Source organism: Tardiphaga sp. (genome assembly GCF_028290495.1).
Taxonomy (GTDB): Bacteria; Pseudomonadota; Alphaproteobacteria; order Rhizobiales; family Xanthobacteraceae; genus Tardiphaga.
This window is the reverse complement of sequence record NZ_JAQGJT010000126.1, coordinates 1-45,558: the sequence shown is the minus strand read 5'-3', so window position 1 is coordinate 45,558 and position 45,558 is coordinate 1. Positions and strand designations below refer to the sequence as shown.

The 45,558-nt window shown below is 63.2% G+C and carries 44 protein-coding genes and 1 tRNA gene; 20 read left to right on the top strand and 25 right to left on the bottom strand.

Features of this window, described 5'->3' with window-relative positions; translation table 11 throughout:
* The 3 genes from JWQ24_RS19030 to JWQ24_RS19020 form a co-directional block, all read left to right on the top strand.
* Nucleotides 1-453, top strand: a 453-nt coding sequence (locus JWQ24_RS19030) for a methyl-accepting chemotaxis protein (RefSeq protein ID WP_299811484.1), incomplete at its 5' end; no start/stop codon positions are given.
* 258 nt (nucleotides 454-711) lie between these two features.
* Nucleotides 712-2,403 carry a methyl-accepting chemotaxis protein gene (locus JWQ24_RS19025; protein WP_299811482.1) on the top strand — a complete coding sequence of 564 codons (1,692 nt, stop codon included), beginning with the start codon at nucleotides 712-714 and terminating at the stop codon, nucleotides 2,401-2,403.
* A 246-nt stretch (nucleotides 2,404-2,649) separates the two neighbouring features.
* A complete protein-coding gene (locus JWQ24_RS19020; RefSeq protein WP_299811480.1) occupies nucleotides 2,650-4,653 on the top strand; it encodes a HAMP domain-containing methyl-accepting chemotaxis protein in 2,004 nt (667 codons plus the stop codon).
* Nucleotides 4,654-4,830: 177 nt separating this feature from the next.
* On the opposite strand, the gene JWQ24_RS19015 is transcribed toward JWQ24_RS19020, so the two are convergent.
* Nucleotides 4,831-6,630: a carbamoyltransferase C-terminal domain-containing protein gene (locus JWQ24_RS19015; RefSeq protein WP_299811478.1), complete on the bottom strand. Its 1,800-nt coding sequence runs from the start codon at nucleotides 6,628-6,630 to the stop codon at nucleotides 4,831-4,833.
* 350 nt (nucleotides 6,631-6,980) lie between these two features.
* On the opposite strand from JWQ24_RS19015, the gene JWQ24_RS19010 reads away from it, so the two are divergent.
* From JWQ24_RS19010 to mctP, 4 genes are all read left to right on the top strand, one after another.
* Entirely contained in the window at nucleotides 6,981-7,337 is a 357-nt protein-coding gene (locus JWQ24_RS19010) for a hypothetical protein (protein WP_299811476.1), read from the top strand.
* Between the two features lie 223 nt (nucleotides 7,338-7,560).
* Entirely contained in the window at nucleotides 7,561-8,673 is a 1,113-nt protein-coding gene (locus JWQ24_RS19005; RefSeq protein WP_299811474.1) for an NADH:flavin oxidoreductase/NADH oxidase, read from the top strand.
* 281 nt (nucleotides 8,674-8,954) lie between these two features.
* Nucleotides 8,955-9,140: a DUF3311 domain-containing protein gene (locus JWQ24_RS19000; RefSeq protein ID WP_299811472.1), complete on the top strand. Its 186-nt coding sequence runs from the start codon at nucleotides 8,955-8,957 to the stop codon at nucleotides 9,138-9,140.
* On the top strand, nucleotides 9,130-10,638 hold the full coding sequence (gene mctP, locus JWQ24_RS18995; protein WP_299811470.1) for a monocarboxylate uptake permease MctP: 1,509 nt from the start codon (nucleotides 9,130-9,132) through the stop codon (nucleotides 10,636-10,638). Before JWQ24_RS19000 ends, mctP begins: the two co-directional genes overlap by 11 nt.
* A gap of 61 nt (nucleotides 10,639-10,699) precedes the next feature.
* Here the strand turns inward: mctP and JWQ24_RS18990 are convergent, their stop codons facing one another.
* The gene (locus tag JWQ24_RS18990) at nucleotides 10,700-12,016 is read right to left on the bottom strand and encodes a DUF3422 domain-containing protein (protein WP_299811468.1); all 1,317 of its coding nucleotides are present in this window, start codon (nucleotides 12,014-12,016) and stop codon (nucleotides 10,700-10,702) included.
* Between the two features lie 159 nt (nucleotides 12,017-12,175).
* Between JWQ24_RS18990 and hemC the strand changes: the two genes are divergently transcribed.
* The gene (gene hemC / locus JWQ24_RS18985; protein ID WP_299811466.1) at nucleotides 12,176-13,159 is read left to right on the top strand and encodes a hydroxymethylbilane synthase; all 984 of its coding nucleotides are present in this window, start codon (nucleotides 12,176-12,178) and stop codon (nucleotides 13,157-13,159) included.
* A 102-nt stretch (nucleotides 13,160-13,261) separates the two neighbouring features.
* Here hemC and JWQ24_RS18980 read toward each other — a convergent pair whose 3' ends face one another.
* Nucleotides 13,262-15,370, bottom strand: a complete 2,109-nt coding sequence (locus JWQ24_RS18980; RefSeq protein WP_299811464.1) for a S9 family peptidase — start codon at nucleotides 15,368-15,370, stop codon at nucleotides 13,262-13,264.
* 115 nt (nucleotides 15,371-15,485) lie between these two features.
* Here JWQ24_RS18980 and JWQ24_RS18975 point away from each other — a divergent pair, with 115 nt between their 5' ends.
* Together JWQ24_RS18975 and JWQ24_RS18970 are read left to right on the top strand one after the other, a co-directional pair.
* A complete protein-coding gene (locus JWQ24_RS18975) occupies nucleotides 15,486-16,091 on the top strand; it encodes a nuclear transport factor 2 family protein (protein WP_299811462.1) in 606 nt (201 codons plus the stop codon).
* Nucleotides 16,092-16,255: 164 nt separating this feature from the next.
* Nucleotides 16,256-17,782, top strand: coding sequence for a class I adenylate-forming enzyme family protein (locus tag JWQ24_RS18970; protein ID WP_299811460.1), 1,527 nt, complete (start codon nucleotides 16,256-16,258; stop codon nucleotides 17,780-17,782).
* A 78-nt stretch (nucleotides 17,783-17,860) separates the two neighbouring features.
* Here the strand turns inward: JWQ24_RS18970 and JWQ24_RS18965 are convergent, their stop codons facing one another.
* Both JWQ24_RS18965 and JWQ24_RS18960 read right to left on the bottom strand, forming a co-directional pair.
* On the bottom strand, nucleotides 17,861-18,076 hold the full coding sequence (locus tag JWQ24_RS18965; protein WP_299811458.1) for a SlyX family protein: 216 nt from the start codon (nucleotides 18,074-18,076) through the stop codon (nucleotides 17,861-17,863).
* Nucleotides 18,069-18,866, bottom strand: coding sequence for a rhodanese-related sulfurtransferase (locus JWQ24_RS18960; RefSeq protein WP_299811456.1), 798 nt, complete (start codon nucleotides 18,864-18,866; stop codon nucleotides 18,069-18,071). Before JWQ24_RS18960 ends, JWQ24_RS18965 begins: the two co-directional genes overlap by 8 nt.
* 278 nt (nucleotides 18,867-19,144) lie before the next feature.
* Between JWQ24_RS18960 and ggt the strand changes: the two genes are divergently transcribed.
* The gene (gene ggt / locus JWQ24_RS18955; protein WP_299811454.1) at nucleotides 19,145-20,731 is read left to right on the top strand and encodes a gamma-glutamyltransferase; all 1,587 of its coding nucleotides are present in this window, start codon (nucleotides 19,145-19,147) and stop codon (nucleotides 20,729-20,731) included.
* A gap of 115 nt (nucleotides 20,732-20,846) precedes the next feature.
* Here the strand turns inward: ggt and JWQ24_RS18950 are convergent, their stop codons facing one another.
* On the bottom strand, nucleotides 20,847-21,062 hold the full coding sequence (locus JWQ24_RS18950) for a CsbD family protein (RefSeq protein WP_299811453.1): 216 nt from the start codon (nucleotides 21,060-21,062) through the stop codon (nucleotides 20,847-20,849).
* 155 nt (nucleotides 21,063-21,217) lie between these two features.
* Here JWQ24_RS18950 and JWQ24_RS18945 point away from each other — a divergent pair, with 155 nt between their 5' ends.
* Nucleotides 21,218-21,763, top strand: a complete 546-nt coding sequence (locus JWQ24_RS18945) for a cupin domain-containing protein (protein WP_299811452.1) — start codon at nucleotides 21,218-21,220, stop codon at nucleotides 21,761-21,763.
* Between the two features lie 295 nt (nucleotides 21,764-22,058).
* Nucleotides 22,059-24,020, top strand: coding sequence for a KUP/HAK/KT family potassium transporter (locus JWQ24_RS18940; RefSeq protein WP_299811451.1), 1,962 nt, complete (start codon nucleotides 22,059-22,061; stop codon nucleotides 24,018-24,020).
* Between the two features lie 6 nt (nucleotides 24,021-24,026).
* On the opposite strand, the gene JWQ24_RS18935 is transcribed toward JWQ24_RS18940, so the two are convergent.
* The 10 genes from JWQ24_RS18935 to JWQ24_RS18890 form a co-directional block, all read right to left on the bottom strand.
* Nucleotides 24,027-25,718, bottom strand: a complete 1,692-nt coding sequence (locus tag JWQ24_RS18935) for a thiamine pyrophosphate-dependent enzyme (protein WP_299811449.1) — start codon at nucleotides 25,716-25,718, stop codon at nucleotides 24,027-24,029.
* A gap of 76 nt (nucleotides 25,719-25,794) precedes the next feature.
* Entirely contained in the window at nucleotides 25,795-28,461 is a 2,667-nt protein-coding gene (locus JWQ24_RS18930; protein ID WP_299811447.1) for a DUF2339 domain-containing protein, read from the bottom strand.
* 147 nt (nucleotides 28,462-28,608) lie between these two features.
* The gene (locus JWQ24_RS18925; RefSeq protein ID WP_299811444.1) at nucleotides 28,609-29,115 is read right to left on the bottom strand and encodes a protein-tyrosine phosphatase family protein; all 507 of its coding nucleotides are present in this window, start codon (nucleotides 29,113-29,115) and stop codon (nucleotides 28,609-28,611) included.
* A gap of 41 nt (nucleotides 29,116-29,156) precedes the next feature.
* The gene (locus JWQ24_RS18920) at nucleotides 29,157-29,783 is read right to left on the bottom strand and encodes an HD family hydrolase (protein WP_299811442.1); all 627 of its coding nucleotides are present in this window, start codon (nucleotides 29,781-29,783) and stop codon (nucleotides 29,157-29,159) included.
* A complete protein-coding gene (locus JWQ24_RS18915; RefSeq protein WP_299811440.1) occupies nucleotides 29,783-30,409 on the bottom strand; it encodes a DNA-3-methyladenine glycosylase I in 627 nt (208 codons plus the stop codon). Before JWQ24_RS18915 ends, JWQ24_RS18920 begins: the two co-directional genes overlap by 1 nt.
* 13 nt (nucleotides 30,410-30,422) lie before the next feature.
* Nucleotides 30,423-31,307, bottom strand: coding sequence for a folate-binding protein (locus tag JWQ24_RS18910; protein WP_299811437.1), 885 nt, complete (start codon nucleotides 31,305-31,307; stop codon nucleotides 30,423-30,425).
* Nucleotides 31,308-31,526: 219 nt separating this feature from the next.
* Entirely contained in the window at nucleotides 31,527-31,793 is a 267-nt protein-coding gene (locus tag JWQ24_RS18905) for a hypothetical protein (protein WP_299811434.1), read from the bottom strand.
* 192 nt (nucleotides 31,794-31,985) lie between these two features.
* Nucleotides 31,986-32,426, bottom strand: coding sequence for a GNAT family acetyltransferase (locus JWQ24_RS18900; RefSeq protein WP_299811431.1), 441 nt, complete (start codon nucleotides 32,424-32,426; stop codon nucleotides 31,986-31,988).
* Nucleotides 32,423-33,865: an FAD-binding oxidoreductase gene (locus JWQ24_RS18895; protein ID WP_299811429.1), complete on the bottom strand. Its 1,443-nt coding sequence runs from the start codon at nucleotides 33,863-33,865 to the stop codon at nucleotides 32,423-32,425. Before JWQ24_RS18895 ends, JWQ24_RS18900 begins: the two co-directional genes overlap by 4 nt.
* 23 nt (nucleotides 33,866-33,888) lie before the next feature.
* Nucleotides 33,889-34,872 (bottom strand): L-threonylcarbamoyladenylate synthase, encoded by a 984-nt coding sequence (locus tag JWQ24_RS18890; RefSeq protein ID WP_299811426.1) that lies wholly within the window; start codon nucleotides 34,870-34,872, stop codon nucleotides 33,889-33,891.
* A gap of 89 nt (nucleotides 34,873-34,961) precedes the next feature.
* On the opposite strand from JWQ24_RS18890, the gene JWQ24_RS18885 reads away from it, so the two are divergent.
* The 3 genes from JWQ24_RS18885 (at nucleotide 34,962) to JWQ24_RS18875 (ending at nucleotide 36,101) form a co-directional block, all read left to right on the top strand.
* Nucleotides 34,962-35,038: transfer RNA gene (locus JWQ24_RS18885), tRNA-Pro, on the top strand.
* A gap of 120 nt (nucleotides 35,039-35,158) precedes the next feature.
* Nucleotides 35,159-35,641: a type II toxin-antitoxin system antitoxin SocA domain-containing protein gene (locus JWQ24_RS18880; RefSeq protein WP_299811423.1), complete on the top strand. Its 483-nt coding sequence runs from the start codon at nucleotides 35,159-35,161 to the stop codon at nucleotides 35,639-35,641.
* A complete protein-coding gene (locus tag JWQ24_RS18875) occupies nucleotides 35,628-36,101 on the top strand; it encodes a hypothetical protein (RefSeq protein ID WP_299811420.1) in 474 nt (157 codons plus the stop codon). Before JWQ24_RS18880 ends, JWQ24_RS18875 begins: the two co-directional genes overlap by 14 nt.
* Nucleotides 36,102-36,110: 9 nt before the next feature.
* Here JWQ24_RS18875 and JWQ24_RS18870 read toward each other — a convergent pair whose 3' ends face one another.
* From JWQ24_RS18870 to JWQ24_RS18845, 6 genes are all read right to left on the bottom strand, one after another.
* The gene (locus JWQ24_RS18870; RefSeq protein WP_299811417.1) at nucleotides 36,111-37,376 is read right to left on the bottom strand and encodes a hypothetical protein; all 1,266 of its coding nucleotides are present in this window, start codon (nucleotides 37,374-37,376) and stop codon (nucleotides 36,111-36,113) included.
* 232 nt (nucleotides 37,377-37,608) lie between these two features.
* Complete coding sequence (locus JWQ24_RS18865) at nucleotides 37,609-38,460, bottom strand: hypothetical protein (RefSeq protein WP_299811415.1); 852 nt, start codon at nucleotides 38,458-38,460, stop codon at nucleotides 37,609-37,611.
* Between the two features lie 69 nt (nucleotides 38,461-38,529).
* On the bottom strand, nucleotides 38,530-39,000 hold the full coding sequence (locus tag JWQ24_RS18860) for a hypothetical protein (RefSeq protein WP_299811412.1): 471 nt from the start codon (nucleotides 38,998-39,000) through the stop codon (nucleotides 38,530-38,532).
* Nucleotides 39,001-39,010: 10 nt separating this feature from the next.
* The gene (locus JWQ24_RS18855; protein WP_299811409.1) at nucleotides 39,011-39,256 is read right to left on the bottom strand and encodes a hypothetical protein; all 246 of its coding nucleotides are present in this window, start codon (nucleotides 39,254-39,256) and stop codon (nucleotides 39,011-39,013) included.
* Entirely contained in the window at nucleotides 39,256-39,594 is a 339-nt protein-coding gene (locus JWQ24_RS18850) for a hypothetical protein (protein ID WP_299811406.1), read from the bottom strand. Before JWQ24_RS18850 ends, JWQ24_RS18855 begins: the two co-directional genes overlap by 1 nt.
* A gap of 80 nt (nucleotides 39,595-39,674) precedes the next feature.
* Nucleotides 39,675-40,535: a hypothetical protein gene (locus JWQ24_RS18845; RefSeq protein ID WP_299811404.1), complete on the bottom strand. Its 861-nt coding sequence runs from the start codon at nucleotides 40,533-40,535 to the stop codon at nucleotides 39,675-39,677.
* Between the two features lie 665 nt (nucleotides 40,536-41,200).
* On the opposite strand from JWQ24_RS18845, the gene JWQ24_RS18840 reads away from it, so the two are divergent.
* Genes JWQ24_RS18840 through JWQ24_RS18825 form a run of 4 tightly spaced genes read left to right on the top strand, consistent with a single transcriptional unit; the run spans nucleotide 41,201 to nucleotide 44,231 of the window.
* Complete coding sequence (locus JWQ24_RS18840; RefSeq protein ID WP_299811401.1) at nucleotides 41,201-41,593, top strand: hypothetical protein; 393 nt, start codon at nucleotides 41,201-41,203, stop codon at nucleotides 41,591-41,593.
* Between the two features lie 57 nt (nucleotides 41,594-41,650).
* Nucleotides 41,651-41,854 carry a hypothetical protein gene (locus tag JWQ24_RS18835; protein WP_299811396.1) on the top strand — a complete coding sequence of 68 codons (204 nt, stop codon included), beginning with the start codon at nucleotides 41,651-41,653 and terminating at the stop codon, nucleotides 41,852-41,854.
* A complete protein-coding gene (locus tag JWQ24_RS18830; protein ID WP_299811393.1) occupies nucleotides 41,851-43,290 on the top strand; it encodes a DnaB-like helicase C-terminal domain-containing protein in 1,440 nt (479 codons plus the stop codon). The genes JWQ24_RS18835 and JWQ24_RS18830 overlap by 4 nt, the downstream gene beginning before the upstream one ends.
* Entirely contained in the window at nucleotides 43,287-44,231 is a 945-nt protein-coding gene (locus tag JWQ24_RS18825; RefSeq protein ID WP_299811390.1) for a hypothetical protein, read from the top strand. Before JWQ24_RS18830 ends, JWQ24_RS18825 begins: the two co-directional genes overlap by 4 nt.
* A gap of 59 nt (nucleotides 44,232-44,290) precedes the next feature.
* Here JWQ24_RS18825 and JWQ24_RS18820 read toward each other — a convergent pair whose 3' ends face one another.
* From JWQ24_RS18820 to JWQ24_RS18810, 3 genes are all read right to left on the bottom strand, one after another.
* A complete protein-coding gene (locus JWQ24_RS18820) occupies nucleotides 44,291-44,533 on the bottom strand; it encodes a hypothetical protein (RefSeq protein WP_299811387.1) in 243 nt (80 codons plus the stop codon).
* A gap of 233 nt (nucleotides 44,534-44,766) precedes the next feature.
* The gene (locus JWQ24_RS18815; protein WP_299811384.1) at nucleotides 44,767-44,922 is read right to left on the bottom strand and encodes a hypothetical protein; all 156 of its coding nucleotides are present in this window, start codon (nucleotides 44,920-44,922) and stop codon (nucleotides 44,767-44,769) included.
* Between the two features lie 132 nt (nucleotides 44,923-45,054).
* The coding region (locus JWQ24_RS18810; RefSeq protein ID WP_299811381.1) for a hypothetical protein at nucleotides 45,055-45,558 on the bottom strand (504 nt) is incomplete at its 5' end.

Sequence of the window (45,558 nt, the reverse complement as noted above, 5' to 3'; positions counted from 1 at the left end):
CTGAATGCCACGATCGAAGCCGCACGTGCCGGTGAGGCCGGTCGTGGTTTTGCCGTCGTCGCCTCCGAAGTGAAGGCGCTGGCCGAACAGACCGCGAAGGCGACCGGCGAGATCAGCATGCAGATCTCGGGCATCCAGGCGGCGACGCAAGAGAGCGTCGGCGCGATCCGCGAGATCGGCGATACGATCGGCCGGATGTCGGAAATCTCCTCGACGATTGCATCGGCTGTGGAAGAGCAGGGCGCCGCGACGCAGGAAATTTCCCGCAACGTGCAGCAGGCGGCGCAAGGCACGATGCAGGTGAGCGCGAACATCACCGACGTGCAGCGCGGCGCGAGCGAGACGGGCTCCGCCTCGTCGCAGGTGCTCTCGGCGGCGCAGTCGCTGTCGTCGGACAGCAACCGCCTCAAGATGGAAGTCGGCAAGTTCCTCAACGCGGTGCGCGCGGCGTAGCTCGCGGTCTCCCGCCCAATCGAGGCCTTCCGCCTCTTCGAAGCTGAAAGCGACGCGGGATTCCGCGTCGTTTTTCGTTTTGCAGCAGTGCTCTGACTCCAGATGAGCTGCGTTTGTCGGCGTCCAGTCGCCGGCAACAGGCGGCCGATAGGTGGCGGTTATACAGTACCTACATCGTTAACCAGATACCTATATTCCAGTCCTAACAAGACGGATGGGCCCTGATGGGATGGGGACCCGGTGGTGAGGAATTCAACGATGTTCTCCAGATTTTCGATTCGAGCCAAGATCACGGCGGTTGTGTCGTTCCTGCTGATCGCCATGACCGGCATGGGCTTGCTTGCTGTCGTCAAAATGGGTGCAATCAACGCTTCAGCCGCCGAGCTTGATCGTGTCTGGCTGCCGAGCGTACGCGCGCTCGGTGACCTCCGGGCCGATGGCGCGTCGTATCGCAACATTTCGCGCGCCCACCTGTTGGCCGACGTCCTTGATGAGAAGATTGCCGCCGAAAAGCGGCTGGATGCCGCCGTGAAACGAATTGATGCCTCGCGAAGGGATTATGAGCGCCTGATGTCCTCCGAGGAAGCGCGGATGCTCTACCGGGACTGGGTACAGCAGTGGGATAAATTCGCCGCAAGCTCGCAGGAGCTGCTGGCGTTGTCGCGCAAGAGCGCCGGCGGCAGCATCCGTGCGGCACAGGACCTCAACGAAAACACAGTCCTGCCGCTCGGGATGAAGGCCGACGAATTGCTTTCCAAGGCGATGAATTCGAACCGCGATGGCGCCAACGCAGCCGGCCGCGCCGCGTCCGATAATTACTCGATGGCCATCCTGTTGCTGACGATCATCCTCGCCGTCGCCGGCGTCGTCGGCGTCGGCGTCGGCGTCTACCTGGTCAAGGATGTATCCTCGGGCATCGCCTCCATCGTGAAGCCGATGCAGGCGCTCGGCGCTGGCGATCTCACCGCGATCGTGCCGCATCAGGGCATGAAGACCGAAATCGGCTCGATGGGTGACGCGCTGCAGGTGTTCAAGCAGGCGCTGATCGACAAGAAGGCCGCGGACGAAGCTGCGATGGTCGATGCCGACGCCAAGATCGAACGCGGCCGCCGCGTCGATAGCATCACCCGCGATTTCGAATCGATGATCGGCGAGATCGTCAACACCGTGTCGTCGGCCTCGACCGAGCTCGAAGTCCAGGCTGGAACGCTGAGCGCGACGGCCGAGCGCGCGCAGGAGCTGACGACGGCCGTCGCGGCCGTTTCGGAAGAAGCTTCCACCAACGTGCAGTCGGTGGCATCCGCGACCGAACAGATGGCCTCGTCGGTCATCGAGATAAGCCGCCAGGTGCAGGAATCCACGACGATTGCCAACCAGGCTGTCGATCAGGCCCGTCGCACCAATGACCGCGTCGGTGAACTGGCAAAGGCCGCGGCGCGTATTGGTGATGTCGTCGAGCTGATCAACACCATTGCGGGCCAGACCAACTTGCTCGCCCTGAACGCAACGATCGAGGCGGCCCGTGCCGGTGATGCCGGGCGTGGCTTCGCGGTGGTGGCTTCCGAGGTAAAGGCGCTAGCCGAACAGACCGCGAAAGCTACCGGCGAAATCAGCATGCAGATCAACGGCATTCAGACGGCGACGCAAGAGAGCGTCGGCGCGATCAAGGAGATCGGCGACACCATCGGCCGGATGTCGGAGATCTCCTCGACGATTGCATCGGCCGTCGAAGAACAGGGCTCCACGACGCAGAAGATTTCCAGCACCGTGCAGCAGACTGCGCAAGGCACGCTGCAGATGAGGAGCAATATCACCGACGTGCAACGTGGCGCCTCGGAGACCGGCTCGGCATCGTCGCAGGTGCTCTCGGCGGCGAAGTCACTGTCCGCCGACAGCAGCCGGCTGAAGACGGAAGTCGGAAAATTTCTCAATGCGGTACGTGCGGCGTAGTTTCTTTCCTTCCCTCGTTCTTCCCCTCTCGCGAGGGAGCGGGAAGAATCGTTTCGGCGGCCGCGGAAGCGCTGGATAACGCGGATATATTCTGACGGCCGCGGACGACGCACGCAAAACTAAATGCGTCTTTAGTACAAGCGTTGTCGTTGTAGAAATTAACCGGAAATTTTCACAACCTTGCGATGATCACGGCGACCAACACGCCTCGCCCGTCCGGGTGGATTCCAAATCAAGGAATGCATGATGTCGCTGCTCAAGTTTCGTATTCGCGGTCGTCTGTATGCGGGCTTTGGCGTGCTCGTGCTGTTCGGGCTGTTGTCGGCGGGCTTCGCCGTATGGCAGCTCACCGAGGTGCGCGATCAGGTCGCCTCGTTGAACGTCGAGTCGGGCAACACGATACGGTCGGTGGAAATATCCGCCGAACTGCATGCCATCCGCCGCGCGATGCTGCGATACACGTTCGACCAGGACGAACCGTCCTTCGCGGAATCCGGCAAGCTGCTGGCGGATGTCAGCGGACTGATCGAGACGGCCGTCAAGTCCATGACATCGGAAGAGCGCCGCGCAGCGTACCGGGAAATCGAGAAGAAGGTCACAGAGCTGAAGGCGATGCGGCTTGACCTCGGCGACACTGTCAAGCGGATGGTCGCCGGCCGCGGCGGTCTGCTCGCCGAAGGCGAGAAACTGTCAGGCGCCGTGCAGAAACTGGTGATTGCCACGCGCAGCACGCCGTTCGCCGCTGGCGCCACGACGTTGCAGTCGGAAACCCTGTCAGTCCAGCTCGCTAACTGGCGCTTCTTCGCGGGCCGCGACCAGAGCAACCTGGTGTTGTTCAAGAGCAGCGTGGCAAATGCGCAGAAGCAGATCGCCGATATGGAGCGGCTCGACCTGCCGCCGGCGCTTGAACGTCTCTTCGACGCCATCAAGCTCAATCTGAACAGTTATACGACGGTGTTCGACAAGGCGTCGGTCAACCTGCTGATGATGGATGAGCTGTATTACAAGACCGTCACGCCCGCGCTCATTTCGGCCATCGAGAAGAACGATGTCGTGAAGGCGCTGGCGCAGAAGTCCTTTAACGACACCACGGCGGCCAATGACCTGCGGATTACGGGCACCATCACCACACAGCGGATTGTGGCCGGAGCCGCATCCGTTGTCGGGCTGTTGATCGCATTCCTGATCGCACGCGGCATCATTGGTCCGCTGTCCGGCCTGACCGCCGGGATGAAGGAACTCGCCGACGGCAATTTTGCCGTGGTGCTGTCGGGGCTCGGCCGCAAGGACGAGATCGGCGATGTTGCCGGCGCCGTGGAAAGATTCAAGGTCAAGGCGCAGGAGCGGGCCCACGCGGAAGCCGAAGCGCAGAAGCAGCAGGAGCAATTCGCCTCCGGGCAGCGCAAGCGCGACATGATCCAGATCGCCGATGATTTCGAGAGCGCCGTCGGCAGGATTGTCGATACGGTGTCGTCGGCCTCTACCGAACTGGAAGCCTCCGCCGGCACGCTGTCGGCGACCGCCGAGCGTTCGCAGCAGTTGACCTCCGTCGTGGCCTCGGCTTCGGAAGTAGCCTCGACCAATGTGGAGTCTGTGGCATCGGCGACCGAGGAAATGGCCTCGTCGGTCAACGAGATCAGCCGCCAGGTGCAGGAATCCGCGACGATCGCCAACCAGGCGGTCGAGCAGGCCCGCAAGACCAACGACCGGGTCGGTGAATTGGCGAAAGCCGCCGCACGGATCGGCGATGTCGTTGAACTCATCAACACCATCGCGGGCCAGACCAATCTGTTGGCGTTGAATGCCACCATCGAGGCGGCACGCGCGGGCGAGGCCGGTCGCGGCTTCGCGGTGGTGGCGTCGGAAGTGAAGGCACTCGCTGAACAGACCGCGAAGGCGACTGGCGAGATCAGCGCACAGATCAACGGCATCCAGGCGGCGACGAAGGAGTCGGTCGGTGCGATCCGTGAGATAGGCGATACGATCGGCCGGATGTCGGAGATTTCCTCGACGATTGCGTCGGCGGTGGAAGAGCAGGGCGCGGCAACGCAAGAGATTTCCCGCAACGTGCAGCAGGCCGCGCAGGGCACGATGCAGGTCAGTGCCAACATCAGCGACGTGCAGCGCGGCGCGTCGGAGACCGGCACGGCTTCGTCGCAGGTGCTTTCGGCGGCCAAGTCGCTGTCCGCCGACAGCAGCCGGCTGAAGACCGAAGTCGGAAAATTCCTCAACGCCGTGCGCGCGGCCTAGGCGTCTGGACCTCACACCATGTCGTCCCGGACAAGTTCGCGAAGCGAACGCCGATCCGGGACCCATACCCTCCGGGCTTGTGGCTCGAACGATGCCGATGCCACAGCCTTGAGAAGACAAGACAGAGGCAATGGGTCCCGGCTTGCGCTCTCAGGCTCGCTTGCCGGGACGACACAGCTACTTCACATTCGACAGTACCAAGGTCGCGACCTCCATCCAGGTCTTCACGACGGGGGCGACGAAACGATGTGCTGTGGTCTTCGACACCAGCGTGTCGTGCAGCACCAGATGGTCGATGCCGGTGGTGAGAAAGCAGGCCATCGCGTCGCGCGGCGTCTCGACGATCGGCTCGCCTTTGACGTTGAACGAGGTGTTGAGCAGCACCGGCACGCCGGTCAGCGCCTCGAACTCCTTCAATAGCCGGTACAGCATCGGGTTGGTGTCTTCGGTCACGGTCTGCACCCGCGCGCTGCCGTCGACATGCACGATCGCCGGGATCCGCTCGCGCCATTCCGGTCGCACCGGCTTGGCGATCAGCATGAAGGGCGAGTCCTCCTCGCCCTCGAAAATCTCGTGCGCGCGCTCGGCCAGCACGATCGGCGCGAACGGCCTGAACGGCTGGCGATGCTTGACGCGGCTGTTCAGCGTGTCCTTCATTTCCGGCCGGCGCGGATCGGCGAGCAGGCTGCGATTGCCGAGTGCGCGCGGGCCGAATTCCGAGCCGCCCTGGAACCAGCCGATCACCTGCTGATCCGCCAACAGCTTCGCAGTATCGCGGCAGATGTTGTCGCTGCGCACGGCTTTGGTTTGCACCTTGACCAGCGTGCGCTGCGTCGCAGCCTCGACGTCAGAACCCGGATAGGTCCTGCCGGTGTAGGAGTGCTTCATCACAAAGCCGCGCGGCTGTTTCAGGACTTCGAGCCAGCCGTAAAAGGCGCAACCGATGGCGATGCCGTTGTCGCCCGCGGCAGGCTGGATCCAGAGGTGGTCGAATCCGGCCTCGCGCGCAATGCGGCCATTGGCGACGCAGTTCAGCGCGACGCCGCCGGCGATGCAGAGATCTCTGGCCCCGGTGGTCTCGCGCAGCCAGCGCGCCCGCGCCAGCAGCACCTTTTCCGTGTCGTCCTGCACGCGCCAGGCGAGGTCTTCCCAGTGCCGCATCGAAGGGTGGTTTTCCCACTCGCCGTCGCTGTCCATCACGTAAGGCTGGTCGTATTGCGGCGACCAGCGCGGCACGGTGAGCTTGTTGTCGGCGATGTCCATCAGCGGCTGGACGACGTCGCGGCGGCCATAGGGCGCCAGCCCCATCAGCTCGCCGCATTTGTTCCAGTCGCCGAACACATAGGTCGAGGCGCGGCTGTACAGCGCGCCCAGGCCGGGCATGTTATAGAATTCGTCGCTGAGGAAGCCGCGGTCGGGCTCCATCCAGACCTTCTTGATGCAGTCCAGCTTGCTTCCGCTGAAAGTGTAGTAGCTCTCGGATTCCCTCGCCAGCTTCGAGCCCGCGTCGTCGTCCGGAAACGGTTCCATCACGTCGGATCGGTAGCTGCCGACGCCGTCGACGATCATGATCGCGCCCTCGTCGAACGGGCACACTGCGAACGCGCTATAGGCATGCGCGAGATGGTGCGAGATCGTCACCACCTTGTCGCGCGACCGATACAGCGGATGCTTCGTCGCATCCGCCCGCTCATATTCCGGCAGAAAGCCCGGCATGTCCTGGTAGACCAGCCGGTCTTCCATCTCCGGTACCGGCAGGATGTAGCAGTTGCTCACCACCAGTTCGATGTCCGCCAGCGTGATGCCCTCGGCCTCCAGGCAATAGTCGATCACGTCCTTGTAGAAGCCGGTGGCGTGCTTTTCGCGGGTGATTCGCTCCTTCTCGATCGCGAAGACAATGGCGCCGTCGCGCAGCAGGCAGGCACTGACATCGTGATCGTAGGTGTTGAGGCCGAGGACGTATCTGTGTGCAGGCATGGGTCACTTCTGCAAATGCTGTGGGTGTCGAGTATCGGAAAAGATCGGCGGATGGCGCAAGGGCGATGCCGTTCATCTTGATGAATAGAGGTGCTTCATATGCAGAGTGTGCAAAGCAACATGAAACCGCGATGAACGGCGGCGATACGCGTTTGTGTTCGACCGCTGCGCTGCAAGCGTCTTGACCGCTCCGCAACCTTGATCTTATTCTCATGAGACGCGAGCCAAGGTCACGTGGCGGCCATATTGGTGTTCTGTTTTCAATAGGCGGCAATAGCAATCCTGGCTGTTGATCGTTCGACGCCGGAAGCTCCGTGAAATCAGCTTCCATAGACTGGGAGACCCGAAGAATGGCTCATAGCAAATCGACCAAACGGCATAATATCGTGACCCGCTGTCTTGCGGCGGTGGCGCTGATATCCGTTTACTGTGTCGGCATCATCGGTGCTTCCACCGTGTTGCTGACGGGGGCGAGCACCACGGCCGACGCCCGCGGTGGAGGCGGCGGGCGTGGCGGTGGTGGAGGTGGCCGCGGCGGCGGCGGCCGCGGTGGTGGTTTTCGGGGCGGCGGCGGGTTCCGGGGCGGCGGGTTCCGCGGCGGTGGCGGCTGGGGCCGCGGTCGTGGCTACGGTTTCTACGGCCCGGGCATCATTGCACCCGGCTGCTACTACAGCCGACGCTGGGGTCGGGTGATCTGCCCGTATTGATCGCGACCGCCGGCAACGCGCCGGATCGCTTGAGAAAAAAGGTGCGTCGGGAAACCGGCGCACCTTTTTCGTTTCGTGCAGCCGCGAAGATCGCGCGTCGTTGCGGCTGAGGACGGGTTTGACGCCGTCGGGGAGATCAGGGATCATCGCGTTGTTCCGATAGCGCCGCTGCCCCCTCGCAGCCCGGGCGCAATATCACCACTCCGCCAAGTCTGGAAATTCCATGAGTGCCCTGTTCTCGCCCTTCAAGTTGGGCGGTCTTACGCTGACCAACCGCATTGTCGTGTCCCCGATGTGCCAGTATTCCGCTGTCGATGGCTGCGCGAACGACTGGCACATGATCCATCTGGGCGGGCTTGCCTTGTCCGGCGCGAGCCTGCTGTGCATTGAGGCCACCGCGGTGGAAGCGCAGGGCCGCATCACGCCCGGTGATCTCGGGCTGTATGACGACGCCACCGAAGCCGCGCTGAAGCCGGTGCTGGCGGCGATCCGCAAGCATTCGAAGATCGCAGTCGCGATGCAGATCGCCCATGCCGGCCGCAAGGCGTCCAGCCACGCCCCGTGGGATGGCGGCCAGCAGATTCCGCTGAACGAAGGCGGCTGGGTCGCGCACGCGCCGTCACCGATTGCGCAGAAGCCGGGCGAGTTGCCGCCGCAGGAGATTGATCCCGCCGGCCTTGTCCGCATCTGCGACGCTTTCGTGGCCACCGCGAAGCGTGCCGACCGCCTTGGCATCGATGCGCTCGAACTGCACGGCGCTCACGGCTATCTGCTGCACGAGTTCCTGTCGCCGGTCGCCAACCAGCGCACTGATCAATATGGCGGCACGCTGGAGAACCGCATGCGGTTCCCGCTCGAAGTGTTCGAGGCGGTGCGCGCGGCGTTTCCGGCGGACAAGCCAGTCGGCTTCCGTGTCTCGGCGTCGGACTGGCTCGAGGGCGGCTGGGATATCGAGCAGACCATCGTGCTGGCGAAGGAATTGAAAAAGCGCAACGTCGACTGGATCGACGTGTCGTCGGGCGGCGTCTCGCCGCTGCAGAAGATCGCGATCGGCCCGGGCTATCAGGTGTCGTTTGCGGAAGCCGTGAAGCAGGCGACGGGATTGCCGGTCTGGGCCGTCGGGCTGATCACCGAGCCGCAGCAGGCGGAAGATATCGTCGCGTCCGGCAAGGCTGACTTTGTCGCTCTGGCGCGCGGGCTTTTGTACGACCCGCGCTGGCCGTGGCACGCCGCCACGCAGCTCGGCGGCACCGTCGATGCCGCGCCGCAATACTGGCGTTCGCAGCCATCCACCCAGAAGGCGCTGTTCGGCAACACCACGTTCGGCGGACGCTGAACGTCTGAAGCTGTCATTCCGGGGCGTACGCAGCGTTAGCTGCCAGCGACCCCGGAATCTCGGATGGGGTGAACAGCTCGGGCTTCCGGGTCTGCACCCGCGTCGGCGGAGCCGACGGGCGCATCCCGGTATGACAACGTGCAGAGCGCCGCTCACCGCCTCATGGCGGCTCTGCAGCTTCGATCTTTACACGACAGAATGTCACACCTACACATGCGGGCATCAACGATGCAGCGCCTACTTTCGCGCGCATTATGTTACCTCCTGGCAGGAGATTACGGATGAACAGGCATTACCTCTGGCTGCTGCTTCTGCCGTTCGTCGGGCTGCTGTGGGTGCCGTTCTACAATTTCCACGATCCGGTGCTGTGGGGCTTTCCGTTTTTCTACTGGTACCAACTCGCCTGGGTGCCGATCACGGCGTTTCTGACCTGGCTTGCCTACAGGACGTACCCCCATGAAGACTGAACTCGATATTCCCGCGCTCGCGGTCTTCATCTTTTTCTTCGCGCTCGTCACCGTCATGGGCTTCGTCGCGGCGCGCTGGAAGCGACCGAAAACCTTGGCCACCCTCGACGAATGGGGCCTCGGCGGTCGCCAGTTCGGCACCTGGATCACCTGGTTCCTGGTCGGCGGCGATTTCTACACCGCCTACACCGTGATCGCGGTGCCCTCGCTGGTCTATTCGGTCGGCGCCTACGGCTTCTTCGCGCTGCCCTATACGATCCTCGTCTATCCCTTCGTCTTCATGGTGATGCCGAGACTGTGGCAGGTCGCCAAGGATAACGGCTACGTCACCGCCGCCGACGTCGTGCATGGTCGCTACGGCTCGCGCACGCTGGAAGCCGCAGTTGCCATCACCGGCTTCGTCGCCACCATGCCCTACATCGCGTTGCAGCTGATCGGCATGGCCGCCGCCGTCAAGGCGCTGGGCTTCGAGGGCGAGTGGCCACTGATCGCAGCGTTCATCGTGCTGGCGCTGTACACTTATTCATCGGGCCTGCGGGCGCCGGCGCTGATCGCCTTCGTCAAGGACATCATGATCTACATCGCCGTGATCGCAGCGGTGAGCTACATCCCCGGCAAGCTTGGCGGATATGCCGCGGTGTTCCAGTCGGCGGCCGATGCGTTCGCGGCCAAGGGCTCCGGCAGCGTGATCCTGCTGCCCAGCCAGTATGTCGCTTATGCCACGCTGGCCTTGGGCTCGGCGCTCGCCGCCTTCATGTATCCGCACACCCTGACCGGTATCTTCGCCAGCAAGAGCGTCACCACGATTCGCAAAAACGCAGTGCTGTTGCCGGCCTATACGCTGATGCTCGGCCTGCTGGCGCTGCTCGGTTACATGGGCCACGCCGCGCATCTCAAGCTCGCCAGCAACAATGACGTGGTGCCGGCGCTGTTCCAGACCTTGTTCCCGGGCTGGTTCGCCGGCTTTGCGTTTGCGGCGATTGCGATCGGCGCTTTGGTGCCGGCGGCGGTGATGAGCATCGGCGCGGCCAACCTGTTCACCCGCAACTTCTGGAAGGCCTATGTCAATCCGGAGGTCACCCATGCTGGCGAAGCCGCGGTCGCCAAGATCGCGTCACTGGTGGTGAAGGTCGGCGCTCTCCTGGTGATCATCTATCTGCCGACGCAGTTTGCACTGGACCTGCAACTGCTCGGCGGTCTGTGGATCCTGCAGACATTGCCATCGTTGATCTTCGGTCTGTTCACGCGCTGGTTCACCGCGCCGGCGCTGCTGGCGGGCTGGGCCGTCGGCCTTTTCGGCGGCACCTATCTGACGTGGATGGACGGCCTGAAGCCGCTGCATCTGCTGTCGATCGGCAGCTTCTCGGCGACTGTCTATGTCGGCCTGATCGCGCTGGTCTGCAACATCGTGGTCGCTTCGGTGATCAACATCATCGTGCGCAAGACCGCCGGCCCGTTCGCGTCCGATACGTGGGTTGGATTGCCGACCGAGAAATAGCGGCTACTTCCCCTCTCCCGCCTGCGCAGCAAGTGTTGCCTGGGGGGAGGGGAAGTAGAACTCACTCCTCGCTTGAGACATGCTTTCGGCGGATGCGGCGTACCGTCCACCAGATCGCCAGAGCCGCGACCGGCACGAAGCCGGCGGTGACGATGCTCGGCTCCAGGTGCAGCCGGCCGCTGTCATGGGCCGCCTTGGCGAAATAGCCGAACAGGCTGACCACGTAATAGGTGATCGCCGCCACCGACAGCCCTTCCACCGTGGTCTGCAACCGCAACTGCAGTCTCGTGCGGGCATTCATCGATTTTAGCAGTTTCTGGTTCTGCTGCTCGAGTTCGACATCGACGCGGGTGCGCAGCAGGTTGGCGGCGCGGGCGAGTTTCAGCGACAGGCCCGATTGCCGGTTCTCGATGGTGACGCAGGTGCGCAGCGCCGGCTTCATGCGCCGCGCCAGGAACGACGACCATGTCGGCAATCCCGCGACCTTGCGCTCGCCGAGCGTCTGCAGCCGCTGTTCCACGATCTCTTCATAGGCGCGGCTGGCGCCGAAGCGGAACACGCTGGCGGCGGCGCCGGCCTCGACCTCGGCTGCGAGCGCGGTCAATTCATCGAGCAGGCGGTGATTGCTGGCGAGGTCGCCAGTGTGCTGCATGGCCTCGGTGACTTCCACTAGCCGGCGCTCGCCATCGGCGACGGAAGGCGCCAGCCGTTGCGCTTCCGGCAGGCCAAGCAGCGCCAGCGTGCGGTAGGTCTCGATTTCGAGCACGCGCTGGACCTGCGCCCCGGCGCGCTCGGCCGACATGCCGCGATCGATGACGAGGATGCGGACGAAGCCGGAGGGCCCGGGCTGGAAGTCGGTGGCGTAGACCGCCGCGCCATCGGAATTCTCCGCCACCGCAAGGCTGGCGCGGTCGAACAGCCGTTCCGGCGCGGTGCGCGGCGGATCGTCCGCCAGCAGATGCAGATCAATCGCCACCAGCAGGGGCCCCGGCTGCGGCACCAGACGCATCGGCGAGGCGATCGACGGCGCCTCGGGATGAAACGGGCTGCCGCCGGGATCGGCCGGCATTTCCCATGTATAGGTGGTGAATTCGGAGTGCTGTTCCCAGCGCAGGATGGTGCTGCCGAACGCCACGCGGTGATGTTTTTCGCCCGCAGCGGGCGGCTTCAGCCCGCGCGCGTCGAGCAGCGCCAGCAGATTGACGCGATCGGTCTGCGCCTGCGGGCCAGACGTGTCGAAGGCGAAATGCAGCACGCGCGATGGCACCGCGATCGCTGTGAACGGCCGGGCGTGCAACTCGCCGAGGATTGCGGCCCGCAACGGATGCGGCTTAAGCCGGGCGGCATCATCATCGCCGATCAGAACATCCGCGCGCATCGCCAGTTACCTTTCGAGACGTGCCGGATGATTACCATCCCGCCCGGCCGGAAGCGAGTTTCATGCGACGCCGCCTGCGTTGCATTCCGGCGCGCGCTGGTCTTAATCTCCGCGCGAGAATCGCCGCACACTCTGGGGCGGCGTGGCAGGAGCGTGTGGGTGACTAGTTCGATGCGGATCGGCACGCGCAAAAGCGTCATGGCGCTGGCCCAGACCGAAGAAATCGCGCGCCAGCTTGTTGCCGCGGCCTCCGAACTGGATGTCGAGATCGTCAAGTTCGAGCCGGTCGGCGACCGCGACCAGACCAGCAATCTGCTGACCCACGGCGGCAAGGGCGGCGCTTTCGTCGGCGAGATTCGCGACGCGGTGCGCGCCGGCCGGCTGCATGCCGCGATGCATTCGCTGAAGGACATGCCGGGCAACGAGGACACGCCGGGGCTGGTGATCGGCGCGACGTTGATGCGCGACCCGCCGACCGATGCGCTGGTGCTGCGCGCAGGCCTGACCCTTGAGGATCTGAAGCGCACGCGCGGCGAGGGTTTCAAGATCGGCACCAACGCGGTGCGCCGCGCCGCCTATATCAGGCGGCTGTTTCCGGCCATCGAAGTGATCCATTACCGCGGAGCCGCCGACAGCCGCGTGCGCAAACTCGACAGCCGCGAGATGCAGCGTCTGCCAGGGGGCGGAGAGGTCGGCCCGGCGGACGCGCTGATCATGGCGCGCTCGGGCCTGGAGCGCGTCGGGCTGGCCGACCGTATCGCTTATGACTTCTCGCCGTTGGAAATGCTGCCGGCGGCCGGGCAGGGCATCGTCGCGGTGGAATGCGCGGTGAACGACTGGCAGACGCGGCGCTATCTCGCGATGATTGACGATGCCGCGGCGCATCTTTCCTGCGACGCCGAGCGCGAAGTGCTGTGGGTGCTGAACGGCCACTGCAACTCGCCGGTCGCCGCCTATTCGACGATCTCGGGCACGCAGATGGCGATGACCGCCTCGGTGCTCGACGAGAGCGGCGGCCACTTCATCGAAGTGACGCGCACCGGGCCGGCCGACCGGCCGCGCGAACTCGGCCGCGCCGTGGGCCTCGATCTGCTCGACAAGGGCGCCGGCGCCGTTATCGACCGTAGTCGGCCAGAGCACTAACTCTGCCCTCTCCCGTCATGCCCGGCCCTGTGCCGGGCATCCACGTACTCGCGGAACATCGTGGATGGCCGGGACAGGCCCGGCCATGACGGAGAATGTAGTTCACTCCTCATCCGTCTCCGACATCCCCACCGCCCACAATGCGAATGCATAGGCGATGGCGATTTCGTCGAGGCGGTTGAAGCGGCCGGAGGCGCCGCCGTGGCCGGCACCCATGTTGGTGCGCAGCAGCACCGGGCCGCCGCCGGTCATGGTCGCGCGCAGCCGCGCGATCCATTTCGCCGGCTCCCAATAGGTGACGCGCGGATCGGTCAGACCGCCCATCGCGAGCACCGCCGGATATTCCTGCGCCGAGACGTTGTCATAGGGCGAGTACGACAGGATCGTCTTGAAGTCGGCCTCGCTCTCGATCGGGTTGCCCCACTCCGGCCATTCCGGCGGCGTCAGCGGCAGCGTGTCGTCGAGCATGGTGTTGAGTACGTCGACGAACGGCACTTCGGCAACGATGCCGGCGAACAGGTCGCCGGCGCGGTTGGCGACGGCGCCCATCAGCATGCCGCCGGCGCTGCCGCCGTGGCCGACGATGCGCTGCTCGCTCGAATAGTTGGCGGCGATCAGCGCCCGGGCGGACGCCGCAAAATCATCGAAGCTGTTGGTCTTCCTGTCGCGCTTGCCGTCGAGATACCAGCCCCAGCCCTTGTCGGCGCCGCCGCGGATATGTGCGATCGCGTAGACGAGGCCGCGATCGACCAGCGAGAGCCGATTGGCGGAGAACGAGGCCGGCATCGCCAGGCCGTAGCTGCCGTAACCATAGAGCAGCAGCGGGGCCGCGCCGTCGCGCTTCAGATCCTTGCGATGCAGGATCGACACCGGCACTTGCGCGCCGTCTTCGGCCGTCGCCATGATGCGGGTGGTGACGTAGTCCGCCGGGTTGTGGCCGGAGGGAATTTCCTGACGTTTGCGCAAGGTCCGCTCGCGCGTCGTCATGTCGTAGTCATAGACTTCAGACGGCGTCGTCATCGACGAATAGGAAAAGCGCAGATTGGTCGTGTCGAATTCGTAGCCGCCCATCGCATCCAGCGAATAGGCCGCTTCGTCGAAGGCGATCGCGTGTTCTTCCGCCGTCGTGAGGTCGCGGATGATGATCGCGGGCAACGCGTTGGCGCGCTCGACCCGCACCAGATGGCCGGCCGTGAGATCGATGTCGATCAGGTAGATGCCCTCGCGATGTGGAATGAGATCGCGCCAGTTGGCGCGCTCGGGTGCAGCGAGCGGTGCTGTCACGATCTTGAAGTCGATCGCGTTGTCGGCATTGGTCAGGATGAACAATTCGTCCCCGCGGTCGGCCAGCGAATACTGCACGCCCTCTTCGCGCGCAGCGACCAGCCGCGGCGGCGCATCAGGGTTGGCCAGATCGATCAGCCGCTGCTCGGAGGTCTCATGGTCGCCGCCGGCGATCACGCCGAAGCGGCCGCTGGCGCTCTCGTGGATATGCGTGAACCAGCCGGCGTCGGGCTCTTCATAGACCAGCACGTCGGCCGTCTGCTTGGTGCCGAGGCGATGCAGCCAGACCTGCATCGGGCGATGGTTGTCGTCGAGCTTCACGTAGAAGAACGCCTTGCAGTCGAGCGTCCACACCACGCCGCCGTCGGTCTGCTCGACCAGATCGTCGCTGTCCTGGCCTGTCGCCCAGTCGCGCACGCGGATGGTGAAATACTCCGAACCTTTGACGTCCGCGCTCCACGCCTCCAGCGCGTGATCCGGCGAATGCCTGGCGCCACCGAACTTGAAATATTTGTGGTCGGCGGCGAGCTTGTCGCCATCGAGGATGATCACGGCTTCGCCACCGTCGCGCGGCGTGCGGCCGTACAATTCGTGCTGGCCGCCTTCGCGGAATTTCCGCAGGTAGGAATACGGGCCGTCCTTGGCCGGCACGCTGGAATCGTCCTCCTTGATGCGGCCACGCATTTCCTTGACCAGCGTCTTCTGTAACTCGGCGGTCGAGCCGAGCAGGCTGTCGCTATAGGCGTTTTCGGCTTCGAGATAGGTCCGGATTTCCGGATCGAGCACCGCGGGATCGCGCAGCACCTCCTGCCACTTCGCGTCCTTCAGCCAGGCGTAATCATCGGTGACGGTGATGCCGTGGGCGGTGAAGGAATGCGGATGGCGCGGCGCCACCGGCGCCGTGATCGGGGAGGGGGGCTTGGTCATGAATTCTCTTTTCGGCAAGGGACTTCTCGAGACAGGACTTTTCGAGACGGCCTGATCGGACTATGGCTGGAGGACGCGCGTTGCCGCGACGATCTTCGCCATCATGGGACACAACATGGATATAGAGACTCTCGACCGCCTTGCCATCCGCGATCTGATCGAAAACTGGGTGGTATGGCGCGACGCCGGCGACTGGGACCGCTTCCGCACCGTCTGGTTCGATGATGGCCGCATGGTGGCTACCTGGACGCAGGGCACCGCCGACGAGTTCATCGCGATGAGCAAGGCCGGCTGGGCCAAGGGCGTCTCGATCATGCATTTTCTCGGCGCGCAGTCGATCGATCTCGCTGGCACCCGCGCGATCTCGCAGACCAAGATGACCATTGCGCAGCGCGCGCTGGTGCACGGCGTCAACGTCGACGTGATGCTGACCGGGCGGTTCTATGATTTTCTCGAGAAGCGCGATGGCCGTTGGGGCATGGTGCTGCGCCAGCCGATTTACGAGAAGGACCGCATCGATACCGTGGTGCCCAATGCCGATTTGAAGCTCGATGCGGATCTGCTCGCCAGCTTCCCGGAGGGCTACCGGCATCTGGCCTATCTGCAGAGCCAGATCGGCTACCAGATCAAGCCGAACATGCCCGGCCTGCGCGGCGACGCCGTGCAGGCGCTGTATGCCAGCGGCAAGAAATGGCTGAACGGCGAGGCGCTGGATCGGTAGAGCGGTTCAGCCTTCATCGTCATTGCGAGGAGCCCTTGCGACGAAGCAATCCAGTTCTTTCGCTGCTTGTTGCTTTCTGGATTGCCGCGTCGCTTCGCTCCTCGCAATGACGGAGAGGGGCGGAGTGTTTCGATAACAGACAAAAAACAAATGGGAGAACCCACATGCCCGACTTCATCACGCTCGATGCTTTGGTGCGTAACACCGTGGCGAGCAATCCGGCCAAGACGGCTATCATCGACGACCAGTCGTCGCTCACTTACGCCGAATTTGACGCCCTGATCGATCGTGTCGCCGCCGCCTTGCAGGCCGAAGGCTTGCAGCCGCGGGATGTGATCTCGATCTCCGCCTACAGCACCATTCAATATGCCGCGACCTTTTTGGGTGCGCTGCGCGCCGGCGTGGCAGTAGCGCCGCTGGCGCCGTCGTCGACGCCGAACGATTTCGCCGCGATGCTCAGGGATTGCGCGCCAAAGATCCTGTTCATGGATGGAACCGCCGCGGCGTTGATGGGCGAGGCTGTCAACGGCGTGGACAAGCGCGTGGCGCTCGACGACAGCGACTTCGGCGTTGCGTTCAGCGCATGGACCGCCGCGGCGTCCGCCACGCCCGCGCCGGTCGCGGTCGATCCGGAATGGGTATTCAACATCATCTATTCCTCCGGCACGACAGGCACGCCGAAGGGCATCGTGCATACGCATGGCATGCGCTGGCGTCAGTATGGCCAGCTCGACCCGCTCGGCTACGGACCGGATGCGGTGACGGTGCTATCGACGCCGCTTTATTCCAACACCACGCTGGTCTGCTTCAATCCCACCTTTGCCGGCGGCGGCACCGTGGTGCTGATGAAGAAGTTCGATGCCCGCGGCCTCCTCGAACTCAGCGAGAAGCACCGCGCGACGCATGCGATGCTGGTGCCGGTGCAGTATCGCCGCATCATGAACGTGCCGGATTTCGACAGCTTCGATCTTTCATCCTACGTGATGAAATTCTCGACATCGGCGCCGTTCGCCGCCGTCCTGAAGGCCGACATCCTGAAACGCTGGCCCGGCGGTCTCACCGAATATTACGGCATGACCGAAGGCGGCGGCACCTGCCACCTGTTGGCGCATGAACATCCCGACAAGCTGCATACGGTCGGACAGCCCGCGCCCGGCCATGAAATCCGTCTGCTCGATGAAGACGGAAAGGAAGTAGCCCCCGGCGAAATCGGCGAAGTTTACGGCCACTCGCCGGTGATCATGCAGGGCTATCTCAACCAGGCCGGCAAGACCGCCGAGACGTTCTGGCACGATGCCACCGGCAAGCGCTTCGTGCGCACCGGCGATGTCGGCCGCTTCGACGAAGACGGCTTCCTCACGCTGATGGACCGCAAGAAGGACATGATCATTTCCGGCGGCTTCAACATCTATCCGAGCGATCTCGAAGCCGTGCTGGTCGGCCATGAAGATGTGCTGGAAGCCGCGGTGGTGGCGATGCCGTCGGAGGAATGGGGCGAGACGCCGGTCGGGTTCGTGGTGCTGAAGCCGGGGGCCGCGGTCGATGCTGCGACGCTGAAGGCGTGGCTCAACAGCCGCATCGGCAAATTCCAGCGCGTGGCGGAAATCGTGTTTGCGGACACGCTGCCGCGCAGCGCGATCGGCAAGGTGTTGAAGCGCGAGTTGCGGGACAGCAGACTGGCGGCGGGGTAGCTGCTGCGCGCTGCTCTCTCAGCTGTCGTCCCCGCTTTCGCGGGGACGACACGGAGCGCGGGGCGGGCGGCCGACCCCTCAATAATGCGGCGGCGGTTCGTTGCTGATGCCGCCTGAGTTACTCTCCGCTTCCTGCAGGCGCTCGCCGAGCGTTGCGACCTGTCGGGTCAGGCGGTCGATCTGCTGCCACTGCGCAGTGATGGTGGCGTTCAGCGTCTCGATGGTCTCGTCCTGATAGGTCAGGCGGGTTTCCAGCGCGTCGATGCGCTCGCTGAGGATCTTGAGATCAGTCATCGCCGGCCGGTTCTTTCTGCGCTTCGAAATCCTCGGAATTGATCGGCAGACCGGGATCGATCACCGTGCTTTCCACAAGGCCATGGCCGAGCGCGACGCGGCTGTCGAACACGAAGCAGTCACCGCGCCAGCGGCTGTTCGTTTGCGGCACTTCCTCGAGATATTTCAGGATGCCGCCCTTGAGATGATAGACGTCACTGAAGCCGCGCGACAGCATGTAGGAACTGGCCTTCTCGCAGCGGATGCCTCCGGTGCAGAACATCGCGATCTTCTGATATTTTGCCGGATCGAGTTTGGCCACGAAATCCTTGAACTGCCCGAACGAGCGGATCTCCGGATCGACCGCGCCCTCGAAGGTGCCCATCGCGACCTCGAAGGCGTTGCGGGTGTCGATGACCAGCGTGTCGTCGCGCGTGATCAGCGTGTTCCAGTCGGCGGGATCGACATAGATGCCGACCTGCTTGTTCGGATCGGTCGCGGGATCACCAAGTGTGACGATCTCTTTCTTCAACCGGATCTTGAGATGCAGGAATGGCATCGTCGCCGCCGTTGAACATTTCAGTTCGAGATGATCGAGCCGGCCGCCGAACAGCGCGCCATTCTGCAATTCATCGATCAGCGCATCGATGCCCTCATCAGGGCCGGCCAGCGTGCCGTTGATGCCCTCATGCGCGAGCAGCACGCTGCCCTTCAATTCGAGTTCGGCACAGCGCGCGCGCAACGGTTCGCGCAACTCGGCAAAATCCGGCAGCGCGGCGAACTGGTAAAAGGCGGCGACCTTGAGCGGCATGGCGGGGGTTTAGCAGCCCGGGAAGGGCCGGGAAACCCTCCGCATGCATTGTCGCGAAAGCCGGGATTCATTGCCACCGGCAGGTGTGACAGGGCCCGGATGCCCCAACAACTTCTCCCGATTGCAACTACACGGCGTATAAGGCTGCGCTTTCGCGGGGGCGCCATGAAAGCTCAAGCATTGCTCTTGGCCCCCGTGGTATGCCAGAAACATTTCGGATTATCTCCCGCCAAGCCGACGCCGGAAACGGCGCGCAAACCACCGAAATGAGCTTCGTTATGAGGAATTTTCATCTCGCCGGCCGTTCCACGGTCCATTCCCAGAACGGCATGGCGGCGTCATCGCATCCGCAGGCGACGCTGACGGCGATCGAAGTGCTCAAGGCCGGTGGCAACGCCATCGACGCCGCAGTGGCCGCCTGCGCGCTGCAGGGCGTGATCGAGCCGCAATCGACCGGCATCGGCGGCGATTGCTTCGCGCTGATCCAGCTCAAGGGCGAAGGCAAGGTGCATTCCTATAACGGCTCCGGCCGGGCGCCGGCCGCCGCCACCGTGGAGTGGTATCTCGAGCACAAGATGAACTCCATTCCTGCGACCGGCCCGCATTCGGTGACGATCCCCGGTTCGATCGACGCCTGGGCGACGATCCTCGGCGATCACGGCAAGTTCGGTCTCGACACCCTGCTGCAGCCGGCGATCAAGGCGGCGGAAGAGGGCTACGTGGTCGCGCCGCGCATCGCGTTCGACTGGAAGAACAATCTGGCCAAGGTCCGTGCCGGCATCAACGCGCCGCGCTACCTGCTGAAGAATGGCGAAGCGCCGGTGACCGGCGACGTGATGCACCAGCCGGAGCTGGGCAAGACGCTGCGCACCATCGCCAAGGAAGGCCGCGACGGCTTCTACAAGGGCTACGTCGCCGAAGACATGGTGGAGACGCTGCGCGCCAATGGCGGTCTGCACACCATGGAAGATTTTGCGGCCCACACCACCGAGCGCACCACGCCGCTCACCACGTCCTACAAGGGCCTGGACGTCTGGCAGTGCCCGCCGAACGGTCCGGGCATCACCATGCTGGTGATGCTGAACATCCTGTCGCATTTCGACCTCACCAAATACCCCTCGATGAGCATCGAGCGTTTCCATATCGAAGCCGAAGCCGCCCGCATCGCCTATCTGATGCGCGAGCAGGACATCGGTGATCCCGCTTATGTCGGCGTCGATGTCGAGCGCATCCTGTCGAAGCAGTTCGCCGCCGATTGGGCCGCCAAGATCCGTATGGACGCGCTGGTCGAACTGCCCGACGTGCGTCCGCCGATCAATCCCGAAACGGTCTACATCACCGTGGTCGACAAGGATCGCAACGTCTGTTCGTTCATCAACTCGGTGGCGCATTCGTTCGGTTCGGCCGTGGTCTCCAACACGACCGGTGTGCTGATGCAGAACCGCGGCGCGGGCTTCCGCGTGCAGCCCGGCCACCCGAACTGCATCGCGCCGGGCAAGCGTCCGCTGCACACCATCATCCCGTCGCTGACGACGCAGAACGGCCGCGCCAAGATGTCGTTCGCGGTGATGGGCGGGCAGTACCAGCCGGTCGGCCAGTGCCGCGTGCTGACCAACATGATGGATTACGGCATGGATGTGCAGGAAGCGATCGATCAGCCGCGCGGCCTGCATTACGAAGGCGTCTACACGCTGGAAGACGGCGTGCCGGCGGACATCGTCGCGGGTCTGGCCAAGATCGGCCACAAGACCGCGCCCTGCGTCACTCCGTTCGGCGGCGCCCAGGCGATCGTGATCGACTGGGACAAGGGCACGCTCACCGGCGGCTCCGAGCCTCGCAAGGACGGCTGCGCACTGGGGTATTGAGTTAGTTCTCCTGTTCTCCGGACGCTGCGCATCGCGCTGCTGACCGGGGAAACAGGAACTCAACGCAAAAAGACCGGCCTTGCGGCCGGTCTTTTCACATTCAAATTGATTTGAATCAAAGCTTCTTGTGGGCGAAGTCTGCGGCCTTGTCGGCGGCGTCCTTGGCGGCCTGTTTGGCGTCGCCAACGGCCTTCTGCGCGTGGCCCTTGCCTTCCTGGATCAGACCTTCGCCGCGCAGCTTCTCGGAACCGGTGACTTCGCCGAGGCCCTGCTTGGCCTTGCCGATGGCTTCGTTCGCGGTTCCCGTGATCTTGTCGGAGGTGGCACCCATGGGATACTCCTGTTGGCAGGACGCATCGTTCGCGATCGCGTCCGGTTGATCTTCGCAAGGTCAATCGCCAGCTCAATGGAATGTTCCTCGCTCGCCGGGACGTGATGCCGCTGCCGCTGCCGCATTTTCGTCACGGACTTTAAGAAAGCACCGCGATGTCCGGACACGACCACGATCATTCGCACGACCACCCGCATGATCATTCGCACGATCACAGCCACGAGCCCGCCAGCGCGGATAAGTGGAAGCACGACGGCGTGCGCGTGATCCCCGCCGACAAACTCGATACCAACGTCCCCTCGACCAAAGGCATGGACCGCGCGGCCGCGATCAACTTCGCGCGCGTTGGTGCGCAGAAGCTGTGGGCGGGCACTGTGTCTATCCAGCCCGACGCCAAGACCGGCGCGCATCATCACGGCCATCTCGAAAGCGTGATTTATGTGGTGAAGGGCAAGGCGCGGATGCGCTGGGGCGATCGCCTGCAGTTCACGGCGGAAGCCGGTCCCGGCGACTTCATTTTCGTGCCGCCTTACGTGCCGCATCAGGAAATCAACGCCAGCCCCGACGAGGTGCTGGAATGCGTGCTGGTGCGCAGCGACGGCCAGGCGGTGGCGATCAACCTCGATATCGAGCCGGTGGAAAAGCCGTCGACCGTGCTGTGGATCGATCCCACGCATCCGGACGGCGCGACGACGAAGTAGGACTCTGTCTCAGACGCGCAGCGGCGCTCTCGGGCGATGCCTTGCATCGCCGCTACGCTGCTGCGCTGAGCCGGACCCTCCGGACGCCGGTATGGATAACCCCGGCTCGCGTGGCCACATGCCGCAAGGGCCAGGTGGCCACGCGCGCCCAGGCACGGCCCTTCCGCTGCCGAGGCTTCAATGCTTCAATGAAGACGGCTCAGATGTTCAGGCGCCGGGCCGCCGTGGCCCGGGTCTGCAGTGGCCTGGGTCTTGAGTGTTGCTGCTCCTGCTGCGTGTCGTGGGGGACGACCGGATGGATATGCCTTCAAGTGCGCCGGCGGGGCCGGGGAAACTGGTTGCGCCCTCTGGTGCGGTCCACGCGCCCGCTGAGCAACCGGCCTATCTGCATCACACCGGCAGTCCGTTGTTTCTGGTCCTCACCGCATTGGGCGTGGTGTTCGGCGATATCGGTACCAGCCCGCTTTATGCCTTTCAGGTGGCGCTGACCGGCCTTGGCCATCCGGCGCCAACGCCCACCGAAGTGCTCGGTATCATCTCGCTGATCCTGTGGGCACTGATGGCGATGGTATCGCTGAAATACGTGATCTTCGTGCTGCGCGCCGACAATGAAGGCGAGGGCGGCATTCTGGCGCTGCTGGCTCTGGTGGTGTCCGGCAAGATCGACAATGGCGGCAGGATTCCGCTGCTGGTCCTGTTCGGCGTGATCGGCGCCTCGTTGCTCTACGGCGACGGCGTCATCACCCCGGCGATCTCGGTGCTGTCGGCGATGGAAGGCCTGAAGCTGGTGGCGCCCGGCTTCGAGCATTTCATCGTGCCGGCGACGCTGGCAATTCTGATCGGCCTGTTCGTGATCCAAAGTTACGGTACCGAGCGGATCGGCAAGCTGTTCGGCCCGGTAATGGTGGTGTGGTTCGTTGTGATTGCGCTGCTCGGCATTTCCAATATCTGGCTGGCGCCGGCGATCCTGCAGGCTGTCAATCCGGTCGAGGCGGTGCGTTTCCTGATAGCCGATCCGCAGGTCGCCTTCGTGGTCATTGGCGCGGTGTTCCTGGCGCTGACCGGCGGCGAGGCGCTGTATGCCGACATGGGCCATGTCGGCGCCACCGCGATCCGCCGCGCCTGGTTCGGGCTGGTGCTGCCGGCTCTGGTGCTGAATTATTTCGGCCAGGGCGCGCTGATCCTGTCCGACCCCACTGCGATAGACAGCCCGTTCTACAGACTGGCGCCCGGCTGGGCGCTGATCCCGCTGGTGCTGCTGGCGACGATCGCCACCATCATCGCCTCGCAGGCGCTGATCTCCGGCGTGTTCTCGCTGACGCGGCAGGCGATGCAGCTCGGCCTGTGCCCGCGCGCCAACATCATCTCGACCTCGGGCGAGGAGGCCGGACAGATCTACATTCCCGCCGCCAACTGGCTGCTGATGGCCGGGACCTTGTGCACGGTGCTGCTGTTCAGGTCGTCGGAGAATCTCGCGGCGGCCTATGGCATCGCCGTGTCCGGCACCATGCTGGTCACCACGATCCTGCTGTACCGCGTCGCGGTGACACGCTGGCGCTGGCCGCCCGCCGCGGCGATTCCGTTCATCGTGCTGTTCGGTGCCATCGACTGCACGTTTCTGGTGTCGAATTCGATCAAGATCGCGGACGGCGGCTGGTTTCCGCTGATCGTCGGCGCGGCGATCGCGATGCTGATGCTGTCATGGCGCAAGGGCTCGTCGGAGGTGAGGCGCCAACTGCATGTGATGTCGATGCCGCTGAAGGAGTTTCTGCCCTGGGCCGATAAGGAAGTGATCGGGCGCGCACCGGGCCTTGGCGTCTGGCTCACCAAGGTCGAGCATGGCGCATCGCCGATGCTGCTGCGACATATCGAGCATAACCGCGTGCTGCACGAGAAGGTGGCGCTGCTGACCTTCGTCTCCGACCGCCGCCCGCGGGTGCCGTTCGCCGAGCGGCATTCGGTGGTGCGTCTCGGCCACGGCTTCTTTCGCATCCAGGTCAGGCTCGGCTTCATGCAGACCCCGGACATCCCGTTGACGCTGCTGAACTGCAACCGGCTCGGCTTCGACGCCGACCTCGAGCATCGCAACTACTACGTCGCCCACGAAACCATCGTTCGCCGCGCGACCGGCTGCTCGATGGGGCCGATCTCGTTTTCGATCTTCTCCTTCCTGAACCGCGTCTCCAGCCGTGCGCCGGACTTTTTCAAGATTCCGCAGGACGCCATCATCGAGGTAGGATTTCGTGTCGAGATCTGAGCGGCGTCATCCGGTCACCGCCATCACCGCTTCCTTGATCTTCGCCAGCGCGTAGTTGCCGATCATGTTCGGCTCGATATGCGGCAGGTTAGGCACTTCATCGGCCGCCACCACGCAATCGACGATCGCGGGGCCCTCACACGCAAGCGCGTCCGCAATTGCCTTCTGCAGATCGCCCGGCTGCTTTGCTGTAAACCCCTGCGCGCCGCAGGCGCGCGCCAGTGCCGCGAAATCCGGATTGGGAAACTCGATCGCCTCGCGAAACGGTGCCAGGCCGACGCTTTCGGCCTCCAGCGTGATCAGCCCGAGCGCGGAATTGTTGTACACGATCACCTTGATCGGCAGCTTGTGATGCACGGCGGTCATGAACTCGCCCATTAGCATGTTGAAGCCGCCGTCGCCGGTTAGCACGATCACCTGCTTGCTGCGATCGAGCGCCTGAATGCCGTTGCCCTGGCCCAGCGCGGTGCCCACCGCCGCATTGTTGAACGAGCCGGTGATGCGCTGGGTGCCGTTCTGCCGGATCCAGTTCGCCGACCACAGCGTATTCAGGCCGGTGTCGAGCACGAAGATGGCATCCTGCCGCGCCAGATCGCCCGCGATCCGCGCCACTGCCTGCGGATGGATCTTGTCCTTGCTGCGGACGGAGTCGGCCTGCCTGTCGAGCATCGCGTCCCACTTGGCGCGGGCGTGGCTGGTTTTTTCGAAGAACTTTCCGTCGGTCTTGGTCTGTACCCTGTCGAGCAGCAGCTTCAGCGTCGGTCGCGCCGAGCCGATCACGCCAAGTTCGGTCGGCGTGCGCCTGCCCAGCACCATCGCGCGCTCGTCGATCTGGATGACGCGGCCCTTGGTCGGCAGGAAGTTGGAATAGGGATAGTCGGTGCCGACCATCACCAGCAGGTCGCAATCGTTGACCGCCTGGTAGACCGCCTTGGTGCCGATCATGCCGAGCCCGCCCATCCAACTGACATCGTCGAACGCCATGATCTCCTTGCCGCGTACCGAATGCACCAGCGGCGCCTTGAGCTTGTCGCTCAGTGCCCGCAGCAGCCCGGCGGTGCCGATGGCGCCGTGGCCGCACATGATGACGACGCTTTCGGCCTCGTCGATGCGGCGAGCCGCCTCCGCGACCGCGGCCTCATTGGGCAGGATCTCGCCACGCGGGATCAGCGTCGCCAGACTCGAGGTCGCGCCCTCGGCTTTGGACGACAGCACGTCGACCGGCAGCGTCAGATGCGCGACGCCCGGTCCCGCATAGGCCGCAGCGATCGCCGCATGCACGACGCCGGGGGCCTGCGCGGCGGTCGAGATGGTCTGGGTATAGAGCGCGACGTCGCGGAACAGCAGATCCGGCTCGGTGGTCTGGAAGAAGTCGGTGCCCTTCTGCGCCCGCGCCATTTCGCCGGACAAAGCCAGCACCGGCGCGTGATCGCGCGCGGCCTCGTAGAGGCCGGCGACCAGATGTGTACTGCCGGGACCGGTGGAGCCGGCGCAGACGCCGAGCCGGCCGGTGAGCTTGGCCTGGCCGGCGGCAGCGAGCGCCGCGCCTTCTTCATGGCGCACGCCGATCCATTCGATCGAGCTGCGCCGCACCGAATCTGCCAGCGGATTGAGCGAGTCGGCGATCAGGCCGAAAATCTGCTGGACGCCGATCTGTTCGAGCGTATGGACCAGTTCATCGGCGACGGTTTTCGACATGGAGGGCTCCGGATTTCAGGCTGACGCGGCAAGCGCACGGAAACCTTGACAACATAGGCCGGCGCCATTCGTTGCTTCAAGCTTCCGGCATCGGAGCCGGCGGTGCCATCCGCCGGCTGAACAGGATGCGCTGGTACAGCCAGCCGATCGCCACCAGCACCAGGCCGAGGCACATGAAGGACAGCGCGCGGTACACGCCGGTCAGCACCGACATGTCGATCACGAAGGCCTTCAGGATCGTCAGCGCGATGACCACCGCCGAGGCCAGTCGCGCGCGCTGCGAGTTGAACATCACGCCGATGCCGAGCAGCACCACGCCGAAGGCGAGCCAGGCCAGCGAATAGGTGTATTGCTCGGCATCGCCAGTGATGCCGCGGCTGAGGATGGGGCCGTGATAGAAACGTCGCACCTGTAGCGATACATAGGCCAGCGCCAGCACCAGAGCGAAGCCGGCAATGGTGTTGGCATAGGCTGCGGCGCGCCGTCCGGCCACCGCGTAGGATAGCAGGAGCGCCAGCACCGCGGGCATCGCGTAGCCGAGCAGCAGGTCGTTGAACACCAGGCCGCCGACACCGCCCGGATCGAACAACGGATTTTCCCATAACAGCAGGCCCCCGATGGTAGCGAGACCGGCATAGAGCGTCAGCCACAATGCGCCGACATTGTGCACGATGCTGCGGGTGCGGATGCGCAGCCGCTCGAGCCCGATCGCCATTGCGAGCGCGACGCAGACCTGGAGGCCGACTTCGACAAGCCCGAAGGACTGGCGGTAGATTTCGCCGCCGTGAATGAAGTGGCGGATTTCGAGGAACGCCAGCAGCACGGTGAACAGGATCGCGGCGGATTCCACCATGCGCAATGGCGCGTCGTCGCCGCGCCGGCGTAGTAATATGCTGGCGCCCCAGAACGAGAGCGCGGGCACGCCGTAGCCCCACAGCAGCCAGTTGAAGATCGGCATGGAGCCTGCGAGATCGCCGACCACGCGCGGCTCCCACGCCATCCGCGCCACCACGATGGCGGCGAGAATTGCGGCGAGCCAGCGCAGGAACGGGATCGGTCTGATCATCGAGATCCATGCGGTGCCCCAGGCCATCAGCGACAGTGCGATGGTCAGCCAGCCCTTCTCCAGCGCGAAGGTCAGCGCCAGAGCCAGCGCGCCGAGCGTGCCGGTGGCGAACAAAGCGGTCGAGATCGCAAGGCCCGGCCGTGTGTCGCGCTTGCCCAGCGTTTCGGTCGCCGCTGCAAAGCCGGCAGCAACGAGCACCGCTGCGATCGCAAACGGGATCGACTGGTCGAGGTGCGCGATGCGGGCGTACAGCGCGATCAAGAGCGCCAGTGGCGTGAACACCGCAGCGCCCGCCCAGATCACCGGGATAATCGCGCTGATCGAGCGGCGCTGCGCCAGGAAGCCCATGACGCCGAAGCCGATCGCGAAGATCGCCGCCGTCACCAGGTGCAGCGACACCGAACTTTCGATCGGGGTGGGCCCGAGGCCCGGCAGCGGTCCGGTGAGTACCAGCATGTCGGGATTGCCGCGCACCGCCCATGCAAGAAACACGATGGCGACGAAGCCAGCGGCAGCCGCGACCGCCGCGGTGGCTGCCTGTGCGTACCAGGCGACGAACAGCGTGCCGGCGACCAGCAGGCCAAACGTGACCATCGAGGTATCCGAATGAAAACTGCACAGCACCACCAGCGTGCCGCCGAGCAGAAAGGCGGACAGCGATGTGGAGGAGATCGGTTCGATTTTGCCGTCTTCGGCCGGCGGGCCGTACAGGAAGCCGCAGACGACCAGCAGCGACGCCAGCAGGAATCCGGCGAGCACGTGGAAAGAAAGCGGGCCGACATATTTCAGGCCTTCGTCGAGGCCGGGCAGTATCCACAGAACAGCGAATACGATGGTGGTCATGGCAAGCCAGCGCCACAGCCGGATTCGTGCGAGGCCGAAGGCGGCGGCGGTGACGACCGCGAGGTAGAGATACAGCGCCCAGAAGTCGGGTCTCTCGGACGAGACGAGGACGGGCGTGACGAAAGCGGCGGCGATGCCGAGGCCGGCCAGCGCCGGGCCGTGCAGCAATGCCGCAGCCATTGTCGCCAGCGCCACGCAGCCCAGCAGGATGAAGGCGGTGGCGGGTACGAGGAAGTCGTACAGCGCATAGGCGGCATAGACGGTGGCGAAGGCCACGGCGGTGCCGGCGGCGGTCAGGATCGCCGGGATGTTGGCGATTGGCAACGGCGCGATCGCGGACATGTTTTCGTTGCGCCGGCTCCATTCGCCGGCAACGAGCAGTGCCAGCGCGAACAGCGAGCCGAGCAGCACGCGCACGCCGGGGCCGAGCAAGCCTGCCTCGATCGAATAGCGCACCATGAAGAAGCCGCCGAGCGCCAGGGTCAGTCCGCCGACCCACACCACCCAGCGTGTGCCAATGCGTTCCTCGAAGCCGGGGCCGGCCGCGGTTTCGGCAACAGCCGCCTGCGGCAGTTGCGGCGGCGTGCCGGGCTGGATCGACGGCGCCTGTTCGGCGGTCGGGATGTCGGCAGTGAACTCGGCTGAAGTCTTCCGTGTGGTTGCGGCGGTGCTCGCCTCCGTGGTCATTGGCAGCAGCGGCGGCAGCGCCAGCGAGGGGGCCTCATACGTGTCGAGCCGCGCCTGCAGCACCTTCACTTCGTTGCGCGCCTTGCGTGCGAAGAGGAAGGCGGCAATGGCGATCGCCAGCGCAAAAAAACTGTAATCTTCGAACATCGCGATGAGGCCCTGTTTCCTTCCGCTCTCCCGCTTGTGCTGTTTTGCTGCGCGGGGAGAGGGCAAGAGAACGGGCACAGCAGGCACGTCTATGTGCACGCACCGGCAGATTAAGTTCAACCGGTGTGGCACGCAGTCCGCGTGGATTTACTCCAGATCGAGCCGGAACGGCCGTCCGGCCACCGTCATGCTGCCGGGGCCCATCTCGTCGAGGGCGCGGACCATGCGGCCGTCGCGGCCGAGCGCGCGATCCGCGAGACTCACCAGCAGCCGGTTCGGGGAGGCGATCGGCGATGCGGCCCGGATCAGGCGCGCGATGTCGCGCTCGTCGCGCTGCGGATTGAGCATGCAGACCGCGGCAAAGGCGCTCGCGGTCGAGCGGCTGATGCCGGCATAGCAATGCACGACTAACGGTGCGCTGCGGTCCCAGCGGCGAACGAACTCCAGCACGCGGGCGACATGCGCCTCGTTCGGCGCGACGAAGCCTTCGGTGGGCTCGGTGATATCGTCCATCTGCACCCGCAGGTGGTTGGCCTCCAGAACTGTCGCTGGCCGCTGTACCTGCGCGACGTTGGCCATCACCGTCAGCACATGGCTGGCGCCGGTGTGCTTCACGGTGTCCTGCAGATCAGCGAGCGAGCAGACGTGGATCATGGAGGTACCTTGGTTGGTAATAGATCATAGGCCGGTGCCGGTTACGTCGCCACCGCCGCGAATCTGGTCAGAAACCGCTTCTCGGCCTTGCCGGCCGACCATGGCGTCAGGAAATCTGCTTCGGCTTCTTCCGTCAGCCCGGGGTCCTTGCCGAACAGCCGCTTCGCCTCGGTTTCCTTGAAGCCAGCGAGGCGCGTTGCTTCGAGATAGGCAGCGCCCATGTCTGCGGTCTTGATCTGTTTGGTGATCGCCTCGGCCAATACCGGCGGCAGACCGAAGCGGATGTGGATGGCGGCCAGCAGCCGATGCTCGACCACCTTGTAGGCGCCGCCGATCACCGCCTTGAACGGCGAGATCATGTCGCCGATGACGTATTCCGGCGCATCGTGCAGCAATGCTGCGAGCCGCACCGAATGGTCGGCGCGCGGCAACTGCTGCCGCAGCACGGCCTCGACCAGCAGCGTGTGCTGCGCCACCGAGAAGATGTTCGGGCCATGCGTCTGCCCGTTCCAGCGCGCGACGCGGGCCAGCCCATGCGCGATGTCGGCGACCTCGATGTCGAGCGGCGAGGGATCGAGCAGGTCGAGCCTTCGACCGGACAGCATGCGCTGCCAGGCCCGTGTATCGACATCCCGGGAAAACTTCGGTTCGGATTTTGATTTCGCCATTACTTCACTTTGAGTCGCGGCGCGCGTTGCTGGCCGGTGCAGAGGTCGTGGCAGAAGCAGGACACCAGATGGTCGTTGACCATGCCGGTCGCTTCCATGAAGGCATAGACGATGGTGGGGCCGACAAACTTGAAGCCACGCGCCTGCAGGTCCTTGGAAATCTTCAACGACAGCGGCGTCGAGGGCGGCACGTGGCCATGCGTCTTGAACTTGTTGACGATCGGCCGGCCGTCGACGAAATCCCACAGATATTTCGAGAAGCCGGCGCCTTCTTCCATGATCTTCAGATAGGACTTCGCGCTGTTGATGGCGCCCTCGATCTTGGAGCGGTTGCGCACGATGCCGGCGTCGTTCATCAGTGCGAGCACCTTCTTCTCGTCGTAGCGCGCGATCTTTTCCGGCTGGAAATCGTCGAACGCGCTGCGAAAATTATCGCGCTTGCGCAGGATGGTGATCCAGGACAACCCGGCCTGAAAGCCGTCGAGGATCAGCTTCTCGTACAAGGCGCGGTCGTCATATTCCGGCACGCCCCATTCGGTGTCGTGATAGGCGACGTAAAACGGATCTTCGCCCGGCCACGGGCAACGCGTCTTGCCGTCGGCATGCAGGCGCGCGGCTTTGCTCATGCCCAAATCTTCTTCATGCAATCGTCTTTTTCGACGCCAGCGCGCGCAAGGCGTCCGGATCGGCAAAATGAATAGGCGAGCCGCCTGCAAGAAACGCGGCCTGTGCGTCGAGCGCGTCGGTGGCGCGGTCGGTGCGGATCAAGGCCAGGCCCTGGCCCGCGGCGGAGGAGCCCATCTTGCCGACCGGCTTGTCGGCGGCGCGGATCTCGCTGCCCGGCTGCGGGGCATCTCCATCGAGGATGACGCGGACGATGCGCGTGCGCGCCGTGCCGCGATGCTGCATGCGCGACACGACTTCCTGGCCGACATAGCAGCCCTTGTCGAAATCGACGCCCGCGAGACGGTCCATGTTGCTCTCATGCGGGAATGCGTCGCCATAGGCGAAGTCGACGCCGCCGCGCGGCACGCCGGTCTGGATGCGGTGCGCCTCATAGGCTTCCTCATCGACCAGGTCGGCGCCGATCATGGCGGCGGTCTTGGCCGCCAGTTCGGCAGGAATGAGGATGCGGTAGCCGAGGCGCGCATCGCGCGGATCGGCGTAAGTGAGGTCGGGTTTCAGTGCGGGCTCGCCGTCCCACACCGCGAGCACGCCGAGCGAATCCGACAGGTTCTCCACCACGACCTTGGCGCGCAGTTTGTAGAAGCCGAGCTTGGTGGCGAGCGGCGCGGCCAGTTCGCGCGGCAATTCGATCAGCAACCCGCCGCCGTGGCCGGCGGAGGCCTCGGTCACGAGGAAATCGGTGACGATCTTGCCCTGCGGCGTCAGCAACGCGCCGAACCGCGCGGTGCCGGGCCGCACCAGCTCGATCTCGGACGTCACGAGATTGTTGAGAAAGCCACGTGCGTCGTCGCCGGACAGCTTGACGACGCCGCGATCAGGAAGAAGCGCTGCTTTCATAGGGATACTCGTAGCTCAGGTGACCGTGCGGACAGGATCACCAAAGCTATGCCGCACAGCCGCCGACAACAAGGGCCGGGGGCAGCCACCACCCACTCCGTTGTCGCCACCCGCGCAGGCGGGTGACCCAGTAGACGCTGTCGTTCGTGATCAACCGCACGGCCGCCGTATACTGAGTCGCCTGGTCAAGCCGGACGATGACAGTTGAGTTTGCGGAAACTACTGCTTTGCCAGCATCAGCGAGAATTCGCCGTTGCGCACGCGGCCGGGCAGGCCTTCGACGAATTTCGCCACGGCGTCTTCGCCATAGGTGCCGACCAGCTCGGCAAAGGCGGCGAACAGGCTGGCCTGCGCCAGGCAATCGCCATCGATGCCGTCGTGACGCGCTTCCGCCCAGGCTTCGTTCAGATAGCCCAGCGCCGCCCGCTTCTGATCCTGGTCGGGGAGGGGATCGCGATCGGTATGGTAGGCGGCGGACTGGCTCATGCAATTCCCCAACAATTTCTGACGACACTCCGAATCGGAGTACGTTCCTTGCAAGCGAATCGAGATTTAGCACGCGGAAACTGCACCGCATGGCAGATCTTTAAAAAGGGTTAACGGCGATGGATCACGTCGCCGAAAGGCCCTGTCGGGCATGGGGTTAGTCTGGGTTTAGGCGCAAAATCCGGCCATTCGTCACGGCGTCAGCGGCCGTCCATCCAGCCATTTTGCATAAATGACGCGCTTCTGTTCGCCGTAGCCGAGCTGCTCGTAGAACGCGTTCACCTGCGCGTTGTCGCCGCGCACCAGCAATTGCAGCTTCTCGATGCCGCGGTGGCGCAACCAGTCTTCCGCCGCTTCCATGATCATGCGACCGAAGTTCCGCCGCTGATGGTCGGGATCGACGGCGACGTAATACACCCAGCCGCGATGGCCTTCCTGGCCGACCAGCACCGACGCCACAATGGCTGCGCCGACGCGGCCGACCAGCACGGTGGAGTTGTCGCCCGCGCGCGCCAGCGCGATGTCAGCGGAGGGATCGTTCCACGGCCGCACCAGTCCACAGCGCCGCCACAGCGCGATGACGCCGGCGACGTCGGCGTCCGCGATATCCGTGATCTCGAGCATGTCGGTCATGATTTCACCGGCAGCAGCACCTTGCCGGGATTCATGATGTTCAGGGGGTCCAGCATGGCCTTCAGGCCGCGCATCACCTCGATCGCCACCGGGTCCTTCACCGAGGGCAGGTCCGCGGCCTTGAGCTGGCCGATGCCGTGCTCGGCGGAGATCGAGCCGTGCATCCGAAGCACCACCTCGAACACCACGTCGCTGACGTCGTGCCAGCGCGCCAGGAATTCCGCGGTATTGGCGCCGACCGGCTGGGTGACGTTGTAATGGATGTTGCCGTCGCCGAGATGGCCGAACGGCACCGGCCGCGCGCCGGGCAGCAACTTGACCACCGCTGCATTGGCCTCGGCGATGAAAGCGGGAACGGCCGCGACCGGCACCGAGATGTCGTGCTTGATCGAGCCGCCTTCCGGCTTCTGCGCCGGCGAGATTTCCTCGCGCAGTTTCCAGAACCCCTGGCGCTGGGCGAGATTGGCGGCGATGGCGGCGTCGTCGACGATGCCCTCTTCCATGCCGCGCTCGAGAATCCGTTCCAGCGTGTCGCTGATGCCGTCGCGCGACGACGACAATTCCATCAGCACGTACCAGGCGTGCTTGCTGGCCAGGGGATCGCGGACGCCGATGCCGTGGCGGACGCTGAAATCCACCGCGATGTCGGCGATCAGCTCGAAGCTGGTGAGCTGGCCCGAGGCTTCGTCGCGCGCGATCGCCAGCAGCTTCAGCGCGTCGTCAGGGGATTTCAGTCCGACAAAGGCGGTCTCGATGGCGCGCGGCTTGGGAAACAGTTTCAACGTCGCCGCAGTGATGATGCCGAGCGTGCCCTCCGCGCCGATGAACAGGTTGCGCAGGTCGTAACCGGTATTGTCCTTCTTCAGCTTCGACAGGCTGTTGAGGATGCGGCCATCGGCCAGCACCACTTCGAGCCCGAGCGACATCTCGCGCGCCACGCCGTAAGCGAGCGCCGCGGTGCCGCCGGCATTGCTGGAAAGGTTGCCGCCGATGGTGCAGCTACCCTCGGAGCCCAGCGACAGCGGGAACAGCCGGTCGGCTTCCGACGCACGGTTCTGCGCATTCTGCAGGATCATGCCGGCCTCCACCGTCATGGTGTTGGATTCGGTGTCGATCTCGCGCAGTCGGTCCATCCGCCGCATCGAGATCACGACTTCGCCGCCATAGGGCGTCTGGCCGCCGACCAGCCCGGTATTGCCGCCCTGCGGCACCAGCGCGGTGCGGGTCTCGGTGGCGAGCTTGCAGATCGCGGCGACTTCCGCCGTCGAGCCCGGCCGCAGCACCAGAGGCGAGGTGCCGCGGAACAGGTTGCGCTCCTCGGTCACGTATTGGTGCACGTCCGCTTCGTCGGTGACGGCATATTTGTCGCCGACGATGGCGCGGAACTTCGCGATCGTCTCGGGCGACAAGGTTGCGGGCGGCTTCTGGACGATATTCATCGGGACTTCCTGCAATTTGGTCTTCAGGCGGCGGCGCGGCGCAGCCGGTCGTTGATGGCCTCGCCGAGCCCATGTTCCGGTACCGGCATCACCGCGATGCCCGTGCCGCCTGCGGTGTCGAGGGCGCGAAGATAGCCGAAAAGCCGCGTCGCGGCCTCGGCGAGATCGCCACGTTCCGACAAATTCATCACCGCGACGGCATTGTCGAGTCCCGGCAGCGCGACCGGCCCGAACGCCAGCAGCGCCTCGCCCGGGCGGACGTCCCGGGCCCTCAGCCGCACCGGGGTGCGCGGCGCATAATGCGAGGCCAGCATGCCCGGCGCCAGCGGCTGGGCCGTGGCGTTTTCGGCGTCCTGCGGCACCGACACCAGCAGGCGACCGAGCAATCGCTCGATCGCCTCGCGCGGCAGTCCGCCCGGCCGCAGCAGCATCGGTGGCTCGAAACAGCCGACAATCGTCGATTCGACGCCGACCTCGACCGGCCCGCCGTCGACAATCCAGTCGATCCGTCCGTCGAGGTCGGCCCGCACATGGGCTGCGGTGGTCGGGGACACGTGGCCGGAGCGATTGGCGGATGGAGCCACCACCGCGCCGCCGAACGCCTGCAGCAGCGCGCGGGCGACCGGATGGGCCGGCACGCGCACGGCGACGGTGTCGAGCCCGGCGGTGGCGAGGTCCGCCACCGGGCAATCCGGCGTCTTCGGCAGCACCAGGGTCAGCGGCCCCGGCCAGAACGATTCGGCGAGCCTCAGTGCCTGCGAATCGAATCGCGCGATCCGTTGCGCGGCCTGGAGGTCGCTGACATGGGCGATCAGCGGGTTGAACGCCGGCCGCCCCTTGGCCTGGTACAGCCGCGCGATTGCCGCGGCATTGGCCGCGTCGGCGCCGAGCCCGTAGACGGTTTCGGTCGGAAATCCCAGCAAACCGCCCTCGCGCAGGCATTGCGCCGCCGCCGCCACGGCCTCCGGGCCGGCGTCAGTCATGCGGGTGGTCAGGCCGACAGTCATCTCGAAACGATCCTCATCGCAATTGCGTCAGTTCTTTTACCGAGGTTCTTGCGGTATGCGAAACCCAAGGCTATAAGCCGGCCACTTGTCGGAGTGTGGCTCAGCCCGGTAGAGCACTGCGTTCGGGACGCAGGGGTCGCAGGTTCAAATCCTGCCACTCCGACCAAGTAATTCAAATACTTAGCATTTAGACCTTTCGTGCCATGCAATGAAATGCGCAACGTTTTGGCGTTTTGCAGGTTTCTTGTTATGATTCGGGCAGCCGGTAGTAGCGAAAGAGTTTCGAATGTCTGATCCCAGCATCTATTCGCCCGGAGAGATTGCTCGATCGTTCTTGGCTGGCATTGATCGCTCCGCTGGCGATTCGATGACCCACTTGAAGTTGCAGAAACTTCTGTACTACGCGCAGGCTTGGGCGCTGGTGTGGTTGAAGCGCCCCCTCTTCGATGAGGATTTTCAGGCGTGGGCTCACGGTCCTGTGCTGGAGAGCGTCTTCCATACCTATAAACATTATCAGTGGGACGCTATTCCGGCGCCCAGGGATGCCCCGCTCCTCGACCCTGAGACCTTTGCTCATATCGGCAGCATTCTAAGCGTGTATGGCGACTTTTCAGCAAAGCATCTTGAAGCGATGACCCATCGCGAGGATCCGTGGAAGGATGCTCGAGGCTCCCTTGGTCCGGAAGAGCGATCAAATGCTGTGATCCCGAAGGAAGGCATGTTGGAATTTTATTCTGGCCTGGATTCGGAGACCGATGGCGAAGAATGATAAGCTTAGAAAAATTGCTGAAAAACAAGCGCGCGGTAACATTGCGGACTTAAACGTTACTTTGCGCGAAGCTGCTATTCTCGGAATAGATGACGACAAGAATACCGAGCAGCCTTACGTCAGTCTCAAATATTACTGGTCAGAATATCAGTGCTTCTCGGCCTGGACGCCTGATAAGCTTCGGGCGTTCAGTGCGTTCTGCAAAAAGTTGGGTCAAATGACTTGGACCGACATTTACCGGACGGCAGGCAAGGCCGGAGACAAGGTCGGTTTTGGATACACGACCCACAAAGATATCTCCAAGCTTCCAAAAACTGCTTTCATGGGAAAAATCAGCGACGACCTAACCTGGTTTGAATTGCGAGTTGACCAGGAGTCCCGTGTGCACGGCTTTCGCGCCAAAAGTGCATTTTTCCTCGTGTTCTTAGATCAAGAACACGAAGTATACCCACGGGCCTGACGACCAACATCACCGCCGTCCGCTAAAAGCGTCCGCGGCCTCTTCCTGGAAGTCGGGATGATGATGGCCGTAGTTGTCTTGCAACTGCTCTAGCGTCATTCCCAGCCAACCTGCGGCCTGCCAGGGATCGGTGCCGCGCTGCATCAGCCATGTCGCCGCAGTGTGGCGCAGGATGTGGCGCACAACATCGTCGCTCAGGCCAGCGTCGGCGACGATCGCATCCCAACCCGTCTTGATCTTCTCGGCATATTGCTCGCCATCGGCGCGATGCACGATGAAATGAACCGGTTTGCCGAGATGGTCGGCCAGTTTTAAATCAAGCTGACGCCAGCGAGCCAAATGTGGACGCAGCCTTGTGGCGATCTTGGCAGGCGGACGGCGTTTTTTGGTGGCTGCCTCTTGGCCTCCCCGACCGTGATAGACCCAGCGCTCGCAATCCATCCATGGATGGGTTGTGGTGGCCATCCACTGAGTCCGGCGGATCGTCTCCTCTCGGCGCGCGCTGTAGATCCCCAGTAAGATAAACCGGGCGACTGGCCGGCGCCGAGCCACCAGCCATGTCGGCCTCCGGAATAGGCGACCGGCATCGTTGCGTTTCCACGCCTCGCGCTCACCATCCCAAACGAAGCCGAGGGCGGCGCCGAGCAGCCGGGCGGCTTCCGATCGGCGCAGCCAACGTTCGCGACCTTTGCGCTTTTCAGGCAAGGCGATCTTCGGCACGACGTCGAGCGTGTGCTCGCCGTGATAGACGTTTATCGCTGCACGCAAATCTTCGAGGTGGCGCCTGGCCGTCTGGTCAGAGACGATGCGGCGCTTTTCCAGATCGCGGTTTCGGTCGTTCGGAGTGCCGGTGCACCAGTCGGCATAGTCACGGCAGAGCTGCGCCTTGAGGTCGGCCAGCTTGTACCTTCCGAAAAATGAATTGGCGCTGTCGAGGCGGATCAGCAGCTCGTCATGGCGGCGCACGATCTTGCGCTCATCGTTCGAAATCGGATGCTTGTCGGCAATCTTGCTGCGAAGCAGGTCGTAATTCTTTGGCCGCTTCGATTCCTCGTACGCGGTGATTATGTCGGCAACAGCGAGCGCAGCGGGATCACGGGTGCCGATGGTCGGCTTGTGGCGCGTGCCGAGGTAGGTTTCGAGTGCGCGCGCAGCGCTTTCAGTTTCAGTGCGGCTGAAGCCTGTGCGGACCTGCCGTCCTCGGTCGAGGATGACCCAAGTTCCGTCATCGGGACGGCACCAGAGGCGAGGCGGTTTGGCTTTCCTGCCCGGCATGGGGTCACCAGCTTCCTGATTGCGCGTGGGGTCGTCAAATCTTTGCCTGCCACGCGAGCGACTTCAAGCCTTCCGGCCGCGATCTCGGTCCGAAAAGACGACAATGTGAGGGGGCCGTGGGGGAAGAATACCGCCACGGCCTCGATAAGGGTCATGCTGTCGTCGTCAGCCCAGTCCTGAGGCCGTGGACGCGCCCGAGCGCGGACCAAGTGATCGCGAGGCCTGCGGGGCATCAGCCGCCCCCTGTACGGCGCTTAGCGGTCCTGTCAGCGCCGTGAACGGTATCAATTTCGAGACTTTCAAGGACAGCGCGGGCGCGCTGGGACAACCTTCCTTCGTCGAAGAACGGGTAGTTCTTCCGTCGCTCGACGTATTGGCCGTCAACGAAATTGTTGCTGACACGGATCGAAACAGCCCGATCTATTGGCCGGCGTCGCAGCGCGTAGTCGGAGGACCCATACAGGTTTAAGCTCAACGTATGCAGTTCGCCGACAAGAAAGGCGTGATAACGCAACAGCAGACCAGCGCGCGTAAGCCGGCGCCCCTTGGTTAGCGGCCCGACTTGTTTGGTCGGTTCGTCGCACTTTACGACCATTTCGAGGTTAATTGCGATGTGTCGAAATTCGGCGACGCTCAGGTCCTCCATGACGTCATCGCTGGGCTCAGGGTTGTCCGGGTCGTACAGCCATTGAGAGAAATCAGCGATAGCCCGCATTTGATACACGCAACAGGCTGGAGATCTGGGCGCGACTTCCTTGATAGTTTTGAATAAAAGGTTCACCGGCTTCATCGCATTTGACAGGGCGTCGTTGTCGGCTTCTGCATCTTCGTGCGCTTGCCGGCTATCCACTGCGTTCATCGCCTTACGCAACCAATGTGCTAACGTGCGGATGTCGGCGTTCACTGGATCGAAGCCCTGCGGCAGTGTTCCAAAAATGGCGGCCGGATATAGCGTTTCGTCCTGCTGTAGAGCAAGATCGGCATCGATGACCGGCGGTAAGACATTGACGCGCTCGTTGAGTGGCGATCTGAGAATGTGCCGGGGCTCTACGGATGTTTTTTGGGAAGATGTGACGTCAAGCATTGAAGTTACCCCGATCGGACGCGCCGATTACGCTCTGCGAATGATTCGCAGATCAGTTGCGATCAACGTTCAGCGCGCGTCTGAAAACTTCTTGTGCGACACTCTTTCCTGAAGCATCGCTTGCTGCATACGGATGACGTCGACAGTGAACGAGGTGAGGAACGCTGTGTGTTCGGGCTCGCATGTGAACGATCTCAGCCAGCTGTAAATCACGTCCGCCACGGCTGCCTTGGAGCGCAAGCCGTCTGCCGTTTGTGCCTTCACTTTCGTCGCGCGCTGCATCGCCTGGTTGGCCCGGCTACGATAAATATCGTCCCATGCTTCAGCAAAATCGCTGTTACCGCTCGGATCTGCTTTGAACGCGCCGTCCGCCGCAGCCATGTTTGCTGTGACTTCCATGCACAGTTCGATCAGCTTGTTGTCAGCATGCTGGCGGCGACGATGGGCGGGCGTCGCTCGCTGGGCTACCGTTTTTTCAACGGTCGCGCCAAAGTTCGGAGTGATCACGTCGGCGGTCTGTTCTGCTGTCGCGGTGTACATTGTCATACCCCTATGAGTTATCGCGATGAGTGGTGGATTGCTGCGGATGGTTTCCTCCGTCGCTCGCTGGTCTCAGCGCGAGCGCACGATGGATCAGCCCCAACGTCTGGCGTAAGCCGGAGGCCGGAACGCCCGGCAAGGCTGCTTCGACGGTGGGGATGATTGCTTCGAGATCGGACCGCGCGTGTCGGCAGGCTTTGCGCAGCGCGACGTTCTCAGTTGTTAGCTTGGCCAGGTCGGTGACGGTGTCAGCCATCAGGCCACCTGCTTGATGACGGGCTTTGACCAGGAGGGGCAGACCCAACCGAACAGCGTCTGCCAGAGCGGCTCGACGGCGTCGTTGAACGCTTCGAGCTCTTTGCTCTCGCGCACTTCCATCATCCGCACCTGCTCGTGCGTCCAATCGTTATGTTCGAAGTTGAGGCGCTGGCCGATGACGCCGAGCCGGACGGCCAAGATGCCTACGCGACGCTGCTCGGTCGGCGAAAGGCGATCCCAAGCGGCATCGGCGTCGAAGCCGTCTACCTCCGCGAACGTCGGGAGGCGGTCTTCAGGCGGGACGGTAGAAGCGTATGTGACTAGTTCTTCGAACAAAGCATTTGCTCCCAAACTCGGGAGCAATATAATTTTCTAAAAAAGAAAAAACAACAGATATTTTCGATTTAAGAAATTTTTTATATGAGGTCGGCGACGGTAACGAGTCGCCTGGTGGCAGAGATGGCGTTGGAGTTGATCTGTTGCGTTGATCCGTCGAGCATCAATAAAGCGACCTCATCCAACGTTCGTCCCACCATTTGACCAACCCGCGCTTCGCGCTTTCCGTCCTGCAGCGGGCCTTCTATTAGAACAAAATCACCGATCGCGGCGGGACGATCAACGTCATAGAGAACTAACTCGCCGTCGTTGTACCGGGGGGAGCCGCTCGCGCCGGATATGTATATTCCCCTTAATCGACGTATCCCAACGGCAGGGGGGGGGAGTTTGTAGTCAATGACCGCATCAAATATTTCGAACGTTTGAGCACTTGGGCCGGGGGCAGTCATGTAAATTTCGATCGGCCAAGGCAGTTTGTCAGCCTGAAGTGCAGCTTTATGAGCCTTAGATTCTGCTGCACGGAGTCGTTCTGCGGTGCTGAGAGCTTCCTCGTCGCTCAGCGACGGTATTTTGTCTTTCGAGTACTTTCCCTTCAGCTCGGGGAAAAGCCCGTAGACCAGCCTCTCTTCAATTTCCGCAGGCGAATTGAAGAATCTTTGAGCGAGAAAAAGCTCCCCAAGATCGACCTGCCGCTGTCTGCTCAATATTTTGGACAGGGCTGAGGCATTAATGTTCATCGCCTTCGCTAAGGCGCCCTTGGCCGCTTGGGTGCGCGCTAGCTCGCCGACAATGTATTCGACAGCAATGTCATTACGGCTCGGATCTTTTGGCATATTTTCATATTTCGCAAAATGAGCAGGGGGGCAATCGCTATAATCGAAAAAAACACTTGCGATTATTTCTATTTTAGAAAATAGTGTGGCCTCCAAGGAGAGGTCCATGAGAACAGGTGCGAACCCGGCAGCGTCCATTATCCGTCGATTAGGCGGTGAGGCCGTTGTCGCGTCCCTTCTGCGCGTGGGGTCTGTAGCCCCATATCGGTGGCAATATTCGAAGGCGAAGGGAGGGACGAACGGGCTCATTCCTCAGCGGCACCATGTTGCTCTTCTTCTCTATGCGGCGAAGGGTGGTCTTCTGCTTGAACCCTCCGAATTTCTGCAGGCGGAAGCTAATGAAGAGCGTACCCTACTTCTCGATAGTACAACGGGCCATGTAGCCGGATCATTTCTCGATCCCACTCCTGATACCGCAGGATCGCCGCCGTCGTCCGTAGGTCCGACGCGAGCAACCTCGTGCGAGGCGGAGGGGTAATGGCCGACGATCGCACTCTCATTCATTCATCCTTTCTTGCACAGCAGCGAGCGGACGCGACGGGGCAATCCGCATCCGCTCGCCCGTGTGCGCCTGGTAGGGCCGGGGCAAACCCTGCAGGCAACGACTACCCGTTGGCAGACCGGCGCGTGCCGGCCCTCTGGGCTTTGTTCCAAATCTCTTCATCAGCAGCCGCCTTCGTTGTCGCCAAACTTTGTCGGCGCGCTGCCTGGTCGTTCTTTAGTTCGCCTTGTCGTGCGTAGCGCCTTTCGTCCCAGACATAGGGACACAGGCGATGTCGGAAAAATCCGAAATTCGGTCGGACAAAATGAATGAGCTGCTGCTGAACGAAGCATCGAGCCTTTTGCGACAAGTCGCCGGCAACCGCCGTGCTGACGAGTCCAAGAAAGCCGTGCTTCGCAGGGTAGGGCGCGAGGTCAAGGACTGGACGGCGTCACGGATCAAGGACGTCTGGTACCGAGATCCACGCGTCCGCCTCAGGGCAAACGAGGTCGAATATTTGCGGACGCTGGTCGGCCAGCGCCAAGGATTGGAAGCGGATGTTGATGAACTGGCTGCGCTCCGTACTCGAATCGCCCGTCTGGAACGGCTTCTCGAAGCGACGGATCCGGCGCTCAGTGGCCCGATGCTTCCTGCGGATCGGCAATCACTCGGCGAAATGGGCTGAGGACGTGGCGCTATGGATTGATCCGACGCTTGAAGCCGAAGCTGGAGGGAAGCTGTGATGGCCGAGCAGTTGCAGCGTCTCGAAACCCGTCCGGAGCGGCTGTGGCGCGAGTTCATCGAAGCGAGTCGCAGGGCCGAAAAATCCCACGACATTCAAGACGGCTTTGCTGCGGGTCGCGCGTGGTCACGTTGGCTGGCTGAGTTCGTGCCGGACGGAAGCACGAAGACGGCGGTGCACGGTCAGGCGACGAACCGCCAATGACCTATATCGACGCCCTTTTTAGCGAACCGATGCTGCCGCATTCCATCGAAGCGGAACAGTGTCTGTTGGGCGCTATCATCATGAACCAGGATGCACTGAACGCGGTGGAGCGGCGGTATCCGTTGATTCCGGTCGATTTCTTCGAGCCTGTCCACCAGTTCCTTTTCGAGAAAATCTCGGGCGCACACAACGCCGGCCAACGGATCGACGTCGGCCTCGTAGTCGCAGAACTGCGGTCTTTAGCGGGAACTATCCTGCCCGGTGAGATGACGGTCGGCGCGTATGTCGCTCGCCTTGCTGCCGCTGCCACCACGATCATCAATGCGCCGGACTACGCGCGCACCATCCGCGAGTTGAGTGACCGCCGCAAGTTGCTGGACGCCGCCGCCGTCCTGACCGCAAGCGCGCATGGGGATACCTCGCCGCACGACAGCGCGGCCGCCGCAATCGATGTGCTGGACGAGATTGCCACTCCTGCGGCGCAGCGCGATGCCATCCGGGTGGACATTGAGACCGCGTCGAATCGATCATTGGCCCGAATGGTCAAGGGCATGGAAAATCCCGACCTTGTCACCGGCATTGCAACGGGGATGCCAGGCATCGACGACCGCACCGGCGGCTTGCAGGCTGGCGATCTGATCATTTTGGCAGGCCGGCCGGGGATGGGAAAAAGCGGCGTCGCGGTGGCGATGGCGAAGGCCGCTGCCTTGAACGGCGTCGCGAGTCTCTATTTCTCGCTCGAGATGAGTGAGGTCAGCTTGTCTGACCGCATCCTGGCGGACCTCTGCTATGACAATCGCGACCGCATCACATACGAATCCATTGCCCGCGGCCGCCTGCCGACAGATCAGGCCGAGCGAGTCATCGCGGCCCAACGCAAGCTGCGCGGCCTGCCGCTCACCATCGAGCTGCAGGGCGGGTTGTCGCTTTCGCAAATCGCTGCCCGCGCACGCCGGCACAAATCGACGCTGGAACGGAAGGGCGGGGCGCTCGGCCTGATCGTGATCGATCACATGCACCTGGTGGCCGCCTCCAAGCGCTACTCTGGCCAACGCGTCAATGAGGTCACGGAGATATCAAACGGCCTCAAGGCGCTCGCGAAAGAACTTAACGTACCTGTGTTGGCGCTGGCCCAGTTGTCGCGCCAGGTTGAGACCCGGGACGAAAAGCGGCCGACGCTTTCGGACCTTCGGGATTCCGGCGCCATCGAGCAGGATGCAGACCTGATCATCTTTCTTTACCGGGAAGCTTACTACCTGGAGCGCACCAAGAGCGACAATGAGGATATCGACCAGAAAAGGGAGGCTCGGCTCCAGGAGGTCCGCAACGCACTTGAAGCGAACATCGCCAAGAACCGCAACGGCGAGGGCGGACTGGTAAACCTATTCTTCGACGCCGGCTGCAACGCTATCCGCACTGCAACGAGGTGGGTATGAGCAGGGCAGGGGTCATCGCGATCAGCCGAAAACTGTTCGATCAGGACGATGCCTTCTTCGGCGGCGAGCCGTTCACTCGCCGCGAGGCCTGGCAGTGGCTGATTGCTATGGCTGCGTGGAAGCCGCAACGTGTCCGGGTTAGCACCGGTCGCGGCAACACATTTATAGAGATCAAGCGCGGGCAACTGTCGTTCTCCCGTGCGTTCATGCGATCGGCTTGGAGTTGGTCTTCCGAGAAGGCAGTTCGGACGTTTTTGGACCGTCTCGAAACAGACGGCCGAATAGACCGGCATTCAGGCCAGCAAGAAGGCCAGCTACAATCAATCATAACGATCTGCAAATACGACGAATATCAATTCGGCGATGCGGACGAGGGCCAAGCATCGGGCCAGCCTAAAGGCCAACCAATGGGCCAAGCAAAGGCCAGCCAAGGGCCAGAAGAAGAAGAAGGAAAAAGAAAGAAGAAGAAAAGTAACGCGCCCAAGCGCGCGGCGGAGGGATTTCAAAAATGGTACGAGGTCTATCCGAAAAAGAAGGCCCCGAAAGACGCTGAGCGGGCTTACGGCAAGGTCATCGCCAGCGGCGAGATCTCGGGAAGCGACTTGCTCGCGAAAACGGAGACGTTCGCCGCGGCATGGCGGGATCGCGATCTGCAATTTTGCCCGTATCCGGCGAGCTGGTTGAACGCCGGCAGCTACGCGGACGAGCCGGAAGCGCCGCCGCAAGTGGGTGTGCCGCTCGCTCAAACGAAAATTGAGGCGCCCACACGCGATCCCAAGACGTTCACCGACAGCGAATGGGAGGACCGGCTGCAGCGTTATCGCGAAGCGGGTGTCTGGCCTGAGAAATACTACGGCGCTCCACCTGGGCATGCCGATTGCCTAGCGCCTGGTCATGTCGTTGACCGTCTGAATATTGCCCGCAAGGAAGCTGCTGCATGAGCGAAACTGACCAGCTAAGACGAACGCTGAGCGAAAGCCGTGGACGAAGCGGGGGACGGTCAGCCGACCATGGCGTGTCGCGGGGCCAACTGTCGGCCAATCTGTTCTACGCGGGCGGCGATTTCGTCTTTGCGGGTGTCAGGGAGATCGTCGGAGGCCTTGAACCGAGCCTTCGCGCGCCAAGACGGTCCGTCCCGCATAATTTCGACAATCAGGGCTTCCGGGATCTCGTGATGCTTCCGCAGTTCCCGTTTCACCATCAACTCGAGATCTCGCGGCGTATAGCCGACTACGGTTGCCATGGCTCCAATCTCCGTCTGGTCAGTTTAAATGCTCAACCGGCTATCGTGCGATCTGTTCCAGGGGAGCGCTGCGCACATATGAGCTGCCGCAGCGTGGGCCGATCAATTTGTAGCGCCTGCGAAGGTCCTCAACGATCAGGTCAGCGCGTTCTTGGAGATGGGGAATGGCCGCGCACTGCGGAGCAACCTGCAGGCGGGAACGGAAGCGGGCATCAAACCCGGCCAGTCAGATACTAATTCAGCGCATGCGGCGCACAGAAAATGGCACCGGCGCACAAGATTTCGAGGACCATCGCATGACCGCCATCACCCACATGCGCGATTACAAAACCCCGGAGGAGCGCCAGCTTCAAATCGATCGGCTTGGGATCGTGGCTTTTGGCTGTCATTGCCAGGCGCCGGGGCGACGCTCGGGTGTGCTGCCATGTGCCGGTTGCTCAAATGGGCTCCGGTCACCGTGAAGGTCATCGGGAATGCATCTCTGGCGGCTCCAGTAAACGAGGAGAATGCAGGGTGATGCTCTACGGGCGCTCACCCAACAATCCAAGCCAGTGTTGCACGGCGCGGGTGGCGCCATTCCACGCGGCGGCCAAGCTGTGCTCCCGCGTATGCATGCTCTCTGCCAGACGCCGGACGGCTTCCAGTGTCGCCAGTTCGGCCGCGGCGAGATCGGGCGGCGCATCGGCTGTCTGCGCGTCATTCACCAGCGAGCCTATCAGGCGGAGAGCGGAAACTTCGTCGGTTGGCCTGGCCACATTCAATATCGACCGGAAATAGCGGGCTTTGATCAGGCTTAATTCTTGCGGCGTCAAAATCGAATCGCTCCATTTGGCCACCACTATATGCTTTCCGGCCGAAATCGACGCCTTCCAGCCCAGCGTATTCCGGGCCGTTCGCACTGCAACTGAGATTTGAAAGAGGGATACGAGCGTGCCGGAAATGAAAACTACGAACTCAGGCTGGCACATCGTGCTGTGCGAACCGAACCGCGAACTTACTGCTGTGTCGGGTATGACTGCCCGCGG

Excerpts from the sequence above, each read along its gene's own strand:
- JWQ24_RS19025 (WP_299811482.1), top strand. The coding sequence starts at position 712 with ATGTTCTCCAGATTTTCGATTCGAGCCAAGATCACGGCGGTTGTGTCG.
- JWQ24_RS19020 (WP_299811480.1), top strand. The coding sequence starts at position 2,650 with ATGTCGCTGCTCAAGTTTCGTATTCGCGGTCGTCTGTATGCGGGCTTT.
- JWQ24_RS19015 (WP_299811478.1), bottom strand. The coding sequence starts at position 6,630 with ATGCCTGCACACAGATACGTCCTCGGCCTCAACACCTACGATCACGAT.
- JWQ24_RS19010 (WP_299811476.1), top strand. The coding sequence starts at position 6,981 with ATGGCTCATAGCAAATCGACCAAACGGCATAATATCGTGACCCGCTGT.
- JWQ24_RS19005 (WP_299811474.1), top strand. The coding sequence starts at position 7,561 with ATGAGTGCCCTGTTCTCGCCCTTCAAGTTGGGCGGTCTTACGCTGACC.
- JWQ24_RS19000 (WP_299811472.1), top strand. The coding sequence starts at position 8,955 with ATGAACAGGCATTACCTCTGGCTGCTGCTTCTGCCGTTCGTCGGGCTG.
- mctP (WP_299811470.1), top strand. The coding sequence starts at position 9,130 with ATGAAGACTGAACTCGATATTCCCGCGCTCGCGGTCTTCATCTTTTTC.
- JWQ24_RS18990 (WP_299811468.1), bottom strand. The coding sequence starts at position 12,016 with ATGCGCGCGGATGTTCTGATCGGCGATGATGATGCCGCCCGGCTTAAG.
- JWQ24_RS18980 (WP_299811464.1), bottom strand. The coding sequence starts at position 15,370 with ATGACCAAGCCCCCCTCCCCGATCACGGCGCCGGTGGCGCCGCGCCAT.
- JWQ24_RS18975 (WP_299811462.1), top strand. The coding sequence starts at position 15,486 with ATGGATATAGAGACTCTCGACCGCCTTGCCATCCGCGATCTGATCGAA.
- JWQ24_RS18970 (WP_299811460.1), top strand. The coding sequence starts at position 16,256 with ATGCCCGACTTCATCACGCTCGATGCTTTGGTGCGTAACACCGTGGCG.
- JWQ24_RS18965 (WP_299811458.1), bottom strand. The coding sequence starts at position 18,076 with ATGACTGATCTCAAGATCCTCAGCGAGCGCATCGACGCGCTGGAAACC.
- JWQ24_RS18960 (WP_299811456.1), bottom strand. The coding sequence starts at position 18,866 with ATGCCGCTCAAGGTCGCCGCCTTTTACCAGTTCGCCGCGCTGCCGGAT.
- ggt (WP_299811454.1), top strand. The coding sequence starts at position 19,145 with ATGAGGAATTTTCATCTCGCCGGCCGTTCCACGGTCCATTCCCAGAAC.
- JWQ24_RS18950 (WP_299811453.1), bottom strand. The coding sequence starts at position 21,062 with ATGGGTGCCACCTCCGACAAGATCACGGGAACCGCGAACGAAGCCATC.
- JWQ24_RS18945 (WP_299811452.1), top strand. The coding sequence starts at position 21,218 with ATGTCCGGACACGACCACGATCATTCGCACGACCACCCGCATGATCAT.
- JWQ24_RS18940 (WP_299811451.1), top strand. The coding sequence starts at position 22,059 with ATGGATATGCCTTCAAGTGCGCCGGCGGGGCCGGGGAAACTGGTTGCG.
- JWQ24_RS18935 (WP_299811449.1), bottom strand. The coding sequence starts at position 25,718 with ATGTCGAAAACCGTCGCCGATGAACTGGTCCATACGCTCGAACAGATC.
- JWQ24_RS18930 (WP_299811447.1), bottom strand. The coding sequence starts at position 28,461 with ATGTTCGAAGATTACAGTTTTTTTGCGCTGGCGATCGCCATTGCCGCC.
- JWQ24_RS18925 (WP_299811444.1), bottom strand. The coding sequence starts at position 29,115 with ATGATCCACGTCTGCTCGCTCGCTGATCTGCAGGACACCGTGAAGCAC.
- JWQ24_RS18920 (WP_299811442.1), bottom strand. The coding sequence starts at position 29,783 with ATGGCGAAATCAAAATCCGAACCGAAGTTTTCCCGGGATGTCGATACA.
- JWQ24_RS18915 (WP_299811440.1), bottom strand. The coding sequence starts at position 30,409 with ATGAGCAAAGCCGCGCGCCTGCATGCCGACGGCAAGACGCGTTGCCCG.
- JWQ24_RS18910 (WP_299811437.1), bottom strand. The coding sequence starts at position 31,307 with ATGAAAGCAGCGCTTCTTCCTGATCGCGGCGTCGTCAAGCTGTCCGGC.
- JWQ24_RS18905 (WP_299811434.1), bottom strand. The coding sequence starts at position 31,793 with ATGAGCCAGTCCGCCGCCTACCATACCGATCGCGATCCCCTCCCCGAC.
- JWQ24_RS18900 (WP_299811431.1), bottom strand. The coding sequence starts at position 32,426 with ATGACCGACATGCTCGAGATCACGGATATCGCGGACGCCGACGTCGCC.
- JWQ24_RS18895 (WP_299811429.1), bottom strand. The coding sequence starts at position 33,865 with ATGAATATCGTCCAGAAGCCGCCCGCAACCTTGTCGCCCGAGACGATC.
- JWQ24_RS18890 (WP_299811426.1), bottom strand. The coding sequence starts at position 34,872 with ATGACTGTCGGCCTGACCACCCGCATGACTGACGCCGGCCCGGAGGCC.
- JWQ24_RS18880 (WP_299811423.1), top strand. The coding sequence starts at position 35,159 with ATGTCTGATCCCAGCATCTATTCGCCCGGAGAGATTGCTCGATCGTTC.
- JWQ24_RS18875 (WP_299811420.1), top strand. The coding sequence starts at position 35,628 with ATGGCGAAGAATGATAAGCTTAGAAAAATTGCTGAAAAACAAGCGCGC.
- JWQ24_RS18870 (WP_299811417.1), bottom strand. The coding sequence starts at position 37,376 with ATGCCGGGCAGGAAAGCCAAACCGCCTCGCCTCTGGTGCCGTCCCGAT.
- JWQ24_RS18865 (WP_299811415.1), bottom strand. The coding sequence starts at position 38,460 with ATGCTTGACGTCACATCTTCCCAAAAAACATCCGTAGAGCCCCGGCAC.
- JWQ24_RS18860 (WP_299811412.1), bottom strand. The coding sequence starts at position 39,000 with ATGTACACCGCGACAGCAGAACAGACCGCCGACGTGATCACTCCGAAC.
- JWQ24_RS18855 (WP_299811409.1), bottom strand. The coding sequence starts at position 39,256 with ATGGCTGACACCGTCACCGACCTGGCCAAGCTAACAACTGAGAACGTC.
- JWQ24_RS18845 (WP_299811404.1), bottom strand. The coding sequence starts at position 40,535 with ATGGACCTCTCCTTGGAGGCCACACTATTTTCTAAAATAGAAATAATC.
- JWQ24_RS18840 (WP_299811401.1), top strand. The coding sequence starts at position 41,201 with ATGTCGGAAAAATCCGAAATTCGGTCGGACAAAATGAATGAGCTGCTG.
- JWQ24_RS18835 (WP_299811396.1), top strand. The coding sequence starts at position 41,651 with ATGGCCGAGCAGTTGCAGCGTCTCGAAACCCGTCCGGAGCGGCTGTGG.
- JWQ24_RS18830 (WP_299811393.1), top strand. The coding sequence starts at position 41,851 with ATGACCTATATCGACGCCCTTTTTAGCGAACCGATGCTGCCGCATTCC.
- JWQ24_RS18825 (WP_299811390.1), top strand. The coding sequence starts at position 43,287 with ATGAGCAGGGCAGGGGTCATCGCGATCAGCCGAAAACTGTTCGATCAG.
- JWQ24_RS18820 (WP_299811387.1), bottom strand. The coding sequence starts at position 44,533 with ATGGCAACCGTAGTCGGCTATACGCCGCGAGATCTCGAGTTGATGGTG.
- JWQ24_RS18815 (WP_299811384.1), bottom strand. The coding sequence starts at position 44,922 with ATGACAGCCAAAAGCCACGATCCCAAGCCGATCGATTTGAAGCTGGCG.